This window comes from Flagellimonas sp. (assembly GCF_965233845.1).
GTDB lineage: Bacteria > Bacteroidota > Bacteroidia > Flavobacteriales > Flavobacteriaceae > Flagellimonas.
In genome coordinates, this window is the sequence record NZ_OZ247584.1 from 2,655,688 (window position 1) to 2,713,007 (window position 57,320).

Annotated in this window: 57 protein-coding genes (1 of these 57 running past the window's edge); 37 read left to right on the forward strand and 20 right to left on the reverse strand. The window is 42.1% G+C overall.

What is annotated here, in order from left to right:
• Positions 1-447: the 3' portion of a hypothetical protein gene (locus ACO6S0_RS11680; RefSeq protein WP_422348554.1), read on the forward strand. The gene continues 72 nt to the left of window position 1, outside the view; the window shows 447 of its 519 coding nt (coding positions 73-519); its start codon lies beyond the left edge, outside the window; its stop codon occupies positions 445-447.
• On the opposite strand, the gene ACO6S0_RS11685 is transcribed toward ACO6S0_RS11680, so the two are convergent.
• Positions 444-986 carry a Smr/MutS family protein gene (locus ACO6S0_RS11685; protein WP_422348555.1) on the reverse strand — a complete coding sequence of 181 codons (543 nt, stop codon included), beginning with the start codon at positions 984-986 and terminating at the stop codon, positions 444-446. The genes ACO6S0_RS11680 and ACO6S0_RS11685 overlap by 4 nt on opposite strands.
• A 174-nt stretch (positions 987-1,160) precedes the next feature.
• Here ACO6S0_RS11685 and ACO6S0_RS11690 point away from each other — a divergent pair, with 174 nt between their 5' ends.
• The 3 genes from ACO6S0_RS11690 to ACO6S0_RS11700 are packed head-to-tail and all read left to right on the forward strand — an operon-like array spanning position 1,161 to position 2,037.
• Complete coding sequence (locus ACO6S0_RS11690) at positions 1,161-1,379, forward strand: DUF2752 domain-containing protein (RefSeq protein ID WP_422351823.1); 219 nt, start codon at positions 1,161-1,163, stop codon at positions 1,377-1,379.
• A 10-nt stretch (positions 1,380-1,389) separates the two neighbouring features.
• Complete coding sequence (locus ACO6S0_RS11695) at positions 1,390-1,713, forward strand: CCC motif membrane protein (protein ID WP_422348556.1); 324 nt, start codon at positions 1,390-1,392, stop codon at positions 1,711-1,713.
• A gap of 12 nt (positions 1,714-1,725) precedes the next feature.
• Positions 1,726-2,037 carry a CCC motif membrane protein gene (locus tag ACO6S0_RS11700; RefSeq protein WP_420400314.1) on the forward strand — a complete coding sequence of 104 codons (312 nt, stop codon included), beginning with the start codon at positions 1,726-1,728 and terminating at the stop codon, positions 2,035-2,037.
• Here ACO6S0_RS11700 and recQ read toward each other — a convergent pair.
• Complete coding sequence (gene recQ / locus ACO6S0_RS11705; protein ID WP_422351824.1) at positions 2,034-4,235, reverse strand: DNA helicase RecQ; 2,202 nt, start codon at positions 4,233-4,235, stop codon at positions 2,034-2,036. The two genes, ACO6S0_RS11700 and recQ, sit on opposite strands and share 4 nt — an antisense overlap.
• Before the next feature lie 189 nt (positions 4,236-4,424).
• Here recQ and ACO6S0_RS11710 point away from each other — a divergent pair, with 189 nt between their 5' ends.
• Genes ACO6S0_RS11710 through lptB form a run of 4 tightly spaced genes read left to right on the forward strand, consistent with a single transcriptional unit; the run spans position 4,425 to position 7,361 of the window.
• Positions 4,425-5,390, forward strand: a complete 966-nt coding sequence (locus ACO6S0_RS11710) for a KpsF/GutQ family sugar-phosphate isomerase (RefSeq protein WP_422348557.1) — start codon at positions 4,425-4,427, stop codon at positions 5,388-5,390.
• Positions 5,390-6,223 (forward strand): twin-arginine translocase subunit TatC, encoded by an 834-nt coding sequence (gene tatC / locus ACO6S0_RS11715; protein WP_422348558.1) that lies wholly within the window; start codon positions 5,390-5,392, stop codon positions 6,221-6,223. Before ACO6S0_RS11710 ends, tatC begins: the two co-directional genes overlap by 1 nt.
• Positions 6,213-6,563, forward strand: coding sequence for a carboxymuconolactone decarboxylase family protein (locus ACO6S0_RS11720; RefSeq protein ID WP_422348559.1), 351 nt, complete (start codon positions 6,213-6,215; stop codon positions 6,561-6,563). Before tatC ends, ACO6S0_RS11720 begins: the two co-directional genes overlap by 11 nt.
• A 57-nt stretch (positions 6,564-6,620) precedes the next feature.
• Positions 6,621-7,361, forward strand: coding sequence for an LPS export ABC transporter ATP-binding protein (gene lptB, locus ACO6S0_RS11725; RefSeq protein WP_422348560.1), 741 nt, complete (start codon positions 6,621-6,623; stop codon positions 7,359-7,361).
• Positions 7,362-7,366: 5 nt separating this feature from the next.
• On the opposite strand, the gene ACO6S0_RS11730 is transcribed toward lptB, so the two are convergent.
• Together ACO6S0_RS11730 and ACO6S0_RS11735 are read right to left on the reverse strand one after the other, a co-directional pair.
• On the reverse strand, positions 7,367-7,786 hold the full coding sequence (locus ACO6S0_RS11730) for a PH domain-containing protein (protein ID WP_422348561.1): 420 nt from the start codon (positions 7,784-7,786) through the stop codon (positions 7,367-7,369).
• Between the two features lie 2 nt (positions 7,787-7,788).
• On the reverse strand, positions 7,789-8,523 hold the full coding sequence (locus ACO6S0_RS11735; RefSeq protein WP_422348562.1) for a CDP-alcohol phosphatidyltransferase family protein: 735 nt from the start codon (positions 8,521-8,523) through the stop codon (positions 7,789-7,791).
• Positions 8,524-8,637: 114 nt separating this feature from the next.
• Here ACO6S0_RS11735 and ACO6S0_RS11740 point away from each other — a divergent pair, with 114 nt between their 5' ends.
• From ACO6S0_RS11740 to ACO6S0_RS11780, 9 genes are all read left to right on the forward strand, one after another.
• Complete coding sequence (locus ACO6S0_RS11740; RefSeq protein ID WP_422348563.1) at positions 8,638-9,807, forward strand: DUF4105 domain-containing protein; 1,170 nt, start codon at positions 8,638-8,640, stop codon at positions 9,805-9,807.
• A gap of 18 nt (positions 9,808-9,825) precedes the next feature.
• The gene (locus ACO6S0_RS11745; RefSeq protein ID WP_422348564.1) at positions 9,826-11,703 is read left to right on the forward strand and encodes an ABC-F family ATP-binding cassette domain-containing protein; all 1,878 of its coding nucleotides are present in this window, start codon (positions 9,826-9,828) and stop codon (positions 11,701-11,703) included.
• 37 nt (positions 11,704-11,740) lie between these two features.
• Positions 11,741-12,205, forward strand: a complete 465-nt coding sequence (locus ACO6S0_RS11750) for a hypothetical protein (protein WP_422348565.1) — start codon at positions 11,741-11,743, stop codon at positions 12,203-12,205.
• A 296-nt stretch (positions 12,206-12,501) separates the two neighbouring features.
• On the forward strand, positions 12,502-13,062 hold the full coding sequence (locus tag ACO6S0_RS11755) for a cob(I)yrinic acid a,c-diamide adenosyltransferase (protein ID WP_422348566.1): 561 nt from the start codon (positions 12,502-12,504) through the stop codon (positions 13,060-13,062).
• A 121-nt stretch (positions 13,063-13,183) separates the two neighbouring features.
• Positions 13,184-13,408: a DUF2795 domain-containing protein gene (locus ACO6S0_RS11760; RefSeq protein WP_013551418.1), complete on the forward strand. Its 225-nt coding sequence runs from the start codon at positions 13,184-13,186 to the stop codon at positions 13,406-13,408.
• A 293-nt stretch (positions 13,409-13,701) separates the two neighbouring features.
• Positions 13,702-17,064: a preprotein translocase subunit SecA gene (gene secA, locus ACO6S0_RS11765; RefSeq protein WP_422348567.1), complete on the forward strand. Its 3,363-nt coding sequence runs from the start codon at positions 13,702-13,704 to the stop codon at positions 17,062-17,064.
• Positions 17,065-17,225: 161 nt separating this feature from the next.
• Positions 17,226-18,443, forward strand: coding sequence for a sensor histidine kinase (locus ACO6S0_RS11770; RefSeq protein WP_422348568.1), 1,218 nt, complete (start codon positions 17,226-17,228; stop codon positions 18,441-18,443).
• Positions 18,444-18,486: 43 nt separating this feature from the next.
• Positions 18,487-21,000 (forward strand): M14 family zinc carboxypeptidase, encoded by a 2,514-nt coding sequence (locus ACO6S0_RS11775; RefSeq protein ID WP_422348569.1) that lies wholly within the window; start codon positions 18,487-18,489, stop codon positions 20,998-21,000.
• Between the two features lie 6 nt (positions 21,001-21,006).
• Entirely contained in the window at positions 21,007-22,584 is a 1,578-nt protein-coding gene (locus tag ACO6S0_RS11780) for an amidohydrolase family protein (RefSeq protein ID WP_422348570.1), read from the forward strand.
• A gap of 64 nt (positions 22,585-22,648) precedes the next feature.
• Here the strand turns inward: ACO6S0_RS11780 and ACO6S0_RS11785 are convergent, their stop codons facing one another.
• Both ACO6S0_RS11785 and ACO6S0_RS11790 read right to left on the reverse strand, forming a co-directional pair.
• Positions 22,649-22,795 (reverse strand): hypothetical protein, encoded by a 147-nt coding sequence (locus ACO6S0_RS11785; protein WP_422348571.1) that lies wholly within the window; start codon positions 22,793-22,795, stop codon positions 22,649-22,651.
• Positions 22,796-22,797: 2 nt separating this feature from the next.
• Complete coding sequence (locus tag ACO6S0_RS11790; protein ID WP_422348572.1) at positions 22,798-23,034, reverse strand: hypothetical protein; 237 nt, start codon at positions 23,032-23,034, stop codon at positions 22,798-22,800.
• Positions 23,035-23,361: 327 nt separating this feature from the next.
• Between ACO6S0_RS11790 and ACO6S0_RS11795 the strand changes: the two genes are divergently transcribed.
• Both ACO6S0_RS11795 and msrA read left to right on the forward strand, forming a co-directional pair.
• Positions 23,362-24,045: a metal-dependent hydrolase gene (locus ACO6S0_RS11795; protein WP_422348573.1), complete on the forward strand. Its 684-nt coding sequence runs from the start codon at positions 23,362-23,364 to the stop codon at positions 24,043-24,045.
• A gap of 73 nt (positions 24,046-24,118) precedes the next feature.
• On the forward strand, positions 24,119-24,793 hold the full coding sequence (gene msrA / locus ACO6S0_RS11800) for a peptide-methionine (S)-S-oxide reductase MsrA (RefSeq protein ID WP_422348574.1): 675 nt from the start codon (positions 24,119-24,121) through the stop codon (positions 24,791-24,793).
• 211 nt (positions 24,794-25,004) lie between these two features.
• Here msrA and ACO6S0_RS11805 read toward each other — a convergent pair whose 3' ends face one another.
• Genes ACO6S0_RS11805 through ACO6S0_RS11815 form a run of 3 tightly spaced genes read right to left on the reverse strand, consistent with a single transcriptional unit; the run spans position 25,005 to position 27,574 of the window.
• Entirely contained in the window at positions 25,005-26,474 is a 1,470-nt protein-coding gene (locus ACO6S0_RS11805) for a hypothetical protein (protein WP_422348575.1), read from the reverse strand.
• Positions 26,446-27,048 carry a hypothetical protein gene (locus ACO6S0_RS11810; protein ID WP_422348576.1) on the reverse strand — a complete coding sequence of 201 codons (603 nt, stop codon included), beginning with the start codon at positions 27,046-27,048 and terminating at the stop codon, positions 26,446-26,448. Before ACO6S0_RS11810 ends, ACO6S0_RS11805 begins: the two co-directional genes overlap by 29 nt.
• A complete protein-coding gene (locus ACO6S0_RS11815) occupies positions 27,032-27,574 on the reverse strand; it encodes an RNA polymerase sigma factor (RefSeq protein ID WP_422348577.1) in 543 nt (180 codons plus the stop codon). Before ACO6S0_RS11815 ends, ACO6S0_RS11810 begins: the two co-directional genes overlap by 17 nt.
• A 126-nt stretch (positions 27,575-27,700) precedes the next feature.
• Between ACO6S0_RS11815 and meaB the strand changes: the two genes are divergently transcribed.
• From meaB to ACO6S0_RS11830, 3 genes are read left to right on the forward strand one after another with little or no spacing between them, the layout of a single operon-like run.
• Positions 27,701-28,792 (forward strand): methylmalonyl Co-A mutase-associated GTPase MeaB, encoded by a 1,092-nt coding sequence (gene meaB / locus ACO6S0_RS11820; RefSeq protein WP_422348578.1) that lies wholly within the window; start codon positions 27,701-27,703, stop codon positions 28,790-28,792.
• Between the two features lie 34 nt (positions 28,793-28,826).
• A complete protein-coding gene (locus tag ACO6S0_RS11825; RefSeq protein WP_422348579.1) occupies positions 28,827-29,789 on the forward strand; it encodes a glycosyltransferase family 2 protein in 963 nt (320 codons plus the stop codon).
• On the forward strand, positions 29,770-30,642 hold the full coding sequence (locus ACO6S0_RS11830) for a lysylphosphatidylglycerol synthase transmembrane domain-containing protein (protein WP_422348580.1): 873 nt from the start codon (positions 29,770-29,772) through the stop codon (positions 30,640-30,642). The genes ACO6S0_RS11825 and ACO6S0_RS11830 overlap by 20 nt, the downstream gene beginning before the upstream one ends.
• Here the strand turns inward: ACO6S0_RS11830 and ACO6S0_RS11835 are convergent.
• From ACO6S0_RS11835 to mazG, 6 genes are all read right to left on the reverse strand, one after another.
• The gene (locus ACO6S0_RS11835) at positions 30,639-32,297 is read right to left on the reverse strand and encodes an ArnT family glycosyltransferase (RefSeq protein WP_422348581.1); all 1,659 of its coding nucleotides are present in this window, start codon (positions 32,295-32,297) and stop codon (positions 30,639-30,641) included. The two genes, ACO6S0_RS11830 and ACO6S0_RS11835, sit on opposite strands and share 4 nt — an antisense overlap.
• Complete coding sequence (locus ACO6S0_RS11840; protein ID WP_422348582.1) at positions 32,294-32,863, reverse strand: phosphatase PAP2 family protein; 570 nt, start codon at positions 32,861-32,863, stop codon at positions 32,294-32,296. Before ACO6S0_RS11840 ends, ACO6S0_RS11835 begins: the two co-directional genes overlap by 4 nt.
• A 3-nt stretch (positions 32,864-32,866) precedes the next feature.
• Complete coding sequence (locus ACO6S0_RS11845; protein WP_422348583.1) at positions 32,867-33,094, reverse strand: hypothetical protein; 228 nt, start codon at positions 33,092-33,094, stop codon at positions 32,867-32,869.
• Positions 33,095-33,125: 31 nt separating this feature from the next.
• A complete protein-coding gene (locus tag ACO6S0_RS11850; RefSeq protein WP_422348584.1) occupies positions 33,126-34,496 on the reverse strand; it encodes an MATE family efflux transporter in 1,371 nt (456 codons plus the stop codon).
• Between the two features lie 69 nt (positions 34,497-34,565).
• Positions 34,566-36,143 carry a sulfatase gene (locus ACO6S0_RS11855; RefSeq protein ID WP_422348585.1) on the reverse strand — a complete coding sequence of 526 codons (1,578 nt, stop codon included), beginning with the start codon at positions 36,141-36,143 and terminating at the stop codon, positions 34,566-34,568.
• Between the two features lie 67 nt (positions 36,144-36,210).
• Positions 36,211-36,984, reverse strand: coding sequence for a nucleoside triphosphate pyrophosphohydrolase (gene mazG, locus ACO6S0_RS11860; protein WP_422348586.1), 774 nt, complete (start codon positions 36,982-36,984; stop codon positions 36,211-36,213).
• A 103-nt stretch (positions 36,985-37,087) separates the two neighbouring features.
• Between mazG and ACO6S0_RS11865 the strand changes: the two genes are divergently transcribed.
• Complete coding sequence (locus ACO6S0_RS11865) at positions 37,088-37,759, forward strand: GDSL-type esterase/lipase family protein (RefSeq protein WP_422348587.1); 672 nt, start codon at positions 37,088-37,090, stop codon at positions 37,757-37,759.
• Positions 37,760-37,761: 2 nt separating this feature from the next.
• The gene (locus ACO6S0_RS11870; RefSeq protein WP_422348588.1) at positions 37,762-39,342 is read left to right on the forward strand and encodes a family 20 glycosylhydrolase; all 1,581 of its coding nucleotides are present in this window, start codon (positions 37,762-37,764) and stop codon (positions 39,340-39,342) included.
• A gap of 3 nt (positions 39,343-39,345) precedes the next feature.
• Here the strand turns inward: ACO6S0_RS11870 and ACO6S0_RS11875 are convergent, their stop codons facing one another.
• From ACO6S0_RS11875 to ruvX, 3 genes are read right to left on the reverse strand one after another with little or no spacing between them, the layout of a single operon-like run.
• The gene (locus tag ACO6S0_RS11875) at positions 39,346-39,780 is read right to left on the reverse strand and encodes a DUF5606 domain-containing protein (RefSeq protein WP_420400347.1); all 435 of its coding nucleotides are present in this window, start codon (positions 39,778-39,780) and stop codon (positions 39,346-39,348) included.
• A 52-nt stretch (positions 39,781-39,832) separates the two neighbouring features.
• Positions 39,833-40,423, reverse strand: coding sequence for a peptide deformylase (gene def, locus ACO6S0_RS11880; protein WP_422348589.1), 591 nt, complete (start codon positions 40,421-40,423; stop codon positions 39,833-39,835).
• Positions 40,424-40,426: 3 nt separating this feature from the next.
• Complete coding sequence (ruvX, locus tag ACO6S0_RS11885; RefSeq protein WP_422348590.1) at positions 40,427-40,837, reverse strand: Holliday junction resolvase RuvX; 411 nt, start codon at positions 40,835-40,837, stop codon at positions 40,427-40,429.
• Between the two features lie 99 nt (positions 40,838-40,936).
• On the opposite strand from ruvX, the gene ACO6S0_RS11890 reads away from it, so the two are divergent.
• Together ACO6S0_RS11890 and ACO6S0_RS11895 are read left to right on the forward strand one after the other, a co-directional pair.
• Positions 40,937-41,752, forward strand: coding sequence for a 2,3,4,5-tetrahydropyridine-2,6-dicarboxylate N-succinyltransferase (locus ACO6S0_RS11890; protein ID WP_422348591.1), 816 nt, complete (start codon positions 40,937-40,939; stop codon positions 41,750-41,752).
• 275 nt (positions 41,753-42,027) lie between these two features.
• Positions 42,028-42,831, forward strand: a complete 804-nt coding sequence (locus ACO6S0_RS11895; RefSeq protein WP_422348592.1) for a glycosyltransferase family 2 protein — start codon at positions 42,028-42,030, stop codon at positions 42,829-42,831.
• Here ACO6S0_RS11895 and ACO6S0_RS11900 read toward each other — a convergent pair.
• Entirely contained in the window at positions 42,813-43,625 is an 813-nt protein-coding gene (locus ACO6S0_RS11900) for a glycosyltransferase family 2 protein (protein ID WP_422348593.1), read from the reverse strand. The two genes, ACO6S0_RS11895 and ACO6S0_RS11900, sit on opposite strands and share 19 nt — an antisense overlap.
• A 74-nt stretch (positions 43,626-43,699) precedes the next feature.
• Here ACO6S0_RS11900 and ACO6S0_RS11905 point away from each other — a divergent pair, with 74 nt between their 5' ends.
• From ACO6S0_RS11905 to ACO6S0_RS11940, 8 genes are all read left to right on the forward strand, one after another.
• A complete protein-coding gene (locus ACO6S0_RS11905) occupies positions 43,700-44,746 on the forward strand; it encodes a glycosyltransferase family 52 (protein ID WP_422348594.1) in 1,047 nt (348 codons plus the stop codon).
• Between the two features lie 11 nt (positions 44,747-44,757).
• Positions 44,758-45,930 carry a cytidylyltransferase domain-containing protein gene (locus ACO6S0_RS11910; protein ID WP_422348595.1) on the forward strand — a complete coding sequence of 391 codons (1,173 nt, stop codon included), beginning with the start codon at positions 44,758-44,760 and terminating at the stop codon, positions 45,928-45,930.
• Positions 45,920-46,789, forward strand: a complete 870-nt coding sequence (locus ACO6S0_RS11915) for an N-acetylneuraminate synthase family protein (protein ID WP_422348596.1) — start codon at positions 45,920-45,922, stop codon at positions 46,787-46,789. The genes ACO6S0_RS11910 and ACO6S0_RS11915 overlap by 11 nt, the downstream gene beginning before the upstream one ends.
• Positions 46,790-47,362, forward strand: a complete 573-nt coding sequence (locus ACO6S0_RS11920; protein ID WP_422348597.1) for an L-threonylcarbamoyladenylate synthase — start codon at positions 46,790-46,792, stop codon at positions 47,360-47,362. It abuts the gene before it with no gap.
• Between the two features lies 1 nt (position 47,363).
• Positions 47,364-48,803: a CCA tRNA nucleotidyltransferase gene (locus tag ACO6S0_RS11925; RefSeq protein WP_422348598.1), complete on the forward strand. Its 1,440-nt coding sequence runs from the start codon at positions 47,364-47,366 to the stop codon at positions 48,801-48,803.
• Positions 48,790-49,803 carry a COX15/CtaA family protein gene (locus ACO6S0_RS11930; protein WP_422348599.1) on the forward strand — a complete coding sequence of 338 codons (1,014 nt, stop codon included), beginning with the start codon at positions 48,790-48,792 and terminating at the stop codon, positions 49,801-49,803. Before ACO6S0_RS11925 ends, ACO6S0_RS11930 begins: the two co-directional genes overlap by 14 nt.
• A gap of 44 nt (positions 49,804-49,847) precedes the next feature.
• Entirely contained in the window at positions 49,848-50,342 is a 495-nt protein-coding gene (locus ACO6S0_RS11935) for an IS1096 element passenger TnpR family protein (RefSeq protein WP_422348600.1), read from the forward strand.
• A gap of 121 nt (positions 50,343-50,463) precedes the next feature.
• On the forward strand, positions 50,464-51,522 hold the full coding sequence (locus ACO6S0_RS11940) for a nucleoid-associated protein (protein WP_422348601.1): 1,059 nt from the start codon (positions 50,464-50,466) through the stop codon (positions 51,520-51,522).
• A 79-nt stretch (positions 51,523-51,601) separates the two neighbouring features.
• On the opposite strand, the gene ACO6S0_RS11945 is transcribed toward ACO6S0_RS11940, so the two are convergent.
• Positions 51,602-52,669 carry a hypothetical protein gene (locus ACO6S0_RS11945; protein WP_422348602.1) on the reverse strand — a complete coding sequence of 356 codons (1,068 nt, stop codon included), beginning with the start codon at positions 52,667-52,669 and terminating at the stop codon, positions 51,602-51,604.
• Positions 52,670-52,743: 74 nt separating this feature from the next.
• Here ACO6S0_RS11945 and ACO6S0_RS11950 point away from each other — a divergent pair, with 74 nt between their 5' ends.
• The 3 genes from ACO6S0_RS11950 to ACO6S0_RS11960 are packed head-to-tail and all read left to right on the forward strand — an operon-like array spanning position 52,744 to position 57,228.
• Positions 52,744-53,640, forward strand: a complete 897-nt coding sequence (locus tag ACO6S0_RS11950) for an ABC transporter ATP-binding protein (protein ID WP_422348603.1) — start codon at positions 52,744-52,746, stop codon at positions 53,638-53,640.
• An 11-nt stretch (positions 53,641-53,651) separates the two neighbouring features.
• Complete coding sequence (locus tag ACO6S0_RS11955; protein ID WP_422348604.1) at positions 53,652-54,485, forward strand: ABC transporter permease; 834 nt, start codon at positions 53,652-53,654, stop codon at positions 54,483-54,485.
• A 28-nt stretch (positions 54,486-54,513) separates the two neighbouring features.
• Positions 54,514-57,228, forward strand: a complete 2,715-nt coding sequence (locus ACO6S0_RS11960; protein WP_422348605.1) for a T9SS type B sorting domain-containing protein — start codon at positions 54,514-54,516, stop codon at positions 57,226-57,228.
• Positions 57,229-57,320: the final 92 nt, after the last annotated feature.

Below are 57,320 nucleotides of genomic sequence, written 5' to 3' on the forward strand. Positions count from 1 at the left end.
GAGACCATTGACTTTAATGATCAAACCATTCAATTTTGTGATGACCCTTTACCAGACGCAGGCAACATTCTTTTCAAGATCAATGAAAGCGAGGCACTTATTCTCGACCTACAGAGCGGCGTTTTAAACAACGGTGTTGTTGGGGAAACCATCAGTACCGTAAGTACCATTCCAGGGCAATCGCAGTTGACGTACCGTAACTTTTCAGGGACTGTTAGTTCCACCTATTTTTGTTCCGATATTCCGCCCGCTACCCCAACGGTTTCCCAGGAAGTGGAGGCAGAAGATGGCACAGTCACTATTGAAACGGTGGCCAATGCAGATGAAACGGGATTTGACCATGTAATTCTCTTAAGCGGTATTTCTTTTATTACGGAGAACGGGGAACGAATCACCAATCTGACCATTGACGAATTTGGAACGGTAAGTACGACAATCACCAATTAGGCCTTTTGGGTAATATATACCTCGGTAGCTCCCAAGCCATATTTTTGATAATCCGCATCGTACCATTTCACCCCTTCGTATTTTTTAAAGAGGTATTGGAGTTCTTCCTTAAGAATGCCCTCTCCCACTCCATGGATAAACACTACTTTTTGGATGCGTTTCCTGATGGCGAATTCCAGTTGACGTTTTGCCGTTTCCAGCTGCAAATTCATCATATCGAAATTGCTTAAACCCTTGGTGGTTTTTACCAACTGATGGATGTGTAGGTCCACTTCCATTTTTGGGGCATTCCGTAATTTGGGTTTAACCGCTATGGATGGATTTCTCTTTGGAATTTCCTTTTCTTTCTTTACTTGAGAAGCTTCAAAATTGGTCACTTGGATACCCTCTTTTTTAAGCAGCAGTTCCCTAAAATGATATTCCAATGGAAAACCATCCTCGGTGATGAGCGTGACCATATCCCCATCTGTGGATTCCACATAGCCGGAAATGTCCTCGTCCAAGACTTCTACCTTATCTCCTATCTGAAATCCGCTCATCGTCTGTGGCAAAATTATTTTGAAATTTCAACAGCAATATCAAAAATAATAGTAATTTACTTCGCAGTAACCATGACCATGTTTTCACAACTAACCATTCTTCTCAGTGCCAAGGACTATATGCTACCTTGCCTCAATAAAAAGCTTTTTGGAATTGATTGTCCCGGTTGTGGTATGCAAAGGTCGGTGGACCTGCTCTTACATGGAGATTTTGTAGGGGCATTTAAAATGTATCCGGCAGTATATCCCATTGTGCTATTGTTACTTTTTTTGATTTCCAACCTCTTTTTAAAGTTGAAATTTGCACATCAAATAAAATTCTTTTTGATGTTGGTTACCGCTGGGACCATTATAGTTAGTTATATATTAAAAATGAATAGTTTATTCAATTAAATTTCAAATTATGGAAAAACAAAAACTCCCAAATTCAACGCTGATTCTGGTTTTCGGAATCGTTTCCATTGTAACATGTTGTTGCTATGGTGTTCTAGGACTGATTTTCGGTATCATTGCCTTGGTACTAGCCAATAAAGCCACAAAACTTTACATGGAAAACCCAGAGAACTACGAAGGTTTCAGTAATGTGAAAACTGGAAAAATATTGGCCATCATCGGTATTATTTTGAACGTTCTGTATTTGGGTTATACCATATTCTTGTTCAGCACCATTGGAATGGAGGGCATTCAAGAGATGCAAAGGGAGCTTATGGAACAATACGGCGGATAATCCAATTAAGATATGAGTCAACAACCTTTACCAGGGGCAAGCACCGTGTTAACACTTGGAATTGTTTCCATAGTTACCGCATTTTTCTGCTGTGGCCCCTTTGGTGCTGTTTTTAGCATAATCGCTTTAGTAAAAGCTAAAACCGCCACGCAGTTATATGAACAAAATCCTGAATCCTATACCGATTACAGCAATGTAAAGACCGGCAAAATATTGGCCTATATAGGGTTGGGAATAGCTTTTATAGGTCTGATCATATTGATAGCCTATTTTGGTATTATCATGGCAGCGATAGGCATGGAAGGAATGAGTGGTGGCTATTAGTTAGCCACCTCACTAATAAATTTGAGGCGGTAGAGCCGTAACTCTTCATCCTCATAATCTCCTTCAAATTCCTCTATTGCTTCGGATATGGAATCGGATTCGGCTTCCAGAAAATACTCGTGGATTTCCTCTTGCTGATCCTCATCCAAGATTTCGTCTATCCAGTAGCCAATATTCAGCTTGGTTCCACTAAACACAATCTGCTCCATTTCCTTGATCAGGTTGGGCAGTTCCAGACCTTTGGCCGATGCGATATCATCCAGAGGTAATTTTCTATCCACATTTTGGATAATATACAGTTTCAAACCTGAATTGGCCCCTGTACTTTTGACCACCAAATCATCAGGTCTAATTATATCATTTTCCTCAACATAGCTGGCTATCAATTCCACAAAAGGTTTTCCATATTTCTTGGCCTTCCCCTCGCCCACACCATGAATTTTCAGCAGTTCTTCCATGTTAATGGGATATTTCAAGGCCATATCATCCAAGGAAGGGTCCTGGAAAACCACAAAGGGGGGCACTCCCAGTTTTTGTGCTTCTTTTTTTCTTAAATCCTTAAGGATTTTCAAAAGGTTGTTATCGGCTCCCCCACCGGAAGACTTGGCTGCGGCCACAATAGCTTCGTTGTTCTTCTCGCTATATTCATGGTCCTTGGTCATTAGAAATGATCTTGGGTCCTGCAAGAAACATTCTCCATCTGGCGTCAAATGAAGAATCCCATACTGCTCTATTTCCTTTTTAAGCAATCCGGCAACCAGTACTTGTCTTACCAAGGCCATCCAGTACGATTTGTCATGCTCCTTTCCTATGCCAAAAAACTCCTTTTCGTCTGTTTTGTGGGATGAAATCATGGCGTTTACCTTCCCAACCAAAACCTTGACAATTTCCTTGGTCTTGAATTTTTCCTTGGTATCCCTGACCACACTTAGCAGTTTGGTCACTTCGTTCATGGCCTCTTCCTTAGGCTTGGGATTCTTGGTATTGTCATCCATATCGGCTCCATCGCCATTTACTTCGTCAAATTCCTCCCCAAAGTAATGCAAGATGAACTTCCGTCGTGACATGGAAGTTTCGGCATAGGCTACAATTTCCTGCAGCAGTGCATTGCCTATCTCTTGTTCCGCCACGGGTTTGCCCGACATGAATTTTTCCAGTTTTTCCACGTCTTTGTAAGCATAAAATGCCAAACAATGACCTTCACCCCCATCTCTACCGGCACGTCCGGTTTCCTGATAGTAACTCTCAATACTTTTAGGAATATCGTGATGGATTACAAAACGAACATCGGGTTTATCAATTCCCATCCCAAAAGCGATGGTAGCCACCACCACATCCACCTCCTCCATCAAGAACATGTCCTGATACTTGGATCGTGTTTTGGCATCAAAACCGGCATGATAGGGTACGGCACTTACGCCATTAACCTGAAGTACTTGAGCCAATTCCTCCACCCGTTTACGGCTTAGACAATACACAATCCCCGATTTCCCCTCATTCTGTTTGATAAATCGGATAATATCCGCATCCACGTTTTGGGTCTTGGGACGTACTTCGTAAAAAAGATTGGGTCTATTGAAGGACGCCTTAAACACCTTGGCATCGGTCATGCCCAAATTCTTAATGATGTCCTCCTGAACTTTGGGAGTTGCCGTGGCCGTTAGCCCAATAATGGGAATATTATCACCCAATCGGTTAATGATGCTCTTCAGATTTCGGTATTCCGGTCTAAAGTCATGGCCCCATTCGGATATACAATGCGCTTCGTCCACCGCCACAAAAGAGAGTGTGACACCTTTCAGAAATTCAATGTTCTCCTCTTTGGTCAAAGATTCCGGTGCCACATATAACAACTTGGTAATGCCGTTGGTAATATCTTCCTTGACCTGCTTCACCTCCGTTTTGGTCAATGATGAATTGAGTACATGGGCAATTCCATAGTTTTCGGAAACCCCACGAATGGCATCCACTTGATTTTTCATTAAGGCGATCAAGGGGGAAACCACAATAGAAGTACCTTCTTTCATTATGGCCGGAAGCTGATAACAAAGGGATTTACCGCCTCCTGTAGGCATGATAACAAAAGTGTCATTATCATCCAATATATTTTGAATAACCTTCTCTTGAAGACCTTTAAACTGTGAAAATCCGAAGTATTTTTTAAGCGAGGTATATAAATCAGTACTGGTAAGCCCCATTCCCATGCGTTCTTTTAGTATCAAGCAACCTAATCTGGAGGTGGTTCATATTCTAATTTTAAATGTCAATTTAAAAGAAGAAGCAATCTATCTTTCCTAAATGGTCTGTAAGCGATAGTTTGTTTAGTTTTGTAAACTTAAATATAAGACATTCTTTTAGGAATACAATTAGATAATCAGTTAATTACCTTGGACGAAACCCAATCTATTCTATCTATTGCGAAAAGGACGCTTGAAACAGAAAGCAAAGCCATCCATAATTTGATAAACCAATTGGATGAACAGTTTGCCCAAGCCGTTCAACACATTCTAAAATCCCAAGGCAGGGTGGTTGTGACCGGTGTTGGAAAAAGTGCCATTATCGCCTCCAAAATTGTGGCCACCCTCAATTCCACAGGAACCCCTGCTATTTTTATGCATGCCGCTGATGCCATCCATGGCGACTTGGGAACCATTCAAAAAAACGATGTGGTGGTCTGCCTTTCCAAAAGCGGGAATACCGCAGAGATCAAGGCATTGCTGCCCCTGATTAAAAATGGCAGCAATAAACTCATTGGAATCACGGGAAATATGGATTCCGTCCTATCCAAACAAGCCGATTTTGTGCTTGGGGCCTATGTGGAAAAAGAAGCCTGTCCCAATAACCTTGCTCCCACCACCAGCACCTCGGCGCAATTGGCCATAGGGGATGCCCTTGCCATCTGCCTTTTGGAACTCAGGGGTTTTAGTAGCTCCGATTTTGCCAAATATCATCCAGGGGGAGCCTTGGGCAAAAAACTGTATTTAAGGGTTGCTGATATTGTGGTGAACAATCAAAAACCTTTGGTGGACGTAAATTCCAGCGTTAAGGAAGTAATCGTGGAGATTTCCGAAAAAATGCTTGGGGTCACTGCCGTCATGGACAACAACAAAGTTGTTGGAGTGGTTACTGACGGGGACATCAGACGTATGCTTAGCAAATATGACAATATTGGGGAGCTTACCGCCAAAGATATCATGACCCAAAACCCCAAATCCGTGGATGTGGACACCTTAGCCGTAAAAGCATTGAAAATGTTGCAGGACAATGGCATTTCGCAATTGTTGGCTTTTGACAATGGGACTTATTCAGGCGTGGTTCATTTACATAATCTCATAAACGAAGGCATCCTTTAATGGCAAAAAAACAGAACAACCCCGACGAAATGTCCTTTTTGGACCATTTGGAAGAATTGAGATGGCATTTGATCCGATCCGTGGCAGCAATTGTCATTGTAGCTTGCGGTGCATTTATTATGAAGGATTTCATTTTTGACACCATCATATTTGGGCCAAAAAAAATGGACTTTCCCACCTATCAATTCTTCTGTAAGATTGCCACTTTTTTTGGAATGGAATCAGAATTCTGTAGTGACTCCTTGCCATTTACCATTCAAAACCGAACCATGGCAGGGCAGTTCTCGGCACATATCTGGACATCCATTTGGGCCGGTTTCATCATTGCCTTCCCTTATGTGCTATGGGAACTGTGGCGTTTTATCAGTCCAGGGCTCCACTCCAACGAGCGAAAACACTCCCGAGGCTTTATCTTAGTGGCTTCGTCCCTATTCTTTTTGGGCGTTTTGTTTGGATATTATGTGGTGGCACCACTTTCGATCAATTTTTTGGGAACCTACCAGGTGAGCAAGGAAGTAACCAACGAAATTGATATTAGCTCCTTCATAGCCAATGTTAGATCCTCCGTGATTGCCTGCGGGGTGATGTTTGAATTGCCCATTATCATCTTCTTTTTGACCAAGGTTGGATTGGTCACACCTGAAATTCTCAAAAAATACCGGAAAATTGCATTGGTAGTGGTATTGATCTTGTGCGCAGTAATTACCCCTCCAGATGTTACCAGTCAGATCATTGTTGCCATTCCCGTACTGATGCTATACCAAGCCAGTATCTATATCTCCAGTATTGTAGTGAAAAGAGAAGCTAAAAAAGAAAAACAAAATGCCAAATAAAGTAGAAGAATTCAATGCGTACAGGGCCAAGATGAACGATAAGCTCCTGGCAGAGAACAACAAATTGATCAAGCGCATTTTTAATCTGGACACCAATGCCTTTATGGAAGGTGCCTTGGACGTGAAAACTAAGGAGTTGTTGGGCTTAGTGGCCTCTGCCGTCATGCGCTGTGATGATTGCGTCAAATATCATTTGGAAAGTGCTAAAAAAACAGGGGCCAACAAAGAGGAGGTCATGGAAACCCTAAGCATCGCTACCCTTATTGGAGGAACCATTGTGATTCCGCATCTTAGACGCGCCTTCGAGTATTGGGAAGAATTGGAATCCATTGAGGCATAAAAAAATCCCAAAGTCCGTGATCCCCAAAGAGAATATGTTTAGTTTTGGCGAATTCTTATGAAGCTACGCGCTGAAAATATCATGAAGGCCTATCGGGGCCGTAAGGTTGTAAAGGGCATTTCCCTAGAAGTAAACCAAGGAGAAATTGTGGGACTTTTGGGACCCAATGGAGCTGGGAAGACCACCTCATTCTATATGATTGTTGGCTTAATCAAACCCAATGGTGGACAAATCTTTTTGGATGACATGGAAATTACCACCTTTCCCATGTATAAAAGAGCCCAACACGGCATTGGATATCTAGCCCAAGAGGCTTCGGTGTTTCGGAAACTAAGCATTGAGAAAAACATTTTAAGCGTCCTCCAATTAACCAAGTTGTCCAAAAAAGAGCAACACATGAAAATGGAGTCGCTTATTGACGAATTTGGACTGGGGCACATCCGTAAAAACCGTGGGGATTTGTTATCGGGTGGAGAGCGCAGACGGACCGAAATAGCCAGGGCCTTGGCCACCGACCCCAAATTTATTTTATTGGATGAACCATTTGCCGGGGTAGATCCAGTGGCCGTGGAAGACATCCAACGTATTGTGGCCCAATTAAAGAACAAGAACATTGGAATTTTGATCACGGACCACAATGTTCAGGAAACCTTGGCCATCACCGAGCGTTCTTACCTTATGTTTGAAGGTGGTATTCTTAAAGCAGGTGTGCCAGAAGAGCTTGCTGTGGATGAAATGGTGCGTAAGGTGTATCTAGGCCAAAACTTTGAGCTTCGAAAAAAGAAGCTGGATTTCTAAATCCATTAATTCCTCATTTCAATGCTAACTTCGGGAACCAGGGATTTGATATGGTCAATAAAGCCTTTTTTGTTTTTTGGAGAAACCAAAATAAATCCAGAATCGTAGCTAATTTCCAAACGATCTAGTGAGGCCGCTGGAGAACTTAAAGGGTTTCTAGTCTCCTTAATGCGGGTAATGGAGCCAACAATAATCTTCTTTTGGTAAAATGCACCATAATTAATCAATAACTCCTTGCCCGTTATTACATACGAAATCGAAAAAAACAAATAAAGAATCAAGGCCAGCGCACCAAAGTGAATTAATCCCACCACCCATTTCCAATCCAAAATCAAGTAGTAACCGCCTATTCCAAAAGATACCAAAACAAAAAGCAAGAGGCCTATACCTACTTTGGACCTGTATTTGACGAATTCAGCAGCCATTCTCACGTATTTTTATTGATCAAGGACAGCAGTATATACAATAGCACAATTACGGGAATCGCCAAAAACCTTAGGGTAATCAAGAGCACCAAACTGGCAACCAAAAACAAATAACGCACGGCATTGTCCTTAAAACTCCAATTGCCGAACTTCAAAGCGAAGAGTTCGATTCTGGAATTAAGCAAATAAGCACTTACCAAGGTCAATCCCAACAAAAACCACTGATTTAAAATGATATTGTTGAGTGCATCATTATGATGGTACAACAAAATTAAGGGTAGGGACAAAATCAAAAGCGTATTGGCAGGAGTGGGTAGGCCGATAAAGGATGAAACTTGGTTTTCGTCCACATTAAACTTGGCCAAACGATAGGCAGATGCCAAGGTGATGATAAACCCAAAAAATGCTATGGGTGCAACATCTACTCCCAACCATGGCATGCCAGCCAATTGTCCTTCACTCCAACCAGAAGCCTGTGACATATCCAACAATTGAAACATCACTATACCTGGAACCACTCCGCTGGTGACCATATCGGCCAAAGAATCCAATTGAACCCCAATTTCACTTTGGACATGGAGTGCCCTTGCGGCCAAACCATCAAAAAAATCAAAGAAAATCCCGATAAACACAAAAATGGCTGCCATTTCCAATTGGTTCTGCACTGCAAACACCGTGGCCACACATCCGCTGAAAAGATTCAGGAGCGTTAAAAAATTCGGGATATAAAATCGCATAGGTTTTCTGGTTTTCGTAAAAATAAGCTAAAAAATGAACTGGTTTAAGTATTCATTTCCGTCGAAGATACACCATGTCCTAATTATTCTGATATTTGCGGGACTATGTCGCAAATGAGACTGTTAATTTTGCTATTGATATTCTTTCTGTTGCCGGGAGGACGATTAATTTCCCAGACCCCTTCACTTACGGAGAACGCCCAAATAAGCCTGTTGACCTGTGCGGCAGGAGATGAACTTTATTCCATGTTTGGTCATACAGCATTCCGGGTTCAGGATTCTGTACTGGGCATCGATGTAGTTTACAATTATGGTACTTTCGATTTTAACCGCCCCAACTTCTATTCAAATTTTGTTAAGGGCAGATTGATCTATTCCTTATCCAGAAGAAGCTTTGACCGTTTTTTGTTTGAGTATGAGTTGGAGAAAAGATGGGTAAGGGAGCAAATCCTAGATCTGAGCTTGAAGGAAAAGAACCAGCTCCTTAATTTTTTTGAGACCAATTATCGTCCCGAAAACCGGGATTACCTCTACGACCCCTTGTTGAACAATTGCTCCAGTATTACTGGGGTTATTTTAAAAGACCAATTTGGGGATGCCCTGGTCTTTGATGGCTCTCATTTGGACCAACAATACACTTTTAGGCAGTTGGTGAGACAAAACATGGATTTAAATTCATGGGCAAGCTTTGGCATAGATGTGGCATTTGGTTCCGTGGTGGACCGAAAGGCAACGGTACAAGAGCACATGTTCCTGCCCTATTATGCCATGCAACAAATCAGGAATACCACCAAAGACGGTAAACCCTTGCTAAAAAGGGAGCGTAGCATCCTTGACTATGCAGAAATTACACCGTCTGGCTTTTTCCCGCTCTCTCCCTTGTTTTGGTTTGCGTTGTTACTCTTGTTTACCGCAATTGTAACCTATTTGGATCATAGACACGGTACTCGAAGTAGGTGGCTGGATTTCACTCTTTTTCTGTTGACCGGGCTTATAGGAACTTTCCTTTTGATTCTTTGGTTGGCCACCGATCATACGTCAACACCTTGGAACTTTAATATACTGTGGGCCTTACCTGCCAATTTGGTAGTGGCCTATGTCTTTGTGTTTCCACAACACTTGCCCTCATGGTTTGCAAAATATCTTTGGGCAGCGCTTGCCCTATTGGGAATCATGATCATTCTGTGGGTGGTCAAGGTCCAGATTTTTTCACCAGTACTGATTCCTTTACTTTTGACCCTGGCCATACGCTATGGTTACCTCTTAAAATTCGCCAAGAGTTAACGGTCCAAAAAACTTTTCATGAACTTACTGACAGTAGAAAACATATCTAAATCTTATGGCGAACTGGTCTTGTTTTCCCATATTTCCTTCGGAATAAACAAAGACCAAAAAATAGCCTTGATTGCCAAGAACGGAAGTGGAAAGACATCCATTCTCAACATCATGTCGGGGAAAGATGTGTCTGAAACGGGTCAGGTGGTATCCAGGAAGGGAATTAAAATCTCTTTTTTGGAGCAAGAACCCAACCTGAATCCCAATTTGACCATAGAGGAAACCATTTTTACTACCGATAATGAAATCCTGAAAGTCATAGCCAACTATGAAAAGGCTGTACTAAATCCAGATGACACTGATCGTTACCAACAAGCATTTGATGCCATGGAGCAGCACAATGCCTGGGATTTTGAGACACAATACAAACAAATCCTGTATAAACTGCACCTAAACCAATTGGATGCCAAGGTGAGCACCTTATCTGGCGGGCAAAAAAAACGACTGGCCCTGGCCAATGCCCTTTTAAACAAGCCCGACTTACTCATTTTGGACGAGCCAACAAACCATCTGGACCTGGAAATGATCGAGTGGTTGGAAGCCTATTTTTCCAAGGAGAACATCACCCTGTTCATGGTCACCCACGATCGGTATTTTTTGGAACGGGTGTGTAATGAGATCATTGAACTGGACAACAACCAATTATTTAGTTACAAAGGAAATTACTCCTACTATCTTCGGGAAAAAGAAGCCAGGGAGGAAAGAGAAGCCGTAGAGCAACACAAGACCAAACTGCTGTTCAAAAAGGAATTGGACTGGATGCGCAGACAACCTAAAGCACGAACCACCAAATCCAAATCCAGGATTGACGATTTCCAGGAAATCAAAAAGAAAGCCCACCAGCGAAGGCAGGACCATCAAGTGCAGCTAGAACTAAATATGGAACGCTTGGGCAGTAAGATTTTGGAACTTCACAATGTTTCCAAGGCTTTTGGTGAAAAGACCATCCTGAATAAGTTCGATTACAACTTCACCAAAGGAGAACGTGTGGGGATCATTGGTCAAAATGGAACCGGGAAATCCACTTTTTTAAACCTGATTACCCAAAGCGAAAAACCGGATGGCGGAAAGATTGTGGTTGGCGATACCTTGAAGTTTGGTTACTACACGCAGAAAGGAATCCCAATCAATGAAGGACAAAAGGTAATTGATGTGATCAGGGAGTTTGGCGATTATATTCCCTTAAAAAAAGGAAAGCAAATATCCGCCCAACAACTCCTGGAGCGTTTTCTGTTTGATCGTAAAAAGCAATACGATTTTGTGGAAAAACTAAGTGGCGGAGAACGCAAACGCCTCTATTTGTGTACCGTTCTGATTCAAAATCCAAATTTTTTGATTCTGGACGAGCCCACCAACGACCTGGACATAGTGACCTTGAATGTACTGGAGAGCTTTCTTCTGGATTTTCCGGGTTGTTTGATCGTGGTATCCCACGACCGCTATTTTATGGATAAAATTGTGGACCATCTTTTTGTTTTTAAAGGTGATGGGATTATTGAGGATTTCCCCGGTAATTATTCGGACTACAGGGCCTATGAAAACAGTAGGGTGCTGGCAGAAAGGGAGGCCAAGAGCAATGCTTCGGACAAAGCTGGAAAAACATCCTGGAAGGAAAAGGATGATTCCAGAAAACTGTCCTATCTGGAACAAAAGGAACACAAGCAATTGGAAAAGGAAATCCAAAAGCTTGAAGAACAGAAGGCTACCTTGCAAAATCAATTTCTGGATCCTGAATTAAGTGGTGATGAAATCGCTAAATTATCCGTAGAGTTAAATGAAATAACAGATCAAATAGAAACCAAAACGGAACGTTGGTTCGAACTTTCCGCAATTTTGGAAGGTTAACATGTATTTCCGGATAACTTCTTATCTAAATTTTCTTTTGAAATCCACCAACGAGCACGGGGTACACTCTCCCTTTGTTTTCCAGTTTGCGACCCAGTGCTTGTATAGCAAGGGCAAAGCGCATAAAAGCAAAAGCATAAATATCCTTTTGAAGTGTATCCCCTATTTTGATGTAAGCAAGATGGCCATTTTAGATCATTTGTTGGCCGCTCAAACCATAATGGAGTCCTTTCCAGATTTGGAATATGATAAACCACCATTTGATGCTGTTTTTGCCAATCAGTTTGATCTATTCCATTTCAATCAACTGGTTTCCGAAGGAAAACTTCATAACGATAGTGTGGTTTTAATTGATGGAATTCATCAAAATCCGCAAAAACAAGAACAATGGCAATCACTGATAACCTCCCCAAAGATTACGGTGAGTATTGACATGTACCATTTGGGGGCAATTTTCATCCGTAGGGAGCAAGAAAAGGAACATTTCACCATCCGGATTTAAAAAAGTAATTTTAGATATGGAAAGCTTTTCAACAGATTACACCATTTGGTACGTACTTGGGATTCTCTTTCTTATTTATCTGATTATTCTTTTCAGTAACCGAAGAGGCAAAAGGCGTAGAAAATCAAGAAAATTCATGGACGGTAAAAGACGTCACAATAAGTCCGATTAACAATAAATAATTTGCGATTGGAATGTATTGGTGCCACTGCTTAAACTCGCTTATTGATAATTGCTAATTGCAAATTGTCCATTGATTATTGTTCATTGTTAATTGCCCACTGATAATTGAATACATGAAAATTTACACCAAAACAGGCGATAAAGGAACCACTGCACTATTTACTGGCAAGCGGGTCCCCAAGCATCATATCCGTATAGAGAGTTACGGAACCATAGATGAGCTGAACTCTTTTTTGGGATTGCTACGAGATCAAGATATGGATGGTCACACCAAAGATGTGCTATCCTTAATCCAGAACAAGTTGTTTACGGTTGGTGCCATCTTGGCCACGGAACCCACCAAGGAAAACCGATTAAAAATCCCTAGAATTTCTGATGAGGACATCCATTTATTGGAGAAAGAAATGGATTATATGAACGAAGAACTTCCAGAAATGACCCATTTTATTCTTCCTGGTGGACATACAACCGTGTCATACTGTCATATTGCCAGAACCGTTTGCCGAAGGGCCGAACGAATGATCTCCTACCTTCATGAAAATGACCCCGTACCCGAAAGTCTGTTGTCATATATTAATCGTCTTTCCGACTACCTTTTTGTATTGGCACGAAAGTTGTCAAAAGAACTGCAAGCAGAAGAGGTCAAGTGGATTCCCGAAAAATTGAAAGAATAAATCCTAATTTTCTGCGTTTCAGATTAACACGTTGAAAATATTTTTTAAATAATACCGATTTTACTTGACAAATTGGGTTTAAAAATTATTTTTGCAAAAAAATAAAAATCAAACCGTTACTATGTACTGGACATTAGAATTAGCTTCATATTTAAGTGATGCGCCTTGGCCAGCCACCAAAGACGAACTAATAGATTACGCCATCCGTACCGGAGCTCCTTTGGAAGTTGTAGAAAACCTACAATCCATGGAAGAGGAAGGTGGCGAAATATACGAGTCCATTGAGGAAATCTGGCCTGATTATCCCACCGAGGAAGATTACCTCTGGAACGAGGACGAGTATTAAACTCCATAACAAAATCAAACTAAAAGTCTCTTTTTGAGGCTTTTTTTATGCTTTTCCCCAGGGATTGGCCCCAAAGAAGAACAATAGTTCTTGTATTGGGTGTCAGGAATTTAGAGACGGTCCAACTGAGGAACTTGGGTTGGAAACCTTAAATATTGGGTGCAAAAGTTAATTTTATAACCGATTTTAATGTGTTTATAAGCAGTTCTCTGTAATTTTGACAGCCTTGCAAGGGCATTCCAAGCCGTTCTGGACAATGGAACAACTTTTGCAATTCAAAAGAAAATTTATTCATGAGCTTTATTAATTCCGTACTAAAGGTTTTTGTTGGGGATAAATCCGAGAAAGATGTAAAAGCACTACAGCCTTTGGTAAAAGAGATCAGATCCTTTGAACAAGCGTTGGAAGGATTGTCGCATGATCAACTTCGTCAAAAAACAACTGCTTTCAAATCGCAGATAGCAGAGGATTGTAAGGAAATCAATGATCAAATCGCTGCGCTTAAAGAAGAAGTTCAAAACTCTACCGATATTGATCGTAACGAGGAAATCTACTCCGAAATAGATAAGCTCAATGAAGAGGCCTACAAAATTTCAGAGAAGACCTTAAATACCATCTTGCCCGAAGCGTTTGCTGTGGTAAAGGAAACCGCCAAACGTTTTGCCCACAATGAGACCCTTACCGTAACCGCTACGGAATTTGACCGAAGCTTGTCCGGTACCAAGGACTATGTTACGCTGGATGGGGACTATGCTGTTTGGAAAAACTCGTGGGATGCCGCTGGGAAGGAAGTGACCTGGGACATGATCCATTATGATGTTCAGCTTGTTGGTGGTATTGCCCTGCATCAAGGAAAAATTGCTGAAATGCAGACTGGGGAGGGAAAGACTTTGGTGGCCACCCTCCCACTCTATCTCAACGCACTTTCGGGAAAAGGAGCGCACCTGGTAACCGTAAATGATTATCTAGCAAAGCGGGATAGCGCATGGATGGCTCCCATCTTCGAATTCCATGGCTTATCCGTGGAATGTATAGACAAGCATCAACCCAATTCAGATGGAAGGCGAGCTGCATACAACGCAGATATTACCTATGGAACCAACAATGAATTTGGTTTTGATTACCTCCGTGACAATATGGCCCATACGCCAGGGGATTTGGTGCAACGCCCCCACCATTATGCCATTGTGGACGAGGTGGATTCCGTATTGATTGATGATGCCCGTACCCCGTTGATTATATCGGGTCCCGTTCCTGAAGGGGATCGCCATGAATTCAATGAATTAAAGCCCAAAGTTGCAGATATTGTCCAAAAGCAACGTCAGCATTTGACCGGGGTTTTGGCCGAGGCCAAAAAGCTCATCAAGGAAGGGGATACCAAAGAAGGCGGATTTCTATTGCTACGTGTGTATCGTGGTCTTCCAAAGAACAAGGCACTAATCAAGTTTTTGAGCGAAGAAGGGGTAAAACAACTGCTTCAAAAAACGGAAAACTTCTACATGCAGGACAACAATAGGGAAATGCCCAAAGTGGATGCCGACCTGTTGTTTACCATTGATGAAAAAAACAACCAGATTGAATTGACCGATAAAGGAGTCGATTATATCTCTGGAGACCAAGACAAGGATTTCTTTGTGATGCCCGATATTGGTGGAGAAATCGCCAAAATTGAAGAGCAAGAACTGGAAATTGAAAAGGAAGCAGAGCTTAAGGAAGAGCTTTTCAAGGATTTTGCCGTAAAGAGTGAGCGAATCCACACCATGAGCCAATTACTCAAGGCCTACACCCTCTTTGAAAAAGATGTGGAGTATGTGGTAATGGACAATAAAGTGATGATCGTGGATGAGCAGACCGGCCGGATCATGGACGGTAGACGTTATTCCGATGGTTTGCACCAAGCTATTGAGGCCAAGGAAAACGTGAAGATTGAGGCTATGACCCAAACCTTCGCCACCATTACCTTGCAGAATTACTTCAGGATGTACAATAAGCTTGCCGGGATGACCGGTACGGCAGTCACCGAAGCTGGGGAATTCTGGGAAATCTATAAGTTGGACGTGATGGAAATCCCAACCAACAAACCCATTGCAAGAGACGATCGCCATGATTTGATCTACAAAACCAAAAGGGAAAAATACAACGCCATTATTGAAGAGGTGACTGAGCTCTCCAAGGCAGGAAGACCGGTATTGATAGGTACCACTTCGGTGGAGATTTCAGAATTGTTGTCCAAATTGTTGAGCGTTCGTAAAGTTCCCCACAACGTACTTAACGCCAAATTACACAAAAAAGAAGCCGACATTGTTGCCGAAGCAGGGAATGCCGGAGTAGTGACCATTGCCACCAACATGGCAGGTCGTGGAACGGATATTAAACTAAGTGACCAGGTAAAAGCTGCTGGCGGATTGGCCATTGTAGGTACAGAAAGACACGATTCCCGTAGGGTGGATAGACAACTGCGAGGACGTTCCGGACGTCAAGGGGACGTGGGTAGTTCCCAGTTCTATGTGTCGCTGGAGGATAACCTTATGCGTTTGTTCGGCTCGGACAGGGTTGCCAAAATGATGGACCGTATGGGATTGGAAGAGGGTGAAGTGATCCAACACTCCATGATGACCAAGTCCATTGAGCGCGCCCAGAAAAAGGTGGAGGAAAACAACTTCGGAATTCGTAAACGTCTTTTGGAGTACGATGATGTTATGAACGCCCAACGTGAAGTGGTTTACAAACGAAGACGACACGCCCTTCAAGGTGAGCGATTAAAGGTGGACATAGCCAATATGATCTATGACACCTGTGAGGTTATTGCAGAGACCAACAAACTGGCGGAAGATTACAAGAATTTTGAGTTTGAGTTGATCAAATATTTCTCCATTACCTCCCCAGTTTCGGAAGAGGAATTTAGAAAATTGAGCTTCCAAGAAATCGCCAACCAAGTGTACAAGGGCGCGTATGATTTCTATCAGCAGAAGATGGAACGCAGTGCAACGGTGGCCTTTCAGGTAATCAAAAAAGTGTACGAGGACCAGACCAACAAATTTGAGCGTATTGTGGTTCCATTTACGGATGGCATCAAAACCTTAAATGTGGTCACCAACCTGGAAGAGGCCTATAACAGTGATGGAAAGCAGCTGATTACGGATTTCGAAAAGAATATCTCACTGGCCATCATAGATGATTCCTGGAAAACGCACCTGCGTAAAATGGACGAGTTAAAGCAATCCGTTCAATTGGCCGTGCATGAACAAAAGGATCCCCTATTGATTTATAAGTTTGAGGCCTTTGAGCTTTTCAAGGACATGATTGACAAGGTAAACAAAGAAGTAATATCCTTCTTGTTCAAAGGGGAGCTTCCGTCCGAGAATACCAATCAAATCCAAGAGGCCAGAAACGTAAGAAGACCCAAGGAAAATCTAAAAACTTCCAAGGAGGAAATCCCGAACAGTGATGAACTTGCGGCCCAAAACAGGGCTGCAGGCCAAACCCAGGGCCGTAGACCACAAGTTACGGAAACCGTGGTACGGGAAAGACCCAAAATAGGAAGAAACGAGCGGGTGACCATAAAAAATGTGATGTCTGGAGAAAGCAAGACTGTAAAGTACAAACAAGCTGAACCTCTGATAGATAAGGGCGAATGGGTCTTGGTTGAGGATTAACTGGAAATACATAAAATTGGAAAAGCGGCAGTCATTTAAGGCTGCCGCTTTTGATTATAACAAAAACATAGTTAGTTTTACATCCCAAACACCCCCACATAGCTACTTTTACCACTGCCTTTCAACCATCTGTGGTAAAATGGAATAACCATACCATGACTATGAACATGCCCAACGAGGAAAATCGTCGTTTGCAGGATAAAATCCAGTTGATTCTAAAAGTCAACCACAATTCCATCTTGACCTCCATAATTTTTGGGCTTGTTTGCATTTTTCTCTTGGACATAAAAGGTATTATCCCCTATGTATTCTTCGGTTACGCTGCTATAAATTTTCTGAATACTTATCTGTACAACAAGCATAAAAACCTTACTGCAACCTACAACATTGCATCTTTGTTGGCCATGGCTGGCGGAATATTGATCACCATCCATAGTGGAGGAATCCAAAGCCCTTTTATTTTGGTGTTGGCCATTGTGGTGTTTGCAGGCTATGTGACCACCAAGATGTACGGACAGTTTTATCTTATTGTTAATCTGGTACTGGTTGCCGCCATATTTGTTTATGATCTTGCCGATTTGAATCTTACAACCAATATGGTCCCCGAGGGTTCCAGAAGATGGTTTGCTTTTTTAAGCGTTGTCTTTGCCGTATATCTATTGGGAGGAGTTTTTGGCAGAAACCTGCTACGAGCCCATCACAATTTATATAAGTCCAGAAAAGAAGTACAAGAACGCATAGAGGAAAAAGAAACCCTGCTCAAAGAAGTACACCACAGGGTTAAAAACAATCTTCAGACCGTTTCCAGTTTGTTGAGTTTGCAATCCAGGGCTGTTTCCGATGAAAAAATAAGTAGCATTATCAAGAGTAGTCAAAATAGGGTGGTCTCCATGGCCATGGTTCATGAAATGTTGTACAAACGCGACGACTATTTGTCCAAGATAGAGCTACGACCCTATGTGGAGGAGCTTTGCAATTATCTCGTTCGCTCCGTAAAGGGAAATACCAACAAAATAAAGGTCAACCTTCATGTAGACGATTACAAACTCAGCATTGATACCGTAATTCCCCTAGGTTTGATTATCAATGAAACCATCACCAATGCACTTAAATATGGAATAAAGGGCGATGATGCCGGGGAAATCCTGATTTCCTTACGCCAGTTATCTGAAAAGCGCTATGAAATGCATCTGGGCGACAATGGTGTGGGCTATGCAGATACTATTAGCCCGGAAACTTCAAAATCCCTAGGTCTTAAGCTTATTTACAACCTTGCCCGACAACTTAGGGGAACCATTGAACGGGATCTTGAAAAACAAGGCACATATTACCGTTTGGAATTCGAGGAAATTATAGAGGAAATCAAGGCCATTGATTAAATCCTTTTTCTATCTTTAGAAGATTAACTTAATCTTTCCAAACATGTTGAAAAAACTACTCTTGGCAGTACTTTTTATGGGTACTACAGTTTCAGCGCAAGACTATTTCTTCAAAAAGTACCATCCTTTTAATTCCGATATTCCCTCTCCAGAGGAATTCCTTGGCTACCCCATTGGTCAGCACCACACCAGACACGATCTAATTGTGGCCTATATGACCAAACTGGCAGAGACTTCTGATAGAGCCAGTATCCATGTATATGGAAAAACACATGAAGGCAGAAAATTGGTCATCTTGACTGTAACATCACCAAATAATCTAAATAATCTGGATCAAATCAAAAGTCAGCATTTGCAGTTTGTGGATCCAAACCAAAGCCCTACCAACTACAATGATGTTCCCATTTTTGTCAATTTGGGATATAATGTCCATGGTAATGAGCCTTCCAGTTCTGAAGCCGCAATGCTAGCTGCATATACCCTAACTGCATCCAACCACCCAGAGATTCTCAACTACATCAATAATGGGGTGATTTTTATTGACCCCACCATCAATCCAGACGGAAGGGACAGGCATACCCAATGGGCCAATATGTATCAGGGCAGTCCTTTAGTGGCCGACCCCCAAGATGCGGAACACAACGAATATTGGCCTAGAGGAAGAACCAACCACTATTGGTTTGATCTCAACCGGGATTGGCTTTTGGGTATTAATCCAGAAAGTCGCGGAAAACTGACTTGGTATCATCAATGGTATCCCAATGTGGTTACGGATTTTCATGAAATGGGCACCCAAAGCTCCTATTTCTTCGAGCCGATGAAAGACAACGCTTCCTGGGATCCCATAATGCCCAAGGAAAATTATATCGACCTCAACAACCTATTTGGAGACTATTTCGCCAAAGCCTTGGACAGTATTGGTTCGTTTTATTTTACCAAAGAAGTATTTGACGGCACTTATCCTGGATATGGCTCCTCTTATCCAGATTTACAGGGCGGATTGGCTTTGTTGTTTGAGCAAGCCAGTTCAAGAGGTCATAAACAAACCACGGCATTTGGGGAAATAACCTTCCCCTTTACCATAAGAAACCAATACGTCTCAAGCATGGCCACCGTAAAAGCGGCCGTTGAAAACAAAGCGCAATTAAGGAAATACCAGCAGGATTTCTTCAAAAGTGCGTTGACCAATGCTTCAAAAAGTAGAGTCAGAGGCTATACGTTCAGGGATGACCATGATCCAAATCGGGTCAAGGCATTTGTAGACAAATTGCTCCTCCACAAAGTGGATGTTTACCGTTCTAGAAATCAATTTATAGTGCCTACCAGACAGCCTCAATATCGGATGGTGCAGACCATGTTCGAAACTTATGAAAAGTACAGGGATAGTGTGTATTATGATGCCTCGGCTTGGTCAGTGGCCAACTTTTATAACATGAAGTACCAACCGGTTTCCAACCTAAACTTGGGAGAGCAAATCACTTCCTTGGATAATTTGGTAAATCCCAATGCAGTGTCAAAGACGGATTATGCCTATATCATTGATTATGATGACTACAACGCTGTTGCCGCATTGCATTATTTACAGTCCAAAGAATTGGTGGTATCGTCATCTTTTAAACCCTTTACGGCCAAAACCACAACTGGTAATCAAAGGTTTAATTATGGGGCTTTGGTTGTGGCAGTCAGTCTTCAGAAAAAGGACTCCGATGAAGTATATAAGCTGATTCAGCAAGCCCAAAAGAAATTTCAGGTACCGATTTATGCAGCGGCCACAGGTTATAATGCAGCGGGGATCGACCTAGGGAGCAGATATGTGGAGCCCATCACCAAACCCAAAGCTGCTTTGTTGATTGGGGACGGCGTGCGCTCTTATGACGCAGGAGAAGTATGGCATCTTTTGGATACCCGAGTGCACATGCCTATCACCAAAATCCCAATGCGCAACTTTGAAAGAGCCAATTTGGACAAGTACAATACCTTGGTCATGGTTTCTGGGAACTATGATTTATCCAAAAAGCAGCAGGAAAAAATCAAAAATTGGGTTAGTAATGGGAATACTCTGGTTACCATAGGAACAGCTTCCAAGTGGGCCATTGAAAAAAAGCTTGTTAAGGAACGATTGACAGAGAAGGAAGAGGATTCCACCAAGACGGTAGTTAGAAAACCCTATGTGGATGCTTCCGAATATCTGGGGAAAGAGAGTGTTGGCGGTGGGATTTTCAAGGTAGATTTGGATGTTACCCATCCCCTGGCCTTTGGGTATCACGATACCTCCATTCCAGTATATAAGAACAATTCGGTTTGGTTGGCTCCCAGTAAAAATGAATATGCCACCGTGGCCAAGTATGCTAAAAATCCCCATATTGACGGTTTCATTACCAAGAAAAATATGGAAGACTTCCTAAAACCCTCTGCTTCCTTGATTGTTAGTAAAGTTGGGAGTGGAAGAGTGGTTCTCTTTGCAGACAATCCGAATTTTAGGGGGTCTTGGTACGGTACCAATCGACTTTTCCTTAACGCACTGTTTTTAGGTGATAAAATTGAAATTCCAGAATAAGATATCATGAAAAAACTGCTTATCCTTTTGCTTCTTTGCAACGGTTACCTTGTTTTAGGGCAGGACAATCTTAGTGAAGGCCCCTTTCCACAACTCATCATTCGCGGAGTCACCTTAATCAATGGTAACGGAGCGCCACCCAGGGGACCCATCGATATTGTGGTGGAGAACAACAAAATTGTGGATATCCAGGTGGTGGGTTATCCAGGTGTCAAGATTGATGAAAGTAAAAGACCCCAACTCAAAGCAGGTGGCAAAGAGCTGGACTGCGAAGGCATGTATCTTTTACCAGGGTTTGTGGATATGCACGGCCATATTGGCGGCGTGGCCCAGGGTGCGGATTCCGATTATGTCTTTAAGCTCTGGATGGCCCACGGGATTACCACCGTTAGGGAGCCCGCTGGCAGGGGTATTGCATGGACACTGGACCTTAAGAGAAAAAGTGAAAAAAATGAGATTATAGCCCCTCGAATTCAGGCTTACACCGCATTTGGGCAAAAGACCGAAGACTTTAACCCTCTGGACAACGGTCCCATTAGTACTCCAGAACAAGCAAGGGCATGGGTAAGATCCAATGCAAAGCAGGGTGCCGATGGTATCAAGTTTTTTGGGGCGGCTCCTGAAATCATGGCAGCTGCCTTGGACGAAAACAAGAAATTGGGGCTGCGCTCGGCTTGCCACCATGCACAAATGGATGTAGCACGCTGGAACGTACTACATTCTGCCAGGGCCGGACTTACCAGTATGGAACACTGGTATGGGCTTCCGGAAGCCTTGTTTGAAGACAGGACTGTACAGGACTATCCCTTGGACTACAACTATCAAAACGAACAACATCGGTTTGAGGAAGCAGGAAAACTGTGGGAACAAGCGGCCAAACCCTATTCAGAACATTGGAATAAGGTAATGGACGAATTAATCGCGTTAGACTTTACACTAGACCCCACCTTCAACATCTATGAAGCCAGCAGGGATCTACATAGGGCCCGAAGGGCAGAATGGCATGAAGAATACACTTTACCTTCCCTTTGGAGTTTTTATCAGCCCAGTAAAATATCACATGGCTCTTACTGGCACGATTGGGGTACAGAACAGGAAGTGGCCTGGAGAAACAACTATAAACTATGGATGACTTTCGTCAATGAATATAAGAATAGAGGAGGTAGGGTCACCACAGGTTCCGATTCTGGATTTATCTTCCAGCTTTATGGTTTTGCCTATGTTCGGGAAATGGAATTGTTGCGGGAAGCTGGGTTCCATCCCTTGGAAATTATTCGCTCTGCTACCTTAAACGGTGCAGAAGCATTGGGTATGTCGGACCAAATAGGTACTGTGGAAGTGGGAAAATTGGCAGATTTTGTGGTCGTTGACGAAAATCCACTAAAAAACCTGAAAGTTCTTTACGGCACAGGAGCCGTGAAACTCACGGAAGATAACAAAGTTGTTCGTGTGGGCGGGGTTACCTATACCATCAAAGATGGTATTATTTACGATGCGAAGGGGCTTTTGCAAGACGTAAAGACAATAGTACAGCAGCAGAAACAAAAACTAAACTACAAAATAAAGCAACCGGGATTAGAATGATGTCCATAATGGGGGTGTGTTGATTAGATAGTTCTAAAATAGGTGAATATGCAGGTGCAATGGCTTAAAAATCGCTCTGCTGCGATTTAATCCGATTAAGCGTATCCGTATTGGATTCTGGCCTTCTTTTGCGAAAGGAGAACAAAATGGATGCCACCACAAAGGCGGTACTAAGAAATAAAGCAAATGGTATTGCGATTTCCAATATCATGATTAAGCCAATTTAGACTTGTTTCTTTTAGTTCTGAAAGAAAGAGCTTTCTTGATTCTGGAGTTCTTGAACATATATAGTCTAGCTACTTCGTTATCCTTTTTAGTCTCTTCCTGAATCTCAATGTTCAATTCAACACCTACAGTAGTAGTTGCTACTTTTACCTCTTTAGAAACGTTTTGGGCCATAGCTACAGTTCCGAAAAAGACGATTGCGATGATGGTTAAAATTGCTTTCATGACTTGGGTTATTTTTACATGGTAAAGTTACCTTGGGGTCTATCCGGCTCAGATTTTCATCGCTTAACCCTCCTTTTTTTTCGGTGTGGGAACTTTTTTCGGCTGAAGTGTATTTTATCCTCGATGAAAGATTTCTAGCAAAAAAACAGGCTGCCGATAGCTTGTGCATTTCATCGATATTCCCAGTAATAGCAATTGGTACAGACCATGCACTTTATCTGGTTTTTTGATGAAATCATCGGACAAAAGTTTTGGGTCAATACCGTTTATTTCATAATTTCAGGTGCAATTCGTGAACTTTAATCCCGATTTTTTGAATCTTCCATTATGAAAATTACTTTTCTCGGCCATGCAACCATCCATCTTGAGATTGGCGACTCCAAAATCATTATTGATCCGTTTATCAGTGGAAATGAGCTGGCCTCCCACATCGATGTGAATACCATTGCCGTAGATTACATATTATTGACCCATGGCCATCAGGATCATGTGCTGGATGTGGAGACTATTGCAAAGAACAATCCAGATGCCCTTCTCATTTCCAATTATGAGATTGTTCAGTGGTTTGCTGAAAAAGGAATCAATGGTCATCCCATGAACCATGGGGGTAAACACCGTTTGGAATTTGGAACCCTAAAATATGTGAACGCCATTCATTCCAGTGTACTGCCCGATGGTACTTATGGAGGAAATCCCGGAGGGTTTGTTATCAACACCAGCTCCAAGAACATATATATTGCAGGAGATACCGCCCTTACCATGGATATGAAACTGGTTCCGTTGGGTTCCCCTCCCTTAGATATGTGCATTTTGCCCATAGGCGACAACTTTACCATGGGATATGAAGATGCCGCCATTGCTTCAGATTTTGTGCAGTGCAATACCGTGATGGGCTGTCATTATGATACATTCCCTCCCATTACACTGGATATGGAAGCCGCTGTGTCCCATTTTAAATCCAAAGGCAAGGAGCTGCTATTGTTGGAAATTGGCGAAAGTATAGATCTTTAGTTTTTATTAACCTTGATTTATCGTAATGAGCACACTATGTGTGCGACAAACCAAAAAATTTAAGTTTATCAAAATGAGACCAGCTCTTTTTGCGATGTTATTCATCGTCTCCACTGCTTGTAAACCCAAAACAGTCCAGCAACAACCTGTAACCATTACATCTGAAAAAATTGAGGAAGTAACCATGGTTCAGAAAGACCTTCAGCATTATGAGACCGCCTATTTTGCAAGTGGTTGTTTTTGGTGCGTTGAGGCCATTTTTGAAAGTGTCAAAGGTGTTGAAGAAGTTTATTCAGGGTATTCTGGAGGCTTTGAGAAGGACCCCACCTACGAGGAAGTTGCCTATGGTAGAACCCATCATGCAGAGGCGGTGGAAGTATACTATGATCCCGAAGTAATCAGTTTTACAGAATTGGTCCAGGTATTTTTTGGTTCACATGACCCAACTTCACTAAATAGGCAAGGGCCAGATAGGGGCGCCCAATACCGTTCCATTGCATTTTACAAGGACAAGGAACAGAAAAACATCATTAAGAAATACATAGAAACCTTGGAAGCTTCCGAGGTATATGGGAGACCCATTGTAACCCAGGTGGTGAAATTCAATACGTTTTATAAAGCTGAGGATTATCATCAGGATTACGAGAAAAAAAATCCGAACAACTCCTATATCAGGAATGTGTCCATCCCCAGATTGAATAGGTTCAAAGAGAATTTCAAATCGTACTTAAAGGAAGAAAGCCACTAACCGATTGCTTGACTAACCCAGTGCTACTTCTTAGGAATGGAAAATGGAAAGTGATTCATTTCCCCTTTGAGACTTTAGACTTGTGTAGTAAGGGAAAACTGAAAACAGTTGGCTAATTGCCTAATGGGAGTTGATAATTGGATTTTGGGATTTGGAATTTGAGATTTGGAATTTGAACTTTTCGACTTTTGACTGTGCTTGTCACATTCGTCTATTGATCTAGCACCACTTCGCTATACTTGGAATTAATGTTGATGGTTTTATCACCTTTATTGTTGATGTGATAGCCTTTGTGCACTACGGTATTGTAATTCTTGGAACTGTCCATTTGTAAACTTTCAGGAAACTCAAAGTCGGACAAGGTCTCGTTCACATAGATAGTGAAAGGTACACTGGGCAATCCGAAATCCACTTCTCCGTTCTCCACGGTGATATCAATATTGGAGAAGGAATCCGCTACTGACTCAATATGCACCGAACCCAAATTATTGGTAACAAAGATCTTGTTTACTAATTTATCAATGGAAACCTTGGATGAAACGGCATTCAATCTCAGTTCCTTTACTTCCTTAAGGTCCACTTTTTCCGAAAAATCCGTCTTTAACTGACCATAATTCCATTTTTGGACCACAACAGGTGTATAGGATGCCCTAATATCCGTTCTATCGCCATCGATGGTGGAAGCAAGCAAGCTTGCATGGGACAAGCTTGCTTTAATGTTTTTGGTATTGGCGGAAAGTTTTACCTCCCCATGCCTAACATTCATTTTTAACTTCACCGACTTTGGCATTTTAATCTTGATTCGTTTTTTCACCTTGTACTCTCTATGCTCTCCGTCATCCGAAGAAAAGTAAAAGATGTTGGAATCATCATCTCCTCGAATAGTAAAGGTTCTACTCTCTATGATCTGTTCCCTCTGCTTATGCCGATGCTCCCTTTGCTTGGCCCTGGCTTCTTCGCGGACTGCCCGTGCCTCATCACGTACCGCTCTAGCTTCTTCCCGCAGGACTTTATGTTGTTCCATAAGGGCTTCGCGCTGCTCCATAAGAGCCTCCCGCTCTTGCTCCCGCTCCTCGGACATTTCCTTTATCCTTTCACTCCATTCCTCTAATTTCTTTTGGTAGTCTTTGCTGAAACTCTTGTCGAACGATTTTTTCCATTCCTTCAAATATTTATCCCCATCTTTTTTATAGGCATCATAATCGAAATTTGTAAAAGGTACAGGGGGTAATGGTGGCAATTCCGGCAACACGAACACCTCGGGCAATTCAGGAATTTCAAGCTGTTCAAAAATGGGCTCAACCATAGGGGCTTCCGGAATCACAATGTCAAAATCTCCTAAATTCATATTTCCTGAGGTAACTATGCTATAATCACTCCCGCTGGTCTTAACCTGAATCTCCTTGCTGTTCCCCATAATTTTCACAGCATCCTTTTTAAAGTAGTTTTCAGCTTCTTCATCCGAAGCGCCATCCAGCTCCACTACCGCCGTAACTTCCACCACTGGCTTGTCCCACGTTTCAAACTCAATGTCGGCATGTTTGGTGTCAATGTTCAACACCGTTTCATCGCCCACATTGAAAGTCTCTTTGTAGGTCTTGTTTTTTTCCTGTGCCTGGCCTATAAAGCTGGCCAGAAACAGCAGGAAAACACTAAATAATATTGGATTGTTTCTGTTCATTTTTTGATGATTTTAATTGATTTAACTTTGATTTTAACTTCTGCAACAACTGCAAACGTATTTGCAGGTTTTTAATCAAGGCATTGATGGTCTGGTCATTGGGCCCAACACTATTCAACTCTTTGTTTAATGCCTTGTATTCTTCGTCCAGTTGGACCAACTGGTCCATAAAACTGTGAATGATCACTTTGTTTTCTTCGGAAAACTCCAATTCGGACAGTTCTAGGTTAATGTTGGTTAGATAATAGCTTTCAATCTTCTGTAAATCCGGGGAAAGATCTCCCAACGAGATAGTCTGGATTTCAGTTTCATCAGAATCGGTTCCCACCACTTGTCCATTGGTGTTGGGATCAACGGGGACATTGCTCCCCAAAAAATACGCTCCAAGCCCCAATAGCACCACAATGGAGGCCGCAATTTTTAACCAGAACATCCCCTTGGACTTTTTAGCAACTATCACTTCTGGGATTTCCTGCTCTAATTTGGACAAAAACCGCTCTTCATGTCCTTTCTTCATGGAATAGGTCTTCTGCTCCCTTTCCTTCTCGAACATTTTTCTAAGATCCTGTGCCATAAGCTACATCTTTAAGTTTTTCTTTTAACTGTGCTTTACCTCTCAGTAATCGGGTGCGCGACGCGGTATCCGAAATTCCCAAAATCTCTGCTATCTCACTATGGTCATACCCCTCTACCAAGAACAGTTGTACCACATACCTATATTTTTCGGGCAAGCCACCCATCGCTTTTTTGACCCTTTCCAAGGTGATACCATCAGCCACCTTCCAATCCTCATCATCACTTACACGCAAGTGTCCCTCATTGAGCTCTACCTTTTGTTGGTGTTTCGACTTTAAAAAGTCGATGCACCGATTTACCACGATCCGTTTCAACCATGCCCCAAAAGTTACCTCGCCCTTAAACTGGTGAATGCGTTGAAACGCCTTGATGAAGGCTTCCTGTACCATGTCTTCCGCATCGTCAGCATCTTTGACAAATCGTACGGCTACCGCATGCATACCCTCGCAATATTGCTTGTACAATTGCATCTGCGCCCTTCGGTTGTTAGCCTTACATTGTTCTACCAGTTCAATTTGAAACATGGAGAGTTAAAGGTTTGGTGTTTTAGTTGTTTGCATTAAGGACGATACAATTTTGGCCCCGTTGCAAAATAGTGTCGTTTTACAGCTTTTTTAACAAAAAAGGGGAAATCCCCCAATTCGGTTGCCATGGGAAAACTTTATACCTTCGTACAAAACCTAAGTATTCCGCCCTTGGCCAGCGAAAAAAGCATACCTGAAAATACTGTTTCCAAAATTAAACAACTCCGTAGGCAGGAAATCCCGTTGGAACAAATGATTGATGGGATTTTGGAAGGCAACAAAACCATGCTTTCCAAGGCCATTACCCTGCTGGAAAGTTCCAATCCAGATCATTTTGCAAAGGCCAACGCTGTAGTGGAAAAATGCCTTTCCAAGCCAAACCAAAGCATTAGAGTTGGTATCACAGGTGTCCCGGGCGTGGGCAAAAGCTCATTTATTGAAGTCCTGGGCAAAACGCTAACCGGTCTTGGAAAAAAGGTTGCCGTTTTGGCTGTGGATCCCACAAGCTCCTTGAGCAAGGGAAGTATTCTTGGGGATAAGACCCGCATGCAAGCACTTTCCAAGGATACCGATGCCTTTATCCGACCTTCACCTTCAGGCGAATCTTTGGGCGGGGTGGCACGAAAAACCAGGGAAAGCATTATTCTTTGTGAGGCTGCAGGATTTGATGTGATCCTTGTGGAGACCGTAGGTGTGGGTCAAAGCGAAACGGTAGTGCACAGCATGGTGGATTTCTTTTTGTTGTTGAAACTATCCGGTGCCGGGGATGAACTTCAGGGCATAAAACGGGGGATTATGGAAATGGCGGATGCCATTGCCATCAATAAAGCGGATGGACATAATCTTCAGAAGGCCAAATTGGCCGAAACCGAATTTACCAGAGCCCTACATTTGTATCCTCCAAAAGAGAATGGTTGGACTCCCAAAGTGCTGCGCTGCTCTGCTATGGAAAACACTGGAATTCTGGAAATTTGGGACATGATTCAGGAATTTGCCGACCAATCCGTCCAAAATGGACATTTTGACAAAAACAGAAAGACCCAAAACAAAAATTGGTTCTTACAAACCGTGGATGAGGAATTGAAACAGTTTTTTCATCAGAAAAAATCATTTAAATCCCAAAGGGATAGCTTGCTCAAGGATATCGAATCCAATAAAATATCACCCTTTTACGCGGCAAAAACCTTGCTGGCAAGCCTGACCCAAGAACTTAAATAAAAGAAGTAAATTTGCTCCGTCTATAAGCCAATTCATGAGCACTGTTACCAATTCCTTTCTGTCCATTGTGGTTCCCTTGTACAATGAAGAGGACAATGTGGTTCTTTTAACGGAGAAAATCCATGAAAGCCTTGAGGGGTACCATTACCAAATCATTTATGTGGATGATTTTTCCAAGGACAAGACCCGTAAAGTGGTCAAAGGAATGGATGATTCCAAGGTACACCTCATTGAACTAAAAAAGAATTACGGTCAAAGCTTGGCCTTGGCGGCAGGAATTGATTATGCTGAGGGGGAGTATATCATCACCATGGATGGTGATCTTCAGAACGACCCATCGGACATCCCTAAAATGTTGGAGGAAGCTATTTCGGGCGATTATGACGTGATTACCGGAATCCGGCAAAAGCGAAAGGATTCCTTGGTCAAAAAAATCCCTTCCAAAATTGCCAATTTCCTGGTTCGCAGGGTCACAAAATTGGACATTAAGGACAATGGCTGTGCCTTAAAAGTCTTTACCAAGGACATTGCCAAAGGGTTGAATCTTTATGGAGAGATGCACCGTTTTATTACGCTATTGGCGCATTTGGAAGGCGGTCAGATCAAGCAGGTCCCAGTGAAGCACCATGCACGCCATGCCGGGGTTTCCAAGTACGGTCTAGAACGCGTTTTTAAAGTGGTGGCAGATATGATGTTGCTGCTTTTTATCCGGAAGTACTTCCAACGGCCCATCCACCTTTTTGGAATTTTTGGAGTATTGCTGATTATCTTGGGAATCTTTATCAATATCTACCTCTTGATCGTAAAACTTGGATTTGGTGAGGACATTGGCACCAGACCGCTTTTGATTTTTGGGATGATGTTCATTCTTGGGGGTATTCAATTGTTTACCATCGGTATTGTGATGGAGCTGTTGATTCGTACCTACTATGAATCCCAACAAAAAAGACCGTACCGCATCAAAAAAATAAGCATAGGTGACGGAAAAGCTGCGTAAAAGACTCATTACCGTACTGAAAATAGTTGTCAGTGCCGCTCTGATCTATTTTATTTTCACCAAAATAAACCTGAAGGATGTTGTAAGCACCTTAAAGGACAGCCATCCAACATATCTTTTTCTTGGTATTATCCTATTTATACTGTCCAAGGTTTTGGCGGCCTTTAGACTGAATCTTTATTTTCATCAAATAAATGTGCGTATTACCCAGCTTAGCAACCTAAAATTGTATTTGCTGGGCATGTTCTATAATCTTTTCCTTCCGGGGGGTATTGGTGGCGATGCTTACAAGGGCTATGTGATCCAAAAGAAATACCAATCCGGCACCAAAAAAGTAGTGGGTGTATTGCTGTTGGATCGTTTAAGTGGAATGCTCCTTATTTTTATCTATATCTGCATTTTGGCAATGCTACTTCAGCAACCCATATTTCAAGATATTAAATGGTTGGTTGCCTTCTGTATCCCGTTGGCCCTGTTCACATTTTGGTTGCTCAACAAAAAGTTTTTCAGTTATAGTTTGCCCATATTTTGGAAATCCCTGGGATATTCCTCCTTGGTACAAGGCACCCAATTGATTTGCATCCTTTGTATTCTAAAATCCTTGTCCATTAGTTGGGATATTGTGGAATATCTCTTTGTTTTTCTGGTTTCATCCATAGTTTCTGTGATTCCATTGACCATTGGCGGTATTGGAAGCCGGGAAGTCACTTTTCTTTATGGCGCAAAGTGGCTGGAATTGGATGCCAACACGTCCATAGGTATTAGTTTCGTGTTTTTCTTGATTACCGCCCTGATTTCCTTTTTCGGGATTATCTACCACTTTAGAAAACCGCAACTGGAAACGGTTTCTTAGTCCAGCTGAACCAAGTGCATTTTGTTCAATTTCTTTGCCCTTGTGTTGGGATTTAGAAATTTCAATTGTAGGCGCGTAATTCGGAATTGGTCAACCGTAATTTGCTCATGCCAATGATACCCTGAATTGACCATTTGCTCCAGTTCACTGTCCGTGAGATAAATCCAGATTCCTTTCTTATTTTCCAAATCCGAAATAGAAGTGACTTTTACGGGATGCTGGTTATAGAAATCCAAAGCCCAGGTATGCCTTTCGGAAATCTTATAAATTTCATCAACCGGAATCTGTTCCTTTTCCACAAGCCCTGCCATGGTAGAACCAGCCTGATAAGTCAATAAGTTGGGATAAAAATGCATGTTCAACACTGCATTTAGTAACATGGAACTGCAAACGGAAATGGTTATAATTCGCAGATAATATACTTCGCGCTTTAAGCAGAAATAGGTAATAATTCCCAAAAGGGCTATCAAAAGGAAATAGCAGTAGGTTTTTTCAAATCGAAACGCATAAAAGCAGATAAGTACCGTGGTTATAAAAACCAAACTCAGGATAAAATATTGGATTCCCAATATAGTTTTGATCACCTTACGTTTCTGGAATTTATACAACTTATATAGATAGGAAGCAGATAAAATGGCATATAAAGGAATCAAAATATTGATGTAGTGCGGTAGCTTAAATTGAGCCAAGCTTATTAGGAAAAACAAGATGGTAATCCCACCCAAAGTCAGGAATTCAAACTGACGATGGTACTTAAATCGCATTTTTATAAAAACCTTGACCCTACTCCAATAGGCCATTAATGCCAAAACGGTCCAGGGTAAGAAAACCCACAGGAATGTATGGAAAAAGAAAAAGAAATCGCTGCTGTTTTTCCCTACTCCTTGACCACTCATGCGTTCAAAACTCTGTTCCCAAAGAATAAAAAAGATGCCGCTTCTATGGTCCCTGCCGCGAATCACTTTTTCCGGATGTAAATCGAACTGTAGATAGTATGCGTATAGCATGGGAGCAATGGTAATCCCAAAAACCAGCAGGGCCAAGAAAATCTTCCAACTCCATAATCGGTTCCATTTTCTGGTGTAGGCCAAATGGCATAACAGCGCCATACCAATCACAACCAACGCAATTTGCCCTTTGGTAGAAAAGGCCAATCCAGCTCCAAAGGCTCCCAACAATACATGGGTCAAGGTGTTCTTCTCAACATACAAGGCCAATTGCCATATCGCAAAAATGGCAAAACCGGTCAATACGGCATCCGTGCGAACGTCAATTCCAGAAAGAACAATGGTTTGTGCCGTCAAAAATATTAGGGCTGAAAGCCTGCCAACATCCTTATTATAGAGCAATTTCCCGAGTCCAAAACAACTATAGGCTCCCAAAAAGATAGCCAGCACACCTGGGATTCTATACGCCCAATCGTGAATACCGAACAGCTTATAGGAAAAGGCCGCGAGCCAATAATGCATATGGGGTTTGTCCAGATACTCCTCAGTGCCCTTAATCAGTGTGAAAAAGTCATTTTCCTGCACCATTCGCATGGCCATTACAGCAAATTGGGCGGAATCGTTTTCAAATAGGGTTACAAAGAGACCGGCAACGTACACCACCAGAATCAATGCTATTAAAAACCAATACCTTACGGAAGATATCATGTACCCATTTTTTGGAAGGCAAATATAGACAACTTGTAAAACACCCAACCAAAGAAAGTCCCAATGGCTGCACCCGTAAGTACGTCCAATGGAAAATGGACACCAATATAAATTCTACTGTAGGCCACAATTATTGCCCATAGGATCATTATCCAACCTATAAACTTAACCTTGGCCTTGAATAACAGGGCAAAAAATGTGGCCGGAGCAAAGGAGTTGGCAGCATGGGCTGAGAAATAACCAAATTTGCCGCCACAGTAACTTTTTACCAAACGCATGATATCACTGATTTCTGGGTCATGACAAGGCCTCAACCGACCTATGCCATACTTAAAGAAATTGGAAAGTTGGTCGGTGCAGGTGATCAGCAAGGCGATGGCAACCAGTACCATCAAAGTCCTTTTGGTCCCAAAATTTTTAATTACCAAATACAACAACAGGGCATAGAGTGGAGCGGAATTTTTGGTCCTGGTCATGAACATCCAAAACCCGTCCCAAGTCTCGGTTCCAAGTCCGTTGAGATATAAAAAAAGCTCTTGGTCCAGCTGTAGGAGTTGTTCAAGCATCTATTAATCGTTGTATCTGGAAACTTCCCGATCGTAAAAAACTGTTGCAGCTTCAATCAAATTTTCTGCTTCAGCAGCCAATTCTGCCTCATCCTCTTTGGAAAATTCCTCCAACCACTCCACTTCATCATTTTCAAGATTTATTATGAATCTTGGATACTCTGTATGAACGATAAAAATGGAATCAGGATGATCTGTGTTATCTCCCAACAAAAATTTAGGTAGTTCCATGTGTTTGTTTTGAATACGAGGTATTAAAGTCTCAATTGGTTCTTATCAACTTTTTGGTCAGATAGTTAAATCGAATATACAACATTACAGCTGATGCCGTCAGCCCCAACAAAAGTCCCAACCAAATGCCCGTACTTTTTAATTCCGAAAACAACCCGAAGTAATACGAAACCGGAAATCCAATGAGCCAATAGGCCACAAAGGTGATAAAGGTTGGAATTTTTACATCCTGTAAGCCCCGAAGTGCCCCAAGGACAACCACCTGAATTCCATCGGAAATTTGAAAAAATGCGGCAACCAACAATAATTTGGCCGAGATGATTATTACTTCGGTATTATCTATTTGATTGACCATATCATCCACGTCCAAATAAATGGTGGGCAACCAATGCCTGCCGATCAAGAAGAGGGCGGCAAAAATCACTTCCAGGAGCAGGGTGAGAAAGAAAATGGATTGGGCTATCCGTCGTAATTCGCCAAACCTCTGAAGCCCTTTTTGATTGCCTACCCGAACCATGGCCGCAACACTGAGCCCCATCCCCACCATAAACGTCATACTACTCAGATTTAATGCTATCTGGTTGGCCGCTTGTGCATTTTTGCCCAACACCCCGCTCAACCAAATGGCCGCGGTAAAAATGGCCACTTCAAAAAACATCTGTAGGGCCGACGGAAAGCCCAAACTTATGATCTTGTCGATGATTCTTTTTTCAATGTTCCTAAAATTGAATCCTGTTACGTAGAACTGGAATTTTTCTTTTCGCTTCAACAGAAACCAGATGTAGCCCACCATGATAAAACGGGATGCCAAGGTTCCAATTGCGGCCCCGACAATTCCCAGTTTGGGAAAGCCGAAAGAGCCAAATATCAACAGGTAGTTGATTACAATATTGATAACATTGGCCAAGACCGTGGCATACATAGGATATTTGGTTTGGGAAAGCCCCTCTGAGAACTGTTTGAACGCCTGAAACATGATCAAGGGTACCAGCGAAAAAGCTACCAATTCCAAATAAGGGATGGCCAGTTCCACCACTTCCTCAGGTTGCTTCATGTAGTGCAAAAAGGGTTTGCATAGTAGGATAATTCCAAAGAGGGAAATTCCGAGTAGGGTGCACAACACCAATCCGTGTTTCAGGGCACTTTTCCCTGCGGCCTTGTCCCCTGCTCCATCTGCTTCTGCCACCAAAGGGGTTATGGCTGTGGAAAAACCTATGCCCAAGGACATGGCTATAAACACAAAACTATTGCCCAGGGAAACAGCAGCAAGCTCGGCTGTACCCAGTTGACCTACCATTATGTTATCAGCAAAGGCTACAAAAGTATGGCCCAACATTCCCAAAATTACGGGATAGGCCAATCTGAGGTTATACGCAAACTCTTTGGTATAGTTAGAGAGCAATTGAACGGGTTTAGGCAGCCAAATATACTGCTTCCCCAAACCTTAACCGAACCATTTTACGGATAAAAATTATTCAAAGGCCGTGGTCAGAATTTCCTGCATTACAGGATAATCTTCATCCAAATCTCCATATTTAGCACGCTCTCTGAGCAACTGGTCCTTCATATCGGAAATAATGGTCGCGTACTTTTCATCAGCAATCGCATTTCTGATTTCCCTGGGGTCCTCCTGTAAATCGTAGAATTCCCACTGGGGCTCTGTACTTTCTGGAGTAGTTCCCTTTTTTCCTAGGTCTTGACCATAGAAGAGCGCCAATTTGTATCGATCATTTCTGATTCCAAAATGGGCAGGTCTTACCGGATTGTGCAACCAGTAGCGATAGTACATTTGCTTTCTCCAATTTTCCTGGGGCTGGCCTTCCAAGATGGGACGAAAACTTTCACCTTGCATGTAAGCAGGTTTTTCAATTCCAGCATAATCAGCTAGCAATGGAGCGAAATCGATATTAAGAATAATGTCGTCTATGCGCTGTCCTCCCTTTATTTTCTTTGGATACCGAATTACGAAAGGCATACGAAGGGATTCTTCATAAATAAGACGTTTATCAAAAAAGCCATGTTCCCCTAAAAAGTAGCCTTGATCTGCTGTATACACCACTATGGTATTGTCCGCAATTCCCTCCTCTTCCAACCAGTCCAATAGTTTTCCAATGTTATCATCAATAGCAGCACCACAACGCATAAAATCCTTTACCAATTTTTGATAGATTTTTTTTCGCTTTTGAATACTGTCCAGACCATCTAACGGGTAGGGCAACCCAGGGTATTGCGTCCAGAATACGTCAGGGTTCTTGGTGGCTCCTTCCCATCTGTCCGCCAAACGTTCCAAAATCTGCCCTTCAAAGGTTCTGCCAGTGGTTTCCTTCCCAAAATCCAATAAGGATTCGGGCTCTGGAATCTCTTCATTTTCATACAGGTGGGCAAAGCGTTTTGGGTATTCAAAAGGCTCGTGGGTGGCCTTGAAATTGCAGAACATCAAAAATGGCTTTTCGGTATCTCTTTGTTCCAAGTGCGAAATGGTCAAATCCGTGATTACGTCCGTTGAAAAACCTTCGTGCACGGTACCTTTAGTGCTGTCGTATCCATCTACCCAATCTTCATCAGTTTTCATAATGGGGTTCCAATACAACCCTTGGCCGGGCAACACATTGAAATAATCAAACCCTTCGGGTTTACCCACCAGATGCCATTTTCCAATTATAGCGGTTTGATATCCATTTGCTGACAGGGTCTTTGCGATATTTGGGTGTCCTTTTGGCAAAGGCTCGCTAAGTGTATATACTTGATTTACATGACTGTATTGGCCAGTTAATATGGCTCCCCTACTTGGTGTACAAATGGAATTGGTACAAAAAGCGTTATTTAAAACCGCCCCTTCCCTGGCCAAGCGTTCCAGGTTTTCATTTTGCACATAATTTTGGAGAATTCCACCATAAAGGCCCCATGCCTGTGAGGTATGGTCATCAGATAAAATGAATAGAATATTGGGTTGGGATGGTTCCTCTGGCTCTACTTTTGATTTGCAAGATACAAGAACTACTAATCCAAAAACGAGTGGGAAAATTTTGGTTTTGGCTATGGATGTCATTTTCAAGGGTTTATTTTGAAGAGGCATAAAACTATTGAAAATTGTGGACTATTCCCGGTGAGATTTGTTAGACTTTTTTGGCCTGTTCCCAAAAAACATTCATTTCATCCAAGGTCATTTCCTTGAGGGTTTTACCAGATTCCTTAGCCTTTTGTTCCAGATATTGGAATCTTTTGATGAACTTTTTATTGGTTCTTTCCAAGGCGTTTTCAGGATTAATGTCCAAAAAGCGCGCATAATTGACCATGGAAAAAAGGACATCCCCAAATTCCATTTCCAGACGATCGGGATTGCCCTGTTTTAATTCTTCTTGCAGTTCAGATAGTTCTTCCTTTACCTTTTCAAAAACCTGTTCGGGTTGCTCCCAATCAAATCCCACACCAGCCACCTTTTCCTGTATTCTATTGGCCTTGACCAAGGCTGGCAAACTATTGGGAACACCTTGAAGCACACTCTTCTTTCCTTCTTTCAGCTTGATGTTTTCCCAATTTTGCTTTACTTCTTCCTCATCCTGCACTTTTACATCTCCGTAGATATGCGGATGCCTATTGATCAACTTTTCTGCGATCTCATTGGCCACGTCTCCTATATCAAAGTCCTGGGTTTCCGAGCCAATTTTTGCATAGAATATGATATGAAGCAAAAGATCTCCTAGTTCCTTTTTCACCTCTTCCATGTCATTATCCAAAATGGCATCGCCCAATTCGTAGGTTTCCTCAATGGTCAAATGTCTCAGGGTCTGCATGGTCTGTTTTTTGTCCCAAGGACATCCGGCCCTTAATTCATCCATGATGGTAAGCAGCCTATCAATGGCCTTTAGCTGCCCAGATCTTTCATTCATCTATAAAATTTTATCTAAAAGTACAAAGACCATACATTTAGGAAGGCTGGTTTTTAGCTAATTTTGGACAACATGAAATTATTTATCAACAAGTCGCAAAGTCATGAAGTTTAGAATGAAGTCGCTCTTAATCACAGTCCTATTTTTATTAGCCCTTAATTTTGCCATGGGGCAAGATTCCTTGCCCTTTTCGAGAGAGGTTAAAGAGGTGCAAGAAAATACCCGGAAAGTTTGGGACAGTTCCAAAAACACTATCGTTTTTACAGGCAGTTCCAGTATTCGGATGTGGAGGGATCTACAAGAACGATTTCCGGAGTCGCACATTTTGAACACGGGCTTTGGGGGTTCTCAGTCCTCCGATTTGGAGCATTTTCTGGACGAACTGATTCTGGATTACAATCCTTCGCAAGTATTTATCTATGAGGGAGACAACGACATCAGTGCCAAAAAAAGCCCCCGGGCCATCATTGGAACCATGGAAGATATCCTAGGAGTACTTCAAACCAGACGGCCAGAGATGGATATTGTATTGATTTCGGCCAAGCCCAGCATTTCCAGATGGCATTTGAAGCGGAAATATATGCGCTTTAATAAAAGACTTCGGAAACTGGCTGCACAAACCCCAGGGGTTCGATTCGCGGACGTTTGGAATGTGATGCTGAACAAAAGAAAACTAAAAAGAGATCTTTTTATTGAAGACGGACTGCATATGAATGTCAAAGGTTATGACCTTTGGCACGAAGTCCTTAAAAATTACGTAAACCATACTTTATAGTCATGAAATTAAGAGTGATATGGGTTTTTGTAGTCGTTGTTTGTTTGGCGGCTTGTCAGCCTAAAAAGAAGGAAATCAATTTTCCTAAAACGGACTTGACGGAAGTTGCCTTGATTCCGAAGCCGGTTAAAACCATTGCCACCAACAGCGCATTTGCTCTTGATGCCGGAACGGTTATCTTCACTACCCAAACGGACTCCAAGTTTGAGGCGGTAGGCAAGTTTCTGTCCCAAAAAATCAAACTAAAAACCGGGTTGAATCTGGGTGTAAACCACACCAATGACGAACAGCCCTTGGAGCGGGTGGTGTATATCAACCAATCTGATAGTGAGGAACTGAAAACTCCGGAATCTTATCAACTCTACATTAAAAAAGACTCCATTCTGTTAAATGCCAAGACTGCTGCTGGAGCTTTTAGAGGGATTCAGACACTTCGCCAACTCATTCCCGAACAGACGAACGATACCTTAGTAGATCATCCGCTCTGGTTAATTCCCACCGGTAAGGTTTTAGACGAACCCAGATACGCTTATAGGGCTTCGATGTTGGATGTTGCACGTCATTTCTTCACGGTGGACGAGGTTAAAAAATACCTGGATATTCTTGCTTACTACAAATACAACGCGCTGCATCTCCATCTTTCAGATGATCAAGGGTGGCGTATTGAAATCAAATCTTGGCCCAAACTTACCGAAGTGGGTGCTGCCAGTGAAGTTGGCGGCGGTGAAGGAGGTTTTTATAGCCAAGAGGAATACAAGGACATTGTGGCCTACGCTGCGGAAAGACACATTACCATCATCCCGGAAATAGACATGCCAGGGCATACCAATGCAGCCTCCTTAAGCTACCCCATACTGCATGCCGGCGGTAAGGCAGATACGCCCAGGGTGAGAACCGACATGTTGGTGGGTTATAGCTCCTTTCATACACGAAAAGACACTGTCTACGCTTTTTTGGATGATGTAATCCGGGAAATTGCCGCCATTACCCCTGGGCCTTATTTTCATATTGGCGGGGATGAAAGTCATGTGACCAAAAAGAAGGATTATATCCACTTTGTGGAGAAGGTGGAAAAAATTGTGCTCAAACACGGGAAGACACCTGTGGGCTGGAACGAAATTGCACAGGCAGATATTAGTTCCTCAAGCGTCCTGCAATTATGGAACGAGCCACATAATGCCGTCAAAGCTGCCAAGAACGGCTCCAAAATCATCGTTTCTTCCGCAGAAAAAATGTACTTGGACATGAAGTACGATTCTATTTCTGAATATGGTTTGACATGGGCCGGGATGATTCCGGTTGATGTTGCCTATAATTGGGACCCCACTACCTTTTTGGAGGAACTGCCACAAGAAAGCATTTTAGGTATTGAAGCACCGCTGTGGTCCGAGACCATCAGTAATAGTGCTGAATTGGAGTATTTGGCTTTTCCCAGGGCCATTGGCTTTGCCGAAATGGGTTGGTCTCCTGCCGCACATAGAAATTGGGACGAATACAAGCTAAGACTTGCCAAACAAGTGCCTTATTTATCTAGAATGAATGTGAATTTTTATCGTACCAAACTGGTGGACTGGCCAGAATAAGGTTTATTCTTCTTCGGATGATGAGGCCGTAACCTCTTCTTCCTTTGCTTCTGTGAAGTCAGTGATTTTATTATCCAAAAGCAAGTTATACCACTGGATTATTTTCTTAATGTCACTGGCATACACTCTATCCTCGTCATAATTAGGCAATATTTCAAAGAAATACTCCTCCAACGCAATTTTCTCCGCTTTATGGCTCACACTTGTTTTTTGGCCATTTTCCTTTTCCTTTATTTTGGAAAATACTTCCCTTAAAGGCACTTCTTCTTGTAGGGTGTAAATGGCAATCTCGGACAATACACTTACGTTGTTGCGCATGCCCACCGTTACTCGTTTTCCATCTAGAAGGGATTCGCCAACAAAACCAGTACGGGTTTGGGTTAATAGTTTGTAAAGACCAGGTTTTCCTGCAATTGATAAAATTTTGTCCAGTGCCATATTTTGGTTTTATGCGCGCAAAATTATGCTTTTATAGCTAACAGCATTTTTTTTAACGTCCTTTTTTGATATTCGGAAATCTCATTTTGTAGTCCACACTTATTTTTCCTTTGGAAATTTTGTCCAGCCTACTTTTTAGGAGCCTTTTCTTTAAAGAAGAAAGTTTATCCGTAAAAAGTACGCCTTGGATATGGTCGTACTCATGCTGAATTACCCTTGCCAAAAGCCCATCGTAGGTTTCAGTGTGCTCCTTGAAATTCTCATCCACATAACTAATGGTAAGCTGTGGTTTACGCTTTACATCTTCCCTAATATCGGGAATACTAAGGCAACCTTCATTAAAGTCCCATTCCTCACCTGTCTCATCCTCAATAGTGGCATTGATAAAAATTTTTTTGAACCCTTTCAATGCTTCCTGTTCTTGTGGATCCAGTTCCTCATCATCCGCAAAAGGAGTAGTATCCACCATAAACATTCGGATAGGAAGGCCTACCTGGGGGGCGGCCAGTCCAACTCCGTGGGCATTATACATGGTCTCCCACATATTGGCAATTAGTTCCGATAATTTGGGATACTCGTCATTGATTTCCTTGGCTACTTTGCGCAAAACGGGATCCCCGTAGGCTACAATGGGTAAAATCATAAACTAAAATCTGTTTAAGTAGGCCTGCAAAATAAGGGTTGCACTTATCTCATCGACCAGGGCTTTATCTTGACGTTTTTTCTTTTTCATTCCACTTTCCACCATGGACTGAACGGCCATTTTTGAAGTGAAACGTTCATCTTGGCGAGCTATGGGTATTTCTGGAAAAGCTGCTGCCAACTTTTTCAAAAAAGGTTGGATCAATGTTTCAGATTCCGATGGGGTATTATCCATTTGTTTGGGCAATCCTACCACAAACCTTTCCACCTTTTCGTTTTTTAAGTAATCCGCAATAAAACTTAGCAATTCTTTGGTTGCTACCGTGGTAAGACCTGATGCAATGAGTTGAAGCTCATCCGTTACTGCAATGCCGGTCCTCACCTTCCCAAAATCCAAAGCTAAAATTCTCGCCAAGTCTAAATTTTTGGCAAAAATAACCCTAAAAATGTTATGCCATTAAAATAAGGTCGAATATTCTTTTGAGCCGACTATCTTTGTCAAAATTTAAAAAATATGACACAGCTAAGGGCTCGCATTGAAGACGCTTGGGAGAACAGGGAACTGCTAAAAGAAGAAGCAACCCAAAACGCCATTAGAGAGGTAATCAACCTGATTGATTTGGGCAAATTGCGATGCGCCGAACCCACTGAAGATGGTTGGCAAATCAATGAATGGGTCAAAAAAGCTGTGGTATTGTATTTCCCTATCCAGAAGATGGAAGTTCTGGAAGCTGGCATCTTTGAATACCATGATAAAATTCCATTGAAGAGAGGCTATCAGGAAAAAGGCGTCAGGGTGGTACCCCACGCTGTTGCCAGACATGGTGCCTACATTTCTTCAGGTACCATTTTAATGCCCAGCTATGTGAACATTGGGGCTTATGTAGACGAGGGTACCATGGTGGACACCTGGGCCACTGTGGGTAGCTGTGCACAAATTGGTAAAAACGTCCATTTAAGTGGAGGCGTTGGTATTGGAGGTGTCCTTGAACCCTTGCAAGCCGCCCCGGTAATCATTGAGGATAATGCCTTTATCGGTTCGCGTTGTATTGTGGTAGAAGGGGTTCGGGTTGAAAAAGAAGCTGTTTTGGGCGCCAATGTGGTGTTGACCGCTTCCACAAAAATAATCGACGTTACCGGCGATGAACCCATTGAGCTAAAGGGCAGGGTTCCCGCACGTTCTGTGGTAATTCCGGGCAGTTATACCAAAAAATTTGCTGCTGGAGAGTATCAAGTCCCTTGTGCCTTGATCATTGGAAAAAGAAAGGAAAGCACCGATAAAAAGACGTCTCTTAACAATGCGCTTAGAGAGCATGATGTTGCGGTTTAAGTACTGCAAGATTGTTCAGTTCCTAAGCTTTGAAGCCAAATAAAAATTTAATTACCTCAATAAATTAGGGGCGGATGGTATTTTTTTATCGTACCAAGCAACCTATTTTATTTTTGACATCTATACCTTACAAAACCACCTACATTGTTAAAATTTTATGGAGTAATTGGAGGATTTCGTAAATCGAAATAGTGTAAGAAAATTACGCTTTAAAACAATTTTCTCCTGATTATTTTGTTATAGTTTTGTAATCACCAAACCGTGTACCAATAAATATGGCTGGATTGAGCACCCCAAAGCAAAAGCTATCCGCGCTTGTCATTACCTACAATGAAATAGGATATATTGAGCGATGTATTGAGTCAGTTACCTTCGCTGATGAGATTTTAGTTGTGGATTCTTATAGTACAGATGGCACCTATGAATATCTTCAAAACCATCCTAGGGTAAAAGTAATTCAGCACCCTTTTCAGAATTTTACCGCCCAAAAATCCCATGCCTTGAAGCAAGCTTCAAATGATTGGGTGTTATTTTTGGATGCCGATGAAGTTGTGAGTCCCAAACTACAGGAAGAAATCATTACCACCATAAATGACCCAAAAGCCTGTGAGGCCTATTGGTTCTATCGCATTTTTATGTTTCAGGATACCCGACTGAACTTCAGTGGGTGGCAAACCGATAAAAATCACCGACTTTTTAGAAAAAGTAAGGCCAAATTCACCGATAGAAAGTTAGTGCACGAAACCTTGGAAGTGGACGGTAATTCTTGCATCCTAAAAGAGCGTTTAACCCATTACTGCTACAAAAATTATGAAGATTACAAGGGTAAAATGCTCAGATACGGTCAGCTTAAAGCCAAGGAAGCTTTCTACACGGAAAAGCAGTTCAATTATTTTTCATTGGTCTTTAGACCCCTTTGGAAATTCTTCAACCATTATGTGATTCGTTTAGGCTTTTTAGATGGCAAAAAGGGAATCACCATTAGTTACCTGAATGCCCTTGGTGTCCTTGAAAGATATCGGGAATTGAAACGGTTGGAAAAGAAAAACGAGCTCACCTATTATTTGGTAATGCCATAGTGCGTCCAAACACTTTTACTTTGCTTTACCTCTTTTCTAATGGCCTTGTTCTTGGCCAAAGCTTCTGGATTTACATAGCCCCTATTGTGATCAAGGTGAATACACACAGCACTGTATCTTAATTGCTTGGTTTTTATTCCAAAATTCACCATACGCTCCCCCATTTCGCGGTCTTCTCCACCATATTGCATACGTTCGTCAAACCCATTGACATTTAAAATATCCTGTTTCCAAGCAGAAGAGTTGTGCCCATTCCAACTGGGGTTGGTGGGTGTGAATGCATTTAAGAGCTTGGAAACAAATCCATTGGCCGTCAACTTATTGTTTTTAAAAGTTTTCGGAATTCCTTTTTCCTTAAGCCAATTGATGTTAAAGCAATTTTGCCGCAAAATATCCTCTTTGGTAATGGCCAGGGAAATATTCATGGGCAACATATAATAGCCTCCAGAAATAAATGTGGAAGGAGCCTTATTGATATAATGCACCTGTACAAAATCCTCTCTGGGAATACAATCCCCATCGGTCATAATGATATAATCCGTTTCTGTGGCAACAATGGCCTTGTTCAAAATCCTGCATTTTTGAAAGCCATTGTCCTCTTGCCAAACATGCTTTATAGGATACCCAAGTTCATTCCTTATGGACTCAATTCGGTTCTTGGTTTCTTCGGCAGAGCCGTCGTCCGCAATGACCACCTCGAAATCCTTATAAGTCTGGCAATGGAACCCCCAGAGCACTTTTTCCAACCAGTCCGGTTTGTTGTAGGTACTTATGATTACACTGACAGCAGGCATTAATTATAGTTTTTCAGTACTTTTGCAAATGTAGTTTTTTGAGGTACATCTCCAATATAATTCCCGCAATTTATATGCATCGAACCTACGTAGGCTCTACTATATACCACATTTATCTCTCCTTGATCCATATCATAAAAAATTCGGAATACTCCTTGGACAATTGTGGAAATAACCTTTTGTTTTTGGTGGAAAGCACCCCTATGATCGAAACTTTGATTCCCAATCTTAAAAAACGTTTTTTCAGGGATGTCCATATCATCTCGGAACGCAGGGATCATGTAAAAGATTTGGGAAAATTCAATTATTCGCTCCGAAGAAAATCCAAATTGATACCATATTTGGAGGCTAAACATCCCGAACTGGCCATTGAAAAAGAGTTTATTAAAAATGCTGAGTTATACCTATGCGATACGGACTCTTCCAAAAGCTATTTTCTATATGAATTTGGCAAGAAAAAAGACATTAATATGATTGAGGACGGGGCTAGAACGTATAGACAAAGACATTCCTCCTTTGAGCAACTCCTCAAGACCTATATAACCAAAACGCCCATTGGTGGTGGATTTGATAAGGAAATAGCCACCATTTACGCCCAATTCCCGAAAAAACTCCCAGAGGGCATACAAAACAAAGCAAAGGAACTAAACATTAAAAAAGAGGTTGCCCAGTGGCCCGAAAGTATAAAACAAGAGGTTTTCCAGTTGTTTATCCAGGATGGCGCACTTGAGCTTGCCAACAGTAACAATGCCTTAATCCTTACCCAACCCATTTCCGAGGATAAGGTAGTTGCCGACGAGGAAGTCAAAATTGCGATGTACAAAGATCTTATCTCCAAAGTACCGCAGGACATGAACATCATTCTAAAGACGCATCCCAGAGAGCTTACCAATTATAAGGAACACTTTAAAAACATTACGGTATTGCCGGCTCTTTTTCCGATAGAAATTCTGGGGTTGAAGGAGGGTTTTTATTTTGAAAAAGGGTATACCTTATTTTCCACGGCCTTGTCAAACTTGGAAATAGTTAAAGAACGCTTTTTTCTAGGTAAGGATTATTTGGATAAATTTACCGTCGGCGCAACCAGGGACTTGATCCAAAACATGGAAATCCCTTCCTAAAAATGCAAAGCATGCAAAAAAAGACCATAGGTTTTATCCCCTTACGAAAAAACTCCAAAGGCATCCCTGGTAAAAACAAGAAAAAGTTATTGGGCCGGCCCTTGTTTTCTTGGGTGCTGAGCGAAGCCATTTTTTCCAACTTGAACGAGGTATATGTGTTCACCGATGATGAGGAAATCATTGCCTACATTGACAAAAACTATACCTGGACAAACAAGGTCAAGCCGCTTTTGCGCTCAGCCCAAAACGCATCGGATACTGCCTCCACGGAGTCGGCAATGCTGGAATTCTCGGAGCTCATCAACCACGATTATGATGTTTTCTGCCTCTTACAGGCCACCTCGCCGCTAACGCAAAGAACAGACATCAACAAAGGATTGGAGCTCGTTTTGAATGGAACATATGATGCTGCACTAAGCGTGGTTCGCACACACAGGTTTATTTGGTCCAAGGATGGTAAAAGTCTTAACTACAATTTCAATAAACGGCCCAGAAGACAGGATTTTGATGGTTTGCTTATGGAAAACGGTGCCGTTTACACCTCCCTAAAGAAAGCTTTTCTGGTATCAGGTAACCGACTTAGTGGCAAAATTGGATTGGTGGAAATGTCAGAGGACACTTTAGTGGAAATAGATTCTGAAACCGACTGGCACGTCATAGAACAATTGCTAATTTCCAGTTTTAAGACCAAAAAAACACCACAACGCATCTCGCATCTTATTCTTGATGTGGACGGGGTTTTTACAGATGGCAAAGTTACCTATGGAAAAACCGGAGAGCTATCCAAAACGTTTGACATGCGGGATGGTATGGGATTGGAGATCCTTAGGCAACACAATGTCAACGTCATGGTAATGACCTCGGAAGATTCCGAAACGGTGGCACAACGCATGAAAAAACTACAAATTGAGGATGTTTTTCTTGGGGTAAAGGACAAATACTCCTTCTTGGAAAACATCTTACAGGAACGCAAGCTTACGGCTCAAGAATTGGCGTACATTGGGGATGATGTCAACGATATGGCCAATATGCTTCGAGTGGGTTGGTCGTTTTGCCCGGCCAATGCAACAAAACCCATAAAGTATCAAGCTGATGTGGTTTTAACCCATGCATCAGCGAATGGAGCCATCAGAGAGGCTTGCGAATTTATCATGAACTACAATCTAAGATTTAATGACCTATAAAGAACCCTATATCATTGCAGAAATTGGCTGTAACCACAAAGGTGATATGAAAATAGCCAAAGAGCTCATTTACATGGCCAAGATTTTTGGTAATGCCAATGCGGTAAAATTTCAAAAAAGGAACAACAAGGAATTGTTGACAGAGGAGCAGTACAACGAACCGCACCCCAATCCGGTCAATTCTTATGGAAATACGTATGGGGAACATCGGGAGTTTTTAGAATTTGATGTGGAGCAGCACAAAGAGTTGATGGCCTATTGCAATGAAGTGGGCATTACCTACTCCACTTCCGTTTGGGACACTACCTCGGCAAAGGAGATTGCCAGCCTAAATCCTGAATTCATCAAGATTCCATCAGCATGCAATAACCACTATGAAATGTTGGGATGGTTATGCGACAATTATAAAGGTGAACTGCACATTTCCACGGGAATGACCACAAAAGATGAGATTTCAACCTTGGTGGATTTCTTTGAAGAACGCGGTAGGGCGAAAGATTTGGTGGTCTACAATTGCACCTCTGGCTATCCGGTTCCTTTTGAGGATATCTGCCTGCTAGATATTCTAAAGCTTAAGGAAAAATATGATGACCGTGTAAAAAGCATCGGTTTTTCAGGGCATCACTTGGGCATTGCTGTTGATGTCGCTGCCTATACCCTGGGTGCACACATCATTGAGCGTCATTTTACACTGGACAGAACATGGAAAGGCACAGACCATGCTGCTTCGCTGGAACCCATGGGACTTCGCAAACTCTGCAGGGATGTTCGTGCGACCCATCAGGCATTGACCTACAAACAAAAGGACATTCTGGATATTGAGAGCGTACAGCGCGAAAAACTGAAATACAAAAAGTAAATGAAGCCTGACTTTGGTCCAGAACTCGCCAAAGCAAAGGAAATTTTGCAATCTGGCGGGCTCATTCTCTATCCAACCGATACTATTTGGGGTATTGGCTGCGACGCCACTAATCCTGAAGCTGTAAAAAAGGTCTACGAACTTAAACAGCGAGAAGACAGCAAAGCTTTAATCTGTTTGGTTTCCAGTCAAGCCATGCTGGAACGCCATATTAAACAGGTTCCCGAAGTGGCCTATGATATTATGGATTTCGCCACCAAACCTACCACCATAGTCTTTGATAACCCCATCGGGATTGCTAAAAACCTGATCGCCTCAGATAACACCTTGGCCATTAGGGTAGCATCTGATACATTCTGTCAATATCTCATTAACAATTTTGGAAAACCCATTGTGTCCACCTCCGCAAACATTTCCGGTTTTCCGTCTCCCAAACATTTTGGGGAGATAGTCCCAGAAATTTTAAAAGGAGTGGACTATGTGGTAAATTTGCCGGACGAAAACAAAGACCCTTCACCTTCTTCCATCATTAAGCTTAGCAACGATGGGCAGGTCAAGGTAATCCGGGAGTAGCATGGCGCAGGAATTCCATAAAAAGGTACTAGAAAATCCAATTTTTACGATCATTGGTGAGGCTTCCAAAGAACTGGGTCTGGATTCCTATGTTATTGGTGGATTTGTCAGGGACTACCTGCTTCAAAGAGGAGCTCCAAAAGATATTGACATTGTTGCCGTGGGAAGTGGAATCAAGTTGGCTGAAAAAGTAGCGTCCAAACTACAAGGAAATCCCCAGATTTCTGTTTTCAAGAATTTTGGGACTGCCATGATCAAACACCAAGATTTTGAGCTTGAATTTGTGGGTGCACGTAAGGAAAGTTACGACCGAAACAGCCGTAAACCTGTTGTGGAAAACGGAACTTTGGAAGATGACCAAAATAGACGGGATTTTACCATTAACGCCATGGCATTGAGCCTTAATCCTGAAAATTTTGGGCTTCTGTTGGATCCCTTCAATGGAAGAAAAGATTTGGAACAGCAAATTATTAGGACTCCGCTTGAACCTGGCACCACATATTCAGATGACCCGCTTCGGATGATGCGCGCCATTCGGTTTGCCACCCAATTGAATTTTACCATTGAATTACGTTCGCTTCAGGCCATCACGGAAAACAAAGACCGCATAAAAATTGTTTCCAAGGAACGCATTGTAGATGAGCTACATAAAATTCTTTCAAGCAATAAACCCTCAATTGGTCTTGGATTAATGCATCAAACCGGGCTCCTTCCCTACATCTTACCTGAATTGACCACACTTCAGGGCATTGAAGAAATTGAGGGACAACGACACAAGGACAATTTTTGGCACACTTTGGAAGTAGTGGACAATATTGCCCAAACCACCGATAATCTTTGGTTACGCTGGGCCGCTTTGTTGCACGATATTGGAAAAGCTCCTACCAAGAAATTCCACAAAAAAATAGGCTGGACCTTCCACGGCCACGAGTTTGTTGGTTCCAAAATGGTGTACAAACTCTTTAAACGCCTTAGGATGCCCCTGAACGAGAAAATGAAGTTCGTACAGAAGATGGTGCTCATGAGTTCCAGGCCCATAATTTTGTCCGAAGACCATGTAACGGATTCGGCAGTTAGGCGGTTGGTCTTTGATGCAGGCGAGCATGTGGAAGATTTAATGACTTTATGTGAGGCGGATATCACTACCAAAAATCCCAGAAAACAGAAAAAGTACAAGAACAACTTTAAGGTTGTCCGGCAAAAAATCGTCGAAGTTGAGGAACGGGATCACATCCGAAATTTTCAACCTCCTGTTTCTGGGGAGGAAATCATGAAGGTTTTTAACCTTAAACCTTCCAAAGAGATTGGAATTCTAAAGGATGCCATCAAAGAGGCCATTTTGGAAGGGGAAATCCCCAATGAATATGAGGCTGCCTATCAATTTATGTTGGAAAAAGGGAAACAAATGAATCTTGAACCCGTTGCGGATGAAAAAAAATAAATACGTTATCTATTGGCTCCTGACGGGCTGTGTTCTTATTTTCATTATGGTAGTAGTGGGTGGAATCACCAGACTTACGCATTCCGGACTTTCCATATCCGACTATAAGCTGATCAGCGGAACCTTACCTCCCATGAATCAACAAGAGTGGGAAGAAGCATTTGAACTCTATCAGCAGTATCCCGAATATCAAAAGCTAAACTACCATTTTACCCTGGAGGACTTCAAGAGTATCTATTTCTGGGAATGGTTGCACAGGGTAATTGGCAGGTTCATAGGCATAGTATTCATTGTACCGTTCCTGTTCTTTTTGGTTACCAAAAAACTAGATCGACCTACTATACGGAAATCGCTGGTTTTACTTTTTTTAGGAGGATTTCAAGGCTTTCTGGGCTGGTATATGGTAAAAAGTGGATTGGTGGACCGCCCTGATGTTTCTCATTATCGCCTGGCCGCCCATCTAACCACGGCTTTCTTGACCTTTGCCTATAGCCTTTGGGTAGCGCTTGATCTTATATATCCCAGCAAGAAGGAGGTTCAGAAATCCATCAGAAACCTAATTCGCGCGGCCCTTGTGGTATTGATCATCCAAATTATTTGGGGAGCATTTGTAGCTGGATTGGACGCAGGATTCATTCATAACCACTGGCCGCTGATGAGCGACGGAAAATTGATTCATGAAACGGTCTATATTGAACAACAGCCCTTTGTCAAAAATCTTTATGAAGGTAAAAGCGGCGTTCAATTCGTGCACCGCTATCTGGCCTATGTGGTAGTGGCTTTTGTTTTGGCCATTTGGTACAAAACCAAGAAAGTAAAGTTGACCTCACCACAACAAAAAGGAATTCAAATGCTGCTTATTTTGGTGTTCGCCCAGTTTTTATTGGGTGTTTTAACCTTGATCATGGCAGTACCCTTATGGCTTGGTATTTTGCATCAGGTTGGGGCATTTTTTCTTCTGGCGGCAATGACCTTTAGCTTGCACAGGTTCACCAAATAACCCACTATTTATTGTAACTTTGACCCCACTTTAATTTTTGCTGGATGATATACAAAATCAGGATCATTCTTGATGCGGAAGAGGATATTTTTCGGGATTTGGAAATAGAGGCTTCCAATACCTTGGAAGAGTTTCACAATTCCATTACCCAAGCCTTTGGATTTGGGGGAAGTGAAATGGCCTCCTTTTACACCTGTGATGAGGATTGGAACCAAGATGAGGAAATCGCACTCTTTGATATGAGTGAAAACGGTTCTGATGTGCGTTTAATGAACGAAACCGTTCTGGATGATGTGCTTAGTGAACAAAGTCCCAAAATGATTTATGTATATGATTTTTTGAGCATGTGGACCTTTTTTGTGGAATTGGCCGATATGGTTGAAAAGGAAGATGGCCGTTCTTATCCCAATGTATTGTTCAGCTTTGGTGAGCTTCCTGATGCCCCACCAGAGAAAAAATTCGAATCCAAACCTTCAATGGACTTTGACGATTCATTTGACAGCTACGATGATTTGGATTTTGACGAAAATTGGAACTGATTAAGGACAAATTCAAACTTAAGTTCAAGTTCAAGTTCAAATTTCAAGCCCAAACTCAAGTTCAAATCAATAAACATCCGCAACCTTTAACCCGTAACCCGCAACCTTTTACCCATTAACAATGCTAAACCTATATCCTGCCCAAATTGAAAGTGTATCCCTTCATCGTGTGGGCAACAAAAGTAAAAACGAATCCGTCTTTTTGTCCGCACAACCCTTCAGTTTAAACGATGAAATGTCCGGGCTTTTGAAAGAGTATTTCTTTAGACCCTTTAGAGAAAAAGAAGAGAATTACTTTCGATTTGACAACGAGGTGGATGTGGAATTCAATGAAGTTTACAAGCTTGTTGGTGAGATTTTTGAAGACGTTTCCCAAATCCATTCGGTTTCCAAGAAAATAACCACCCATCTTTTTGAACAGTCCAACCACCCCCACATAAAAAGTGGAGAGGTCTATGTGGTTCACTTTTCAGACATGGTATTGGACAACCAAAAAGTGGAGGCTGCGGGAATTTTCAAAAGTGAGCTAAAACACGATTTTTTACAGTTCCAGGAAGAAGGTCAAAACTTGGAAATCCTTATCAAGCAGGGAATCAACATTAATAAGTTGGACAAGGGGTGCATCATTTTCAATTTAGCCAAAGAAGATGGATACAAGGTTTTATCCGTGGATAGTAATCGGTATGACGCCAAATATTGGTTGGAGAACTTTTTGGGCCTGTCCCCGCTCACAGATGAGAACTTTTACACCAAGAATTATCTAAAGTTCTGTCAAAACTTTGCCAAGGACGTGGTTTTACCTGCAGAGGACAAACAACAGGAAGTGCTTTTTATGAATCGCGCGGTAAACCATTTTGCCAAAAACGATGCCTTTGAAGAAACTTCATTTTTGAATGAGGTCATGGAAAATCCTGAACTGATTCCCGAGTTTAAGCATTACAAGGTTGAAAAAGGGCCTAAATACAGTATTGAGGATGTTTCCAATTTTGACATTGCCAACAAGGCCGTTTCCGACGCTCGTAAAAAAATAAAGAATGTCATTAATCTGGATACCAACATTCAGATTAAAATGGATTTTATCAACCCGGAATCCGCAGAAAAATTTGTGGAAAAAGGCTGGGACGAGGAACGACAGATGTACTACTATCTAGTATATTTTAACAAGGAGCAGAAAAGTTAGCCTTTATTAATCCAAATGTTCAACAAACCACATCCAGCATCTGACATCTGACCTCTGACATCTAAAATCTGACAACCAGCTATCCAAAAATCTGTCTCATGTTCACATCTTGATAATTCCGCTTCACAAAATCAAGCGCTAAAGCCAAAACCTCGCCCATGGTATTGCATCTTTTAAAATTAACATCCTTGGCAAGTTCGTAAATTTCCAATTTCAGTTGGGTAATGTTGTCTTCCAAGGAAATTTCGTCCATCACGCAGGCATTCAATAACCTTTTGATTCTTTTTCCCGAGCTGAGAATCCGTTTGGCAACCATAGAACGTTCTTCAATTTTGTATTGGTCCACAGAATGCTTTTGCAACTTGGATCTGACCAATTCCACCATTTTATTATTCTCCTTGAAAAACTGGGGGCGATACACCTTTAACTTTCCTTCAAAGCACTGCTGATCAAAATCAATAGCCCTTATTTTGTACACCACATGGTCAAAATCATGCACTGGAACAATAACGTAGTTGTAGGATCGCATATCTCCCAGAAGCCTGATCATACAGCGCTCGTTGAACTTTACAAATTCCTTGGCCAACTGTGCCTTTTCCGCCTCGGTGCATTTGGGCAACATGTCCTCGATAAATACGTCGCCAGGAATCCCTGCAATATGTTCCTCAATCAAGGTATCACCAAATACCAAGAAGTTAAGGTTGTATGGTGAAAGCATATGTTCCAATTCCAATCCATATACCCTGGAAGCGTCCGTTTTTTTGACATAGAAGTAGGTGTAATTGTCATTGAGGATGTTCCGGACCTTGATGCGGAAGGGTTTCGAATTCCCAAAAGTGCAGTAATCCACAGCATCCACATTGAGATACTCCAAAATTCGGTCTCCCCCATCCGAGTGCAAAATGGAATACACCTTTTTCAGGCTTAAATCGATTTCTTCGCGATCAAAATCGGAATAATACACCCTTACCCATAGCGTATCCTCCCCATCAGCATCATAAACCACCACAGAACCTGCAAAGCGCAAAAGATCTTCGTAAAAAATGGGAATCTCAATTTTACGGCTGTACCGGTGTAGATATCCATCCAGTTTTTTGTTGACCGGATAGGCCGGTTTTTTCTTCGACATCAATTTTTCTTCGGACATTCTTTCCCTAATTTGTAACAAAATTGGCTAATCCTCGTCAAGTTACTATAAACTAATCAAAAAACGATTCCGTCTTGGAAACAATACTGACCGTACAAAACCTGACCAAGAAATTTGGTTTTCTTACCGCTGTTAAAGACTTGTCCTTTACCATAGAAAAGGGCAACGTATATGGCATTTTGGGGCCAAATGGTAGCGGTAAATCCACCACTTTGGGCATTATCCTTAATGTGGTCAACCGTACATCAGGTAATTTTAGCTGGTTTGACGGCAACACCTCTACCCATGAAGCTTTAAAAAAGGTCGGGGCCATCATTGAACGTCCCAATTTCTATCCCTATATGTCTGCGATTCAGAACTTGAAGCTGGTTTGTAAGATCAAAGATGTCCCTGAGATCAAGATTCAGGAAAAATTGGAATTGGTGGGTCTTTGGGACCGCAAGGACAGTAAATTCAAAACCTATTCGTTGGGAATGAAACAGCGTTTGGCCATTGCCTCGGCTCTGTTAAACGACCCAGAAATTCTTATTCTGGATGAACCTACCAATGGATTGGACCCCCAAGGTATTCATCAAATCAGACAAATTATCAAGAAAATTGCCGGTCAAGGCACCACCATCCTTTTGGCCTCACACTTGTTGGACGAGGTAGAAAAAGTATGTTCCCATGTGGTCATCCTGAGAAAGGGAGAAAAGTTGTACTCGGGTCCTGTAGATGGCATGTTGGCCAGTCATGGGTTCTTTGAGCTTCGTACATCGGACATGGACAAGTTGGAACAACTGCTGGATAAAAACGCCAGTTTTGGGAAAATCACCCGAGAGAATGGCACTCTTACTGCCTATCTTAAAGAAGAAATGCAGGCGGAGGAACTCAACAAGATTTTATATGAAAAAGGCTTGGTTTTATCCCATCTGGTAAAACGGAAGGAAAGTCTTGAAGAGCAATTTTTGACCTTGACCAAAAACAACTAATCAGAAAACGAATGGTACGCTTACTACAAATAGAATTCATAAAGCTTTGGAACAATAGGGCCAGTAAAATTTTAATCACGTCTTACTTTGTGCTATTGACCTCCATTGCGTTGATTGCAGCCATAAAGTTCGATATTGGCCCTGTAAAATTTCATTTAGCAGATCAAGGAATCTTCAATTTTCCTTATATCTGGCACTTCAACACCTTTGTCACGGCCATTTTTAAGCTGTTCCTCGCCATAGTCATTGTATCCATGATGGCCAACGAGTATAGCAATAAAACCATCAAACAAAACCTTATCGATGGGTTGTCCAAAAAGGAATTCATTGCTTCCAAATTTTTGACGGTCATCTCATTTTCCTTGATTTCCACCGTCTTCGTCTTTGTGGTTTCCATGATTTTGGGACTCGTTTATTCTGACTACAATGAAATTTCAATCATATTCTCAGACCTGGAATTCCTGCTGGCCTTTTTCATCAAATTGGTTGGATTTTTCTCGTTCTGTCTCTTCCTAGGCATTTTCGTCAAACGCTCTGCTTTTGCGCTAGGATTTCTGATTCTATGGGCTGTTTTGGAACAAATTGTCTTTGGTTTACTGGGCTGGAAAGTTATGAGTTGGGACAATGCCAAAGCGGTCAAAGACTTCTTTCCTTTGGAATCCATGACCAACTTGATCAAGGAACCGTTTACAAGACTATCTGCCGTTCAGAACATTGGGCAGCAAATTGGCGAGAACATGAGTTTTGACTATCATGTATATTGGTATGAGTTCTTGATTGTCATCTTTTGGACTGTACTTTTTGTCTATTTATCATACGTATTGTTGAAAAAGCGGGATTTATAGTATCTTGTCAGGTACTGTTTTCCGTTGAATGCTATATAAATACTTACTTTTTTTACTGATATTCTTCTCCTTCCATGGGCTTTTTGCACAGGGAGAAACTTCCAATTGGTATTTTGGAAATGGGGCTGGAATTACTTTCAATAATGACGGTACAGTTACCCCATTATCAGGGGGTCGCATCAATACCTTTGAAGGCTGCACCTCCATTTCGGATGGCATTGGCAATCTCTTGCTTTATACCGATGGCATTACCGTTTATGATCGCACCCATAATATAATGCAAGGGGGCAGTGGGTTATATGGCGATCCTTCCAGTACCCAATCTGCCATTGTGGTGCAAAAACCACAAGACCCCAATATGCTGTACATCTTTACTGTGGATACCTCAACTTTTGAGGAGGATCCCGATCGCGGACTAAGCTATTCTGTAGTGGACATGACCCACAATGGCGGAAATGGAGCCGTAATCCAAAAAAATGTGAACCTACTACCTGATTGTTCGGAGAAAATTACCGCGGTGATCAAAGATTGTTCAGATGAGTCCATTTGGGTGGTTACCTTGGGATTTGAAAATCCTGGGGATGAATTTTTCAATACCTATCATGCTTTTGAGGTAAGCACGGCAGGAGTCAATACCACAGCTGTAAAATCCACTTTTCCCAGTCTGGACATCCAAGACCCACGTGGTTATCTAAAATTTTCAGCAGACGGAAAAAAATTGGCCAGTGCCAATATGGCCTTTGGGCTTTATTTGTATGATTTTAATACCACCACGGGCATCGTATCCAATCAGGAACGGGTTAACGTAGCCGCTCCAAACAAAATCCCATACGGTTTGGAGTTCTCCCCCAATCAACGTTTTTTGTATGTACATACTTCCAATAACCTCCCAGCACTTGAGGAGCAAGGTCACTCTTCCTCGCTATTGCAGTATGATCTTACGGCAAGCAATGTGGCAGCATCCGAAATGGAAATAGACCGAAGATCCATTTATCGTGGAGCATTACAATTGGGTCAAAACGGAAAAATCTACAGAACTATAGCTGAAAATTACATCCGAGGTACTTCATTCCTGGGGGTTATTGAAAACCCCAATGAACTTGGGAACGCGGCCAACTACAACCACAATGCGGTGAATTTGGGAGGTGGAAGGGCAACGCAAGGACTTCCGCCCTTTATCCAGTCCTATTTTGATAGGGTTGCCATAATCAAAAACAGTGATGGATCGGAAAGCACCTCGGGCACCATCTGTGAAGGCGAGGATTTTACTTTTGAGGCAGACATTATGCCCAATGCCACCTATAATTGGGAAAAGGACGGCAACCCCATATCCAATTCTGGAAACATATTTACGGTAGCCAACGCCGACCCTTCTGATGCCGGTAGATACAGTCTCTCGATAGTTCCGAACGACCCCAGTCAATGCCCTGTCATTGGAGAGGCTTTCATCTCGGTGAACCCCTTACCCATCGCACCTCCGTTAACTCTGGCCCAATGTGACATAGTCCTGGATGGTAACGATGATGGTCTCACAGCATTCAATCTGGAAGAAGCCATTTTTGATACCGCTTATAGCTATTCTTTTTATGAAAGCATGGCAGATTTGGGGGCTGGCAACGAAATAAACAATCCCGTTGGCTATACCAACACCTCCCCGTTCAACCAGACCATTTATTATCAAATTGTGGATGGCAATGGCTGTTCCAATTCCGGGGAACTCCAACTTGAGGTTAGATCTATCCTTTTAAACCCGGATGACGCAAAGACCTTTTATGAATGTGATATTGACTCCGAGGATGCTGAGCTTGAGGGTATCTTTAATTTGAATCAAATCGAAGCCCTTGAATACCCAAATTCCGATGTTTCGTTTTATGCCTCAGTGGAAGATGCCACTCTGGAACTGCATCTCATTTCCGGAAATTACCTCTCGGAGTCCACTACGATATATGCCCGCTTGGAAAGCAATAACGAATGCGAGGACATTGATGCCTTAAACTTTGTTGTGAACCCTACACCCTCCATCAAGTTTCCCAAAGAAATTTCATGGTGTACCGATGGTCCACCACTAGTGGTCAATGCCCCGGACGGTTACAACAGCTACCAATGGTACAGAAGAGCCGGAACCAGTCTCGAATTTGTAGGTGATCAACAAGATATTTCCATTGCAGCGGTTGGCGGATATACCTTGGAAGTTGGCTATAGGTATGACACCGACGAAGGGGTTTTTGAGTGCTTCAATACCGCGGATTTTGAGATTATTCCCTCCAACAAAGCTCTGATTCAGGATGTGCTTATTGAGGATCTATCCGCTGACAATATGGTGGAAGTACTGGTCATGGGAGACGGGGACTACGAGTTTTCCCTGGACGGAACCAACTATCAAGATTCGCCAATTTTTGAAAATATAGACCCAGGATTCATAACAGTAAGTGTTCGCGACAAAAATGGTTGTGGTATAAGCAAGCAAAAAATAGCGGTTATCGGATATCCCAAATTTTTCACACCAAATGGGGACAATGTGAATGATACCTGGCAACTCATCGGTGTGGACGAGGCATATCAGGCCAATAGCCTTATATCCATTTATAATCGCTATGGAGAACTCATGGCATTGCTAAGTCCCAAAACCAGCGGATGGAATGGCACTTTCAATAATAATGAACTGCCCGCGTCGGATTATTGGTTCAAAGTGAATTTGGAAGATGGTCGGGTTTTCAAAGGTCATTTTAGTTTAAAACGATAAACCTTGGTTGAATCATAAAAATAACTACCTTTTAGGTAGGATTGCTATTGAATGTTAAAAAAATTGCTACATATCGTTGTACTTGGTATAAC

Excerpts from the sequence above, each read along its gene's own strand:
- msrA (WP_422348574.1), top strand. The coding sequence starts at position 24,119 with ATGAGACCAGCTCTTTTTGCGATGTTATTCATCGTCTCCACTGCTTGT.
- ACO6S0_RS11720 (WP_422348559.1), top strand. The coding sequence starts at position 6,213 with ATGCCAAATAAAGTAGAAGAATTCAATGCGTACAGGGCCAAGATGAAC.
- ACO6S0_RS11905 (WP_422348594.1), top strand. The coding sequence starts at position 43,700 with ATGCATCGAACCTACGTAGGCTCTACTATATACCACATTTATCTCTCC.
- recQ (WP_422351824.1), bottom strand. The coding sequence starts at position 4,235 with ATGGGGCTTACCAGTACTGATTTATATACCTCGCTTAAAAAATACTTC.
- ACO6S0_RS11855 (WP_422348585.1), bottom strand. The coding sequence starts at position 36,143 with ATGACATCCATAGCCAAAACCAAAATTTTCCCACTCGTTTTTGGATTA.
- ACO6S0_RS11805 (WP_422348575.1), bottom strand. The coding sequence starts at position 26,474 with ATGAACAGAAACAATCCAATATTATTTAGTGTTTTCCTGCTGTTTCTG.
- ACO6S0_RS11740 (WP_422348563.1), top strand. The coding sequence starts at position 8,638 with ATGAGACTGTTAATTTTGCTATTGATATTCTTTCTGTTGCCGGGAGGA.
- ACO6S0_RS11775 (WP_422348569.1), top strand. The coding sequence starts at position 18,487 with ATGTTGAAAAAACTACTCTTGGCAGTACTTTTTATGGGTACTACAGTT.
- ACO6S0_RS11790 (WP_422348572.1), bottom strand. The coding sequence starts at position 23,034 with ATGAAAGCAATTTTAACCATCATCGCAATCGTCTTTTTCGGAACTGTA.
- ACO6S0_RS11945 (WP_422348602.1), bottom strand. The coding sequence starts at position 52,669 with ATGTCCGAAGAAAAATTGATGTCGAAGAAAAAACCGGCCTATCCGGTC.
- ACO6S0_RS11935 (WP_422348600.1), top strand. The coding sequence starts at position 49,848 with ATGATATACAAAATCAGGATCATTCTTGATGCGGAAGAGGATATTTTT.
- ACO6S0_RS11930 (WP_422348599.1), top strand. The coding sequence starts at position 48,790 with ATGAAAAAAAATAAATACGTTATCTATTGGCTCCTGACGGGCTGTGTT.
- ACO6S0_RS11870 (WP_422348588.1), top strand. The coding sequence starts at position 37,762 with ATGAAATTAAGAGTGATATGGGTTTTTGTAGTCGTTGTTTGTTTGGCG.
- ACO6S0_RS11700 (WP_420400314.1), top strand. The coding sequence starts at position 1,726 with ATGAGTCAACAACCTTTACCAGGGGCAAGCACCGTGTTAACACTTGGA.
- ACO6S0_RS11760 (WP_013551418.1), top strand. The coding sequence starts at position 13,184 with ATGTACTGGACATTAGAATTAGCTTCATATTTAAGTGATGCGCCTTGG.
- ACO6S0_RS11875 (WP_420400347.1), bottom strand. The coding sequence starts at position 39,780 with ATGGCACTGGACAAAATTTTATCAATTGCAGGAAAACCTGGTCTTTAC.
- ACO6S0_RS11690 (WP_422351823.1), top strand. The coding sequence starts at position 1,161 with ATGCAAAGGTCGGTGGACCTGCTCTTACATGGAGATTTTGTAGGGGCA.
- mazG (WP_422348586.1), bottom strand. The coding sequence starts at position 36,984 with ATGAATGAAAGATCTGGGCAGCTAAAGGCCATTGATAGGCTGCTTACC.
- ACO6S0_RS11840 (WP_422348582.1), bottom strand. The coding sequence starts at position 32,863 with ATGCTTGAACAACTCCTACAGCTGGACCAAGAGCTTTTTTTATATCTC.
- ACO6S0_RS11920 (WP_422348597.1), top strand. The coding sequence starts at position 46,790 with ATGAAGCCTGACTTTGGTCCAGAACTCGCCAAAGCAAAGGAAATTTTG.
- ACO6S0_RS11795 (WP_422348573.1), top strand. The coding sequence starts at position 23,362 with ATGAAAATTACTTTTCTCGGCCATGCAACCATCCATCTTGAGATTGGC.
- ACO6S0_RS11770 (WP_422348568.1), top strand. The coding sequence starts at position 17,226 with ATGAACATGCCCAACGAGGAAAATCGTCGTTTGCAGGATAAAATCCAG.
- ACO6S0_RS11915 (WP_422348596.1), top strand. The coding sequence starts at position 45,920 with ATGACCTATAAAGAACCCTATATCATTGCAGAAATTGGCTGTAACCAC.
- ACO6S0_RS11810 (WP_422348576.1), bottom strand. The coding sequence starts at position 27,048 with ATGGCACAGGATCTTAGAAAAATGTTCGAGAAGGAAAGGGAGCAGAAG.
- ACO6S0_RS11910 (WP_422348595.1), top strand. The coding sequence starts at position 44,758 with ATGCAAAAAAAGACCATAGGTTTTATCCCCTTACGAAAAAACTCCAAA.
- ACO6S0_RS11865 (WP_422348587.1), top strand. The coding sequence starts at position 37,088 with ATGAAGTTTAGAATGAAGTCGCTCTTAATCACAGTCCTATTTTTATTA.
- ACO6S0_RS11960 (WP_422348605.1), top strand. The coding sequence starts at position 54,514 with ATGCTATATAAATACTTACTTTTTTTACTGATATTCTTCTCCTTCCAT.
- ACO6S0_RS11780 (WP_422348570.1), top strand. The coding sequence starts at position 21,007 with ATGAAAAAACTGCTTATCCTTTTGCTTCTTTGCAACGGTTACCTTGTT.
- ACO6S0_RS11825 (WP_422348579.1), top strand. The coding sequence starts at position 28,827 with ATGAGCACTGTTACCAATTCCTTTCTGTCCATTGTGGTTCCCTTGTAC.
- ACO6S0_RS11785 (WP_422348571.1), bottom strand. The coding sequence starts at position 22,795 with ATGATATTGGAAATCGCAATACCATTTGCTTTATTTCTTAGTACCGCC.
- lptB (WP_422348560.1), top strand. The coding sequence starts at position 6,621 with ATGAAGCTACGCGCTGAAAATATCATGAAGGCCTATCGGGGCCGTAAG.
- ACO6S0_RS11925 (WP_422348598.1), top strand. The coding sequence starts at position 47,364 with ATGGCGCAGGAATTCCATAAAAAGGTACTAGAAAATCCAATTTTTACG.
- tatC (WP_422348558.1), top strand. The coding sequence starts at position 5,390 with ATGGCAAAAAAACAGAACAACCCCGACGAAATGTCCTTTTTGGACCAT.
- ACO6S0_RS11845 (WP_422348583.1), bottom strand. The coding sequence starts at position 33,094 with ATGGAACTACCTAAATTTTTGTTGGGAGATAACACAGATCATCCTGAT.
- secA (WP_422348567.1), top strand. The coding sequence starts at position 13,702 with ATGAGCTTTATTAATTCCGTACTAAAGGTTTTTGTTGGGGATAAATCC.
- def (WP_422348589.1), bottom strand. The coding sequence starts at position 40,423 with ATGATTTTACCCATTGTAGCCTACGGGGATCCCGTTTTGCGCAAAGTA.
- ACO6S0_RS11815 (WP_422348577.1), bottom strand. The coding sequence starts at position 27,574 with ATGTTTCAAATTGAACTGGTAGAACAATGTAAGGCTAACAACCGAAGG.
- ACO6S0_RS11895 (WP_422348592.1), top strand. The coding sequence starts at position 42,028 with ATGGCTGGATTGAGCACCCCAAAGCAAAAGCTATCCGCGCTTGTCATT.
- ACO6S0_RS11940 (WP_422348601.1), top strand. The coding sequence starts at position 50,464 with ATGCTAAACCTATATCCTGCCCAAATTGAAAGTGTATCCCTTCATCGT.
- ACO6S0_RS11745 (WP_422348564.1), top strand. The coding sequence starts at position 9,826 with ATGAACTTACTGACAGTAGAAAACATATCTAAATCTTATGGCGAACTG.
- ACO6S0_RS11730 (WP_422348561.1), bottom strand. The coding sequence starts at position 7,786 with ATGGCTGCTGAATTCGTCAAATACAGGTCCAAAGTAGGTATAGGCCTC.
- ACO6S0_RS11900 (WP_422348593.1), bottom strand. The coding sequence starts at position 43,625 with ATGCCTGCTGTCAGTGTAATCATAAGTACCTACAACAAACCGGACTGG.
- ACO6S0_RS11695 (WP_422348556.1), top strand. The coding sequence starts at position 1,390 with ATGGAAAAACAAAAACTCCCAAATTCAACGCTGATTCTGGTTTTCGGA.
- ACO6S0_RS11955 (WP_422348604.1), top strand. The coding sequence starts at position 53,652 with ATGGTACGCTTACTACAAATAGAATTCATAAAGCTTTGGAACAATAGG.
- ACO6S0_RS11685 (WP_422348555.1), bottom strand. The coding sequence starts at position 986 with ATGAGCGGATTTCAGATAGGAGATAAGGTAGAAGTCTTGGACGAGGAC.
- ACO6S0_RS11890 (WP_422348591.1), top strand. The coding sequence starts at position 40,937 with ATGACACAGCTAAGGGCTCGCATTGAAGACGCTTGGGAGAACAGGGAA.
- ACO6S0_RS11735 (WP_422348562.1), bottom strand. The coding sequence starts at position 8,523 with ATGCGATTTTATATCCCGAATTTTTTAACGCTCCTGAATCTTTTCAGC.
- meaB (WP_422348578.1), top strand. The coding sequence starts at position 27,701 with ATGGGAAAACTTTATACCTTCGTACAAAACCTAAGTATTCCGCCCTTG.
- ACO6S0_RS11835 (WP_422348581.1), bottom strand. The coding sequence starts at position 32,297 with ATGATATCTTCCGTAAGGTATTGGTTTTTAATAGCATTGATTCTGGTG.
- ACO6S0_RS11755 (WP_422348566.1), top strand. The coding sequence starts at position 12,502 with ATGAAAATTTACACCAAAACAGGCGATAAAGGAACCACTGCACTATTT.